Source organism: Streptomyces sp. NPDC054961, assembly GCF_053609145.1.
Genome location: NZ_JBSGWY010000036.1, coordinates 6,027 through 62,145, shown reverse-complemented (window position 1 = coordinate 62,145; position 56,119 = coordinate 6,027). Strand labels below are relative to the sequence as shown.

Below are 56,119 nucleotides of genomic sequence, written 5' to 3'. Positions count from 1 at the left end.
CCTGATGACCACGGTCCACGCCTACACCGCGGACCAGAACCTGCAGGACGGTCCGCACGGCGACCTGCGCCGCGCCCGCTCGGCGGCGACGAACACCGTGCCGACCACCACCGGCGCCGCCAAGGCGATCGGCCTGGTCCTGCCGCAGCTCAAGGGCAAGCTCGACGGGTACGCGCTGCGCGTGCCGATCCCCACGGGCTCCGCCACCGACCTCACCGTCCGCGTCGGGCGCGAGACCACCGTCGAGGAGGTCAACGAGATCTTCGCGAAGGCCGCCGAGGGCGCCCTGGCGGGGATCCTCACCTACACCGACGAGCCGATCGTCTCCAGCGACATCGTCACCGACCCCGCGTCCTGCATCTTCGACTCGGGCCTGACCAAGGTCATCGGCGACGGCCGCCAGGTCAAGATCGTCGGCTGGTACGACAACGAGTGGGGCTTCTCCAACCGTGTCGTGGACACCGCCCTGCTGATCGGTGCCCGTGCCTGAACCGGTGCGCGCCCGTTCCTGACCGGAGGTTCCCGTGATCAAGACGCCCCATCACGAGGGTGAACAGGCCGTCCAGAAGCAGGCCGGCGAAGGCGGTCCCGGCTGGGGATCGCCGATGTTCGACGACGTGATCCAGCCCGGCTTCGACCAGTACCTGATGCGCCAGCGGATGCTCTTCCTGGGCGGCGCCGACGCGACGGGGGCCATGTGGTCCTCGCTGGTCACGGGCGAACCCGGCTTCGCCCTGCCCACGGGGCGGCACACGATCAGCCTGTCGTCCCTGCCCGTGCCCGGCGACCCGCTCGCCGGGGCCTTCGCGGAGACGGCCGACATCGGCCTGCTCGCCCTCGAACCGCACACGACGAGCCGGATCAGGATCAACGGCGTGGCGCGGCGCGACGGGGAACGGCTGCACATCCGCACCGAGCAGGTGCTGGGCAACTGCCCCAAGTACCTCCAGGTGCGGATTCCGGTCGCGGACGGGCCCGCCGGGGTGCCCCGCGAGACCCGGGACGGCGACGAGCTCACGCCGGAGCAGGAGAAGTGGATCCGCGGGGCGGACACCTTCTTCATCGCCAGCCAGGCGAACGGCTACGGCGCGGACTCCTCGCACCGGGGCGGCGACCCCGGCTTCGTCACGGTGACGGGACCGCGCAGGCTCGTATGGCCGGACTACTTCGGCAACTCCTTCTACATGACCCTGGGGAACCTGCAGCTCAACGAGAACTGCGGGCTGCTCTTCCTCGACTGGGAGTCCGGCCACACCCTCCAGCTGACGGGGAAGGCCCGGATCAACTGGGACGAGCGGGACCGGGCGGCCGTGCCCGGAGCCCTGCGGATGTGCGAGTTCGACATCGAGCGCGTGGTGCAGATCGACGGGGCGACCCGGCTGCGCTGGGCGTTCGGCGGCCCCTCGCCCTACAACCCGCCGGCGGCGGCACGGGGCTGACCCCCGGCCCCGCCCGGCCCCGCCCGGCCCCCGGGCCTCCACACCCGGGCCCCGCGCCGCTCCACCCCTCCCGCCCATCGTCCGGTCGTGCCGACTCCCCCGCCGGCCCGGCCGGACGGTGCTTTGCCGGGCGGGGGCCGCCGCCTCGCCGCCTCCCTGTCCCGCAGTCCCGCAGTCCCGCCGTCCCGCCGTCCACCCTCCGCCTAAGGAACCAGGAACCCCGCCATGTCCGAGCCGACCCTCCCCGCCGCTCTCCCGGTCCCCCTCCTGCGCGCGGACGTCTCCACCCTCCCGAGCTACGTGCCGGGGCGCGCCGCCCCGGACGAATCCGTCGACAAGCTCTCGTCGAACGAGATCCCGTACCCGCCGCTCCCGTCCGTGACCGCCGCGGTCGAGACCTGGCTGGGCCGGCTCAACCGCTACCCCGACCCCGCCGCCGCCGAGCTCACCGCCGAACTCTCACAGCGCCTCGGCGTGCCCGCCGACCACCTGGTCCTGGGCACCGGCTCGGTCGGCATCACCCAGCACCTGGTCGCCGCGGCCGCCGGCCCCGGCGACGAAGTCGTCTTCGCCTGGCGCTCGTTCGAGGCGTACCCGCTGCTGGCCTGGGCCGCCGGGGCCACCTCCGTACAGGTGCCGCTGCGCGACGAGGCGCACGACCTGGACGCGCTGGCCGACGCGGTCACCGACCGCACCCGCGTCATCTTCGTCTGCAACCCGAACAACCCGACCGGCACCGCCGTACGCCGCGCCGAGCTGGAACGCTTCCTGGACCGGGTGCCGCCCGAGGTGCTGGTCGTCATCGACGAGGCGTACCGCGAATTCGTCCAGGACCGGGACATCCCCGACGGCATCGAGCTGTACCGGGACCGCCCCAACGTCGCGGTGCTGCGCACCTTCTCCAAGGCCTACGGCCTGGCCGCGCTCCGCGTCGGCTACGCGGTGGCCCACCCGCGCGTGACGGCCGCGCTGCGCGCGTGCTCCGTACCGCTCGGCGTGAGCGGCCCCGCTCAGGCCGCCGCCCTGGCCTCCCTGCGGGCCACGGAGGAGCTGCGCGAACGGGTCACCGAGCTGGTGGCCGAGCGCGACCGCGTCAGCGCGGGCCTGCGCGCCGAGGGCTACGAGGTCCCCGAGAGCCACGCCAACTTCGTCTGGCTCCGCCTGGGCTCCCGTACGTCCTACTTCGCCGACGCCTGCGAAGCGGCCGGCCTGATGGTCCGCCCCTTCGGCGACGAGGGCGTCCGCATCACGATTGGCACCCCGGACGCCAACGACCGCCTCCTGAAAACGGCGGCCCACTGGAACCACTGACCGGACGCGACGCCCCCCGCCCCCTCAACTGCCGACGACCCGCAGCCGCGCGGCCGGCGCCCCTCGGTCAGGCGACCGCGAGCTTCGCCCTGCCGCCCGGCCCCGGAGCGGGGGGCGTCTGGTGGTACGTCGGCAACTTCAGGTTGGGCAGGTCCCCCGCCTGGATGCGGACGTAGGCCGCGCGGAACGCCGCTTCCATGCTCTCCGGCGTCTCGTACTTCGCCGCGAGCGGGTGCAGCCGGTACGAGTTCCCCCTGCGCTCCTCACTGCGCGGCCTGAGCACGAGGTTCAGGTCACACAGCGGTGCCATGAGCCCGCTGACGGCCTGCGGCGTCACCCCGTACTCGGCCGCCATGTCCTTCTGACGGACCGGCAGCACTCCCCCGAAGTCGCTGCGGGAGACGAGGTACTGGAGGAACTTGACTGCGGATCCCGACAGAGGCAGGGCCCAGATGCGCTCCGCGACGATCGGAGACATGACGTTAGCCACGGGTCGGCCCTCCTCTGGAACGGTTCCCCGTACGGGGACGCGGCAGCGCGGTCATCCGGTACGCCGCCTTCCGCGAACAGTGTCTTCGACGACGAGGCCGAGGTCGAGCTCTTCCTGCCGGACGGCCTGCGGCCCCACCCCGTGCGGGAACGCGTCGGCATCGTGCGCGTGCCGGTCGGCGATCTCGGCGAGCACGTGGTGCTGGGCCGTACTGTTGCCGTGGAACCACAGACGCACGTTGATCCGGATGCGCCCGTTGCCGGCCTTCTCCACCCAGTTGTAGCCGCACAGGGCCTGTACCGCGCGGTTGACCGTGGAACGTGTGATCATCTTGCCGCCCTTCTGCGCGGCGATCCTGTTCAGCCCGTCCGTGATCTCCTGCTGCGTGTACTGGGTGATGCCCGTCCCCGGAACCTGTCCCCCTGCCACGAAGAGGAACACGCAGAGCTGGGACTTGGTGATGCTGTTCGCGACGGCCAGCTGCGCGAGCAGCTGTGTGAACCAGTTGCTGGCCAGGCTGTAGCCGGTGTCTCCGGCCATGTCGTGGACCGCCTTGGGGTCCGCCCCGTACTCGAAGTGCACTCCCGTGAGGCGACGGCGGCCGGTCGGGTCGGCGGCCTGTGCCGCCCGTTCCCCGAGCTGTTGGCCCAGTACGGCGAGGACGTCTCCGTACTCGGCCTCGTCGTCGGCGACCCTGGGAGTGGGAACGGGGCGGGACCCGTACTGCCGTTGGCGGGCGGGCGGATCGGATGTCACGGGGCCTCCTCGTGGTTCAGGCGGTCCGAGACTATCCAAAAAATCAAGCCGTGCTTGTCTTTTCGCGACCTAGGGCGTCAGAAGCCTCCCTGCCCCGGTGCCTGTTCGACCGAGACTCCAAAACTCCACGGTGCGTGAAGCCTTTTCGGCTCCGCACGCCAAAAATCCACTCCGGCTTGATTTTCACGTGTCGCAATGACGACACATTCGGCAGCCCGGCGTTCGAGGGAAGCCCCACCCCACCCCTTCGCCCCAACTCCCTGACCTGCGGCGATCGGTGCGCGACAACCACCGCCGAAATCTCCACAGGGGCTTGAGTTTTCCGCGAAATGTGCCCGCCAGGAACACATTCCGAAGCCTCAAATGTGTCCTGGGGGACACATACCCTCGACCGAACCAGCAGGTCACAGCCCTGCGGCGGCCGCGCCCTCTTACTAAAGAGCAACGCGCCCCCGCCCTCTCCACGCACCTCACCCACCGGAGCGGTGTCGCCTCACTTCCACCTGACACACCACCAACGGGCCACTGCGGTACGCCGAAATCCCACCCGGAACCTCAGCCGACACACGCCCGCCCCCTCCGGCCCGCACCCTCGGCAGGACCTCCACCTCCCCCACCTCAGCCCGGTCCTTCGTGGGTCGGCCGCCTTCCCTCGGCCCTCGTGCCCAGTGAGGGCGCCCCGCGCCCGAGGGGTGCCCCGGCGACCGTCAGGGAGCCGGGGCAGGGCACGAGGGGGGCGGGTCCAGGGCGCCTGAGCGCCTGGCGAGGGGGTCTGGGGGGCGAGTAGCCCCCCACGCCAAGGCCGGTCCAGCGCGGCCAGGCGCTGGCGGGGTCCAGGGGCTGGCCCCTGGGACTCACGGTCCGCGCTCGAGTACGGACAAGACCCCAGCAGTACGACCAGATGATCAAGTGCGCGACGGCGATCCGGACCCGCACCGCGTCTACCGAGGCGATCCTGCGCCGCTTCACCCGCGACGCCTCCCACCCCACCTACGCGGCGATGCTGGAGGTCGGCCGCGCACAGAAGACCATCTGCGTGGCCCGCTACCTGCGGTTTCGGGACCTCCAGCGGGAGATCGAGCAGGGCCTCAACGTCATGGAGTCCTCCAACGGCGCGAACTCCGTGATCGCCTACGGCAAGGGCGGGGAGATCGCCTCGAACCGGCGCGACGAGCAGGAGAGTTCGTGCCGTGCCTGCGGATTCTGCGATCGGCCCTACGGCGAGGTGAACCTCGACATGGTCGCCCGCCTCAACCTCGCCGCGGCTTCCGTACCGGGGCCCCGGGCCCCGGCCGGCCCCGGGCAGCGCGACCCACCATGGAGAACGCATGAACCTGCGCCTGTACGGCACTGCGAGACGTCGACTTCACCCCCGCTCCGTGAGCAGAGTCTGATCGCCGCCGGCCTCGGTCAGGCCGCTTGACCCAACGTTCCCGCCTACGCGGCCGCCCTATTTTTTGGACCGGGACGCGGGTCGGCTATGCGGTGAGCCGCAGAAAGCCGACGACAGCCTCCTTCTCCATGTCGATACCCTGCTCGATCTGAGGCGGGACAGGTTCGAACGCATCCACCTGGATGGAGCGCGAGCCGGAGCCACGGGTCCAGGTGGCGATGGCCAGGCCGTCGGCGGTGACGGTGGGCCGGATGAGGCCGCCTCCTGGCCAGACGCGGGCCTGGTGGAGAGCGGGGACGGACACCTCGCGGGTGCGGTAGCCGATCAGGTAGTTGTCGTAGGCAGGCAGCATGCGAACGTCCGGGGTGTCAGACGGGCCCGCGAGTTCTTTCACCCGCCCTGCGAGCATGGTCAACGCGCCGTACTCGGTGATCGCGCCCGATTCCGTCAGCAGCTTCCAGGCCCTGCGGGCCCAGGAGACCGGCAGCCCGGACCAGGCGGCGAAGTCCTCCGAGGTGGCGGGGGCGTACGCGGCCAGGTAGCGGCGGGCCAGCTCGGCGAGGGCAGCGTCGCCCTCCCACCGGAAGCGCCCCGTGGTGGGCAGCCAGTCGTTGAGCAGTACATAGGTGGCCTCACCGGCGCGCTGTGGGCCGTGGCAGAGGATGCCGGTGAGTGCCGCGTGGCGGATCAGGTGGAACGGCGCCTGCCCGTCCGGCGGAATACCGAGGATGGTGAGGTGCTCGGTCAGCTCGGCCCGGGTGAGTGGGCCGTGCGCGGCAAGAGCGCGCCGGATGAGATGGTCGGCGCGCTGGCGCACATCGTCGTCCAGGCCCAGCTGCTGGTAGCGGCGGCTGGTCGCGGCAAGGATCCGCGGGGACAGCAACGGCAACACCCAGCGGGCATCGTCGCAGGGAATGGTGTGCAGGGTGCCGCGCATGTACCAGCCGCGGACGATGCTCCGCTCTTTCTCGTATGCCGTGCCGATGGCCTGGGCGGTGATGTCCCGGCCGCGTACCCGGATGCCCAGGTCGGCGGCCGTGGCGTCCTGGGCCTGGATGGCGAAGACCCGTCGGACGACCGCCTCGGCAGAGTCCTCCCGTGCTCCGCCGGCCAGGGCCTGGGCGTGGGCCCGCAGCCTGCGGAGGCTCTCGTGGTCATGCATCGGGCCGCGCCTCTCAGCCAGCGCGGTCAGGAGACGGCCTTGTCGAGGATGTCGGCGAGTTCGGCGGGCGCGGACAGCATCGGCCAGTGCCCGGTGGGCAGGTCGAAGCGCCGCCACGGCGGCTGGTTCAGGTAAGCCAGCATCGGCACCCCGGCATCCAGCAGCCCCGTGAAGTCATGGCACGCGACCAGGACACGGTCCACACCGGGACCGGGCTCGGCCGGGCCGGCGAGACGCTGGGTGAAGGTGCCGAACGGCTGAGGGGTGGCACACGAGCGCAGAGCGTCCCGCTGGCCCTCACCGAGCCCGTCGAGGCTGCTGGACAAGCCCAGGACCTCAAACGGCGGCATCGGCAGCCGCCACCCGTCACCGGACGCGGAGACCTGCTGGCGCAGCTCGTCCGCTGCCTGCGGTGGCATGAGGTCCAGCATGCACATGCCCACGGCGAACGGGGCGCTGTCCACATAGACCACGCGCTCCAGCCGGTCGCCGAGACGTCCGGCTGCCCCCGTCACCGGAGCAGCCGCATAGCTGTGGGCGACCAGCGTGACGTCGCGCAGATCGTTGCGCTCGACGAAGCCGGCGATGTCCGCGATGTGCGTGTCCAGGTCCGTCTCGGGTCCGCCCTGGTCCGCGTGCTCGGCCAGTCCCGTCAGTGTCAGCGGCAGCGCCGCGTGGCCGCGCTCCCGCAGAGCGCGGACGGTGTCTTCCCAGGCCCACGCCCCGAGCCAGGCACCGGGAACGAGTACGAAGGTGGCCATGTGATCTCCTTGAAGTGAGGTGCTGCGGGGAGCGTAAGGTCGATACAGGACAGAATCCGCCCTGAAATGCCGAGTGATCCATGTCGCATCCCCTCACCCGCGTGCTGACCCTGCTGGAACTCCTCCAGTCCAACGTCCGGCTCACCGGGGCGGAGCTGGCAGACCGCCTGGACACCGACGTCCGCACCGTGCGCCGCTACACGGCCCACCTTCGCGACCTCGGCATCCCCGTGGAGGCCGAACGCGGCCGCTACGGCGGCTACCGACTGGCCCGCGGCTACCGCATGCCACCTCTGGTCCTCACCAATGACGAGGCCCTCGCCGTCGTTCTTGGCCTGCTCGCCGCAGAACGTCTGGGCATGGGCACTGCCGCGCCGGCCAGCGCCGGTGCCTTGGCCAAGATCGAGCGGGTACTCCCGCACTCCCTGCGCGAACCGCTCGCCGCCATGCGGGAGACCCTGTCCTTCACCGCCAACGCCGTGATCGGGCAGGCACCCGGAACCGGCGTTCTGCTGGCACTGGCCCAGGCCTCCCGCGCCCACACGACCGTCGGTATCAGCCACCAGTCCTGGCGCCACGAACACACCGAACGCGACATCGACCCCTACGGCGTGGTCTTCCACACCGGCCGCTGGTACGTCGTCGGCCACGACCACCTCCGCGACAGCCTGCGTACCTTCCGCATCGACCGCATCGCCTCCGTCACCTCCCGAGCCGACAGCTTCACCGCACCCGACGGCTTCGACCCCGTGGCCCACCTGACCTCGACCCTCGCTCAGGGGCCCTACCGCTGGCAGGTCGAGGTGACGATCCACGGCCCACTCGACGAGATCGCCCGCCGACTGCCTCGCTCAGCGGTGACCCTCACCGCCCGGCCCAACGGCGTCCTGATGCGCGCACGGGCAGAACGGCTGGATGGCACGGCCCACCTGCTCGCCTCCCTGGAGTGGCCCTTCACCATCCACCATCCCGACGAACTACGGCAGGCGCTCATGAATCTGGCTGCCCAACTCACTGCAGCCGCCCAGCGGGGACCGGAAGAACTACCGCAGTAAATACCGGATTTACTGCGGCGGAGCCCCCCGCGTGATCATCGCGACCTGCGGCGGGGCATTCCGGCCGCAGGGGCGAGGTGTACGCATTTTTGCTAGCCCGGCGTTCGAGGGAAGACTCACCCCACCCCTCCGCCCCGACTCCCTGGCCTGCGGCGATCGAACAAGACCCCTTGCCGAAGACCCTCCGTACGGTGGCACGTCGCGTAGCTCGTACCCCGCCATCTCCGGCACGTTTTGGGAGGACGCGTTCACCGAGCTCACAGCCGAGGACTCTGCCGCCGCGTGAACCTCAGCGGCCTGACGCCCCGTCGCCCTGTCGGCCCGCGTGATGGCCCTCGATCGGACCCGAGCACGGCAAAGTCCTGGCCCAGCGCCCATCCTTCTTCGACCTCAGCCACCGGCCCGGGGCGGAGGACGCGTTGTCCTTCTCCCCGGCCTCCCCGGCCTCCCCGGCCTCCCCGGCGGGTCAACGCACAGGCGGTCAGCCGAACAGCCGCCCCAGCTCCCCGTGGAACCCCGGGAACGTCTTCGCCACGCACGCCGGGTCGTCCAGCGTGATGCCCGGCACCCGCAGGCCCAGCACCGAGAAGGACATCGCGATGCGGTGGTCCCGGTGGCAGGCGATCGTCGCCGGGCCCGTCGTGCCCGGGTGGACGGTGATCCGGTCCGGGCCCTCCTCGACGCGGATGCCCAGCGCCCGCAGGTTCCCCGCGACCGCCGCGATCCGGTCGGACTCCTTCAGGCGGGCGTGGGCGATGCCCGTGATGGTGACGGGGGCGTCGGCGAGCGGGGCGATCGCGGCCATCGTCATGAAGGTGTCCGAGATGTCGCCCATGTCGACGGTGAACCCGCCGCGCAGCGGAGCGCCGTCCCCGCCCGTGCCCGTGACCTCGGTCCACTCCCCGGTCCTGCGCACCCGCGCCCCCGCGAGCCGCAGGACGTCCACGAACGCGGTGTCCCCCTGCAGGCTGGCGGTGCCGAGGCCGCGGACCCGTACGGTGCGGCCCGTGACGGCCGCCGCCGCGAAGAAGTACGAGGCGGTCGAGGCATCGGGTTCGATCGTCAGGTCGGTGGCCGCGTACCCGCCCGGATGGACCGTGATCGCGCCGCCCTCCTCCTCGACGCGCGCGCCGAACTGCCGCATCAGGGCGAGCGTCATGTCGACGTAGGGGCGGCTGACCAGGCGCGGCACGTCCACGGTGAGCGGTCCGCCCATCAGCGGCGCGGCCATCAGCAGCCCGGAGAGGTACTGGCTGCTGAGCCCGGAGTCCAGCTCGATGCGGCCGCCCGCCAGCCCGTCCGCGGTGAGGGTGAAGGGCAGGCCCGTCCCCCTCACCCGCGCGCCGAGGCCGGCGAGCGCGTCCAGCAGCGGCCTCAGCGGGCGGGCCCGCAGCTGCGCGGAGCCGTCGAAGACGGTCTCGCCGTGCCCGACGGCCACGAAAGGCGGCAGGAAGCGCGCGGCGGTGCCGGCGTCCGCGCACCACACCCGGCCGCGGCCGGCCGGGCCGACGCCGCTGCCGGTGACCTGCCACACCTCACCGGAGCCGTCGCCGGAGCCGTCTCCGGACCCGGACCCGCCGTCCCCGATGTCGCGCACCCCCGTGCCCAGGTCGGTCAGCGCGGCCCGGAAGGCCAGGGTGTCGTCGCTGACCAGCGGCGCGGCGAGACGGCTGCGCCCGGGGGAGGCGGCCGCGAGCAGCAGCGCCCGGTTGGTGATGCTCTTGGATCCGGGGATGCGGGCGTCGAGCACGGTCGCGGTGCTCATCGCCCCGCGCCGCTCTTGCGCTGCGCGCGCTCGAAGCTGGCGCGGGCGGCCGCGGCGACCTTGGGCGCCGTCAGGCCGTGCAGTTCGTAGAGGGACTGGTACGGGGCGGACGCGCCGAAGGAGTCGACGCCCAGCGAGGTGCCGGCCGCGCCGACCAGGGCGTACCAGCCGAGGCTGGAGCCCGCCTCCACGGACACGCGGGCGGCCACCTCGGACGGCAGCACCGCCTCGCGGTACGCCTCCTCCTGCGCGTGGAACCACTCCAGGCACGGCATGGACACGACCCGGGTGGCGAGCCCCTCGGCCTGCAGGATGCGGCGGGCGTCGAGCGCGATGGGCACCTCGCTGCCGGTGGCGATGAGGATGGCCTGGGGAAGACCGCCGTCGGCCTCGGCCAGGACGTAGCCGCCGCGCGCGGCGCCCTCGGCGGGTGACAGTCCGCTGTCCTCGGTGCGTTCCAGGACGGGCAGGTTCTGCCGGGACAGGCACAGGCCGGCCGGGCGGTCGCCGTTCTCCAGGATGGTGCGCCAGGCGACGACGGTCTCGTTGGCGTCGGCGGGCCGGACCACGTCCAGGCCGGGGATGGCGCGCAGCGACCAGAGGTGTTCGACCGGCTGGTGGGTGGGACCGTCCTCGCCGAGGCCGATGGAGTCGTGCGTCCACACATAGGTGACCGGCAGCTTCATCATGGCCGCGAGGCGGACGGCGGGGCGCATGTAGTCGGAGAACACCAGGAAGGTGCCGCCGTAGGGGCGGGTCCCGCCGTGCAGGGCGATGCCGTTGAGGACGGCGCCCATGGCGTGCTCGCGGATGCCGAAGTGCAGGGTCCGGCCGTACTGGTGGCCGGAGTAGGCCTCGGTGGCCAGCTCCTCGGGGATGAAGGACGGTTCGCCCTTCATGGTGGTGAGGTTGGACTCGGCGAGGTCGGCGGATCCGCCCCACAGTTCGGGCAGTACGGCGGCGAGCGCGTTCAGCACCTCTCCGGACGCCTTGCGCGTGGCCATCTGGCCGGAGGCGGGGAACACCGGCAGGTGCTCCTGCCAGCCCTCGGGCAGCGCTCCCGCGCTCAGGCGGTCGAAGAGCTCCGAGCGCCCGGGGTTGACGGCGCGCCAGTCGGCGAGGGTCTTGTCCCACTGGCGGTGCGCCTCGCGGCCGCGGTCCGCCACCCGGCGGGCGTGGGCCAGGACGTCGGCGGGGACCTGGAAGGAGAGCGAGGGGTCCAGGCCCATCGCGGCCTTGGCTCCGGCGGCCTCCTCCGCGCCGAGGGCGGCTCCGTGGATGCCCCCGGTGTTGCGCTTGCGGGGCGCGGGCCAGCCGATGATCGTGCGCAGCGAGACGAGGGAGGGCCGGTCGGTGGTGTCGCGGGCGGTGGTGAGCGCCCGGTGCAGGGCCTCGATGTCCTCGTGGTACCCCCGGTCCCCGCCGCCGGCGGTCCAGTCGACCTCCTGGACGTGCCAGCCGTAGGACCGGTAGCGGGCGAGGGTGTCCTCGGAGTGCGCGATCTGCCGGTCGTCCTCGATGGAGATGCGGTTCTCGTCGTAGAGGACCACGAGGTTGCCCAGGCGCTGGTGGCCGGCGAGCGAGCTGGCCTCGTGCGCGACGCCCTCCTCCAGGTCGCCCTCGGAGGCGATGGCCCAGATGGTGTGGTCGAAGGGTGAGGTGCCGGGGGCGGCCTCCGGGTCGAACAGGCCGCGTTCGCGGCGGGCGGCCATGGCCATGCCCACGGCGTTGGCGAAGCCCTGGCCGAGGGGGCCGGTGGTGGTCTCCACGCCCGGGGTGTGCCCGTACTCGGGGTGGGCGGGGGTCAGACTGCCCTCGGTGCGCAGGCCCTTGAGGTCGTCGAGGGTGAGCCCGTAGCCGGACAGGTAGAGCTGGGTGTAGAGGGTCAGGCTGGCGTGGCCGCACGAGAGTACGAAGCGGTCGCGGCCGGCCCAGGCCGGATCCTCGGGGTCGTGCCGCAGGAGCTGCTGGAAGAGCAGGTACGCGGCGGGCGCGAGGCTCATGGCGGTGCCGGGGTGGCCGTGGCCGGCCGCCTCGACGGCGTCCACGGTCAGGGCGCGGGCGACCTCGACGGCCCGGCGGTCGGCGTCCTCCCAGAGCAGGGCGGGCGCCTGCGGGGCGGGGGCGACGGTCATGACGGGCCTCTCTGTTCGGCGTATGCGGGCGCGTATGCGGGCGGGTGTGCGGGCGTGTACGTGGGCTCGTATGCGCGTCCGTATGCGGGCGCGTACGTGCGCGCGTACGCGTGCGCTGAAGCGGGTGCGGGTGCGGGCGCGGAAGCGGGCGCGGGGGCCGACGCGAGGACGGCCGTCGGTGCGAAGGCGCTCGCGGGTGCTTCGAAGGCGAGGGCGAAGGCGGCGGCGAAGGCCGCGCAGGAGCCCGGCGCGGGCCGGCTCACCGGGCGATCCGCTGGTAGGCCGCCTCGAGGAGGTCCTCGTCCGGGCCGGTGAGCAGGCCGGGCCGGGCCACGGCGTCGAGGACGACCAGGCGCAGCCGGTTGCCCCGGGTCTTCTTGTCGATGCCCATCGCCTCGCGCAACGGGGCCCAGGCGCCGGTGTGCGTGGTGGGCAGCCCGGCGGCGGCGAGGAGGGTGCGGTGGCGCTCGGCGTCGGCGGCGGACAGCCGGCCGGCGAGGTGGGCGAGTTCGGCGGCGAACACCATGCCGGCGGCCACCGCGTGGCCGTGGCGGACGCGGTAGCCGCTGACGCGCTCGATGGCGTGGCCGAGGGTGTGCCCGTAGTTGAGGTGCTCGCGGCGGCCGTCCTCCCGGAAGTCCTCGGTGACGACCTCCGCCTTGACGCGGACGGCCCGCTCCACGAGCTCGCGGGTGTGCACGGCGCCGGCCGGGTCCTCCTCGACCAGGCGCAGGATCTCCGGGTCGGCGATGAAGCCCGCCTTGATCACCTCGGCGAGGCCGCTGACGTAGTCGGCGGGAGGCAGGGCGTCCAGCAGGTCCAGGTCGCACAGGACCCCGGCGGGCGGGTGGAAGGCGCCGACGAGGTTCTTGCCCTGGGGCAGGTTGACGGCGGTCTTCCCGCCGATGGCGGCGTCGACCATGCCGAGGAGGGTGGTCGGCACGAGCACCAGCCGTACGCCGCGCAGCCAGCCGGCGGCGGCGAATCCGGCGAGGTCGGTGGTGGCCCCGCCGCCGACGGCCACGAGGGCGTCGGAACGGGTGAACCCGGCGTCGGCGAGCGCCCGCCACAGGTTGACCACGACGGTCATGTCCTTGGCGGCTTCCCCCTCGGGCACCTCGAGGGAGACGACGATGCGTCCCTCGTCGGTGAGCTCCCGGGCGATCCGGCGGGCCGTGGTCAGCAGGGTGCGGGAGTGGACGACGGCCACCCGCAGCGGTTCGGCGCCGAGCACGCGGCCGGTCTCGCCGGTCAGGGCCCGGCCCACGACGGCCTCGTACGGGCGCTCGCCGCCGACCTGGATCCGGGTGCTGCCCGTCGGGGCGGGGACGGCCCCGGCCGGGGTCCGGGCGCTGCCCGCCGGGGCGCTGCCCGTCAGGGGCGGGGTGGTCCCCGTCAGGGTCGGGGTGCTCATCGGACGGCCAAGTGGTCCAGGTAGCCCCGGTGGTTGCGGGCGGTCTCGGCGACCGAGTCCCCGCCGAACTTCTCCAGCGCGGCGTGGGCGAGGACCAGCGCCGTCATGGCCTCGGCGACGACGGCCGCCGCGGGCACCGCGCAGACGTCCGAGCGCTGGTGGTGGGCGACGGCCGGCTCGCCGGTCGCGACGTCCACGGTGGCCAGCGCGCGCGGCACGGTGGCGATGGGCTTCATGGCGGCGCGGACCCGCAGCGGCTCGCCGGTGGTCATGCCGCCCTCGACCCCGCCGGAGCGGGCGGTGCGGCGGCGGATCCCGTCCGGGCCCCGCTCGATCTCGTCGTGGGCGAGGGAGCCGGGGACGCGGGCGAGGGCGAAGCCTTCGCCGAACTCCACGCCCTTGATGGCCTGGATGCCCATCAGGGCGGCGGCGAGCCGGGAGTCGATGCGGCGGTCGCCGTGGACGTAGCTGCCCAGGCCCGGCGGCAGTCCGTAGGCGAGGACCTCGACGACCCCGCCGAGGGTGTCGCCGTCCCGGTGGGCCCGGTCCACCTCGGCGACCATGGCGGCGGAGGCCCGCGGGTCGAGGCAGCGCACCGGGTCGGCGTCCACGCGCTCGGTGTCCTCGGGGCCGGGCACCACGCCCTCGGGGGCGGCGGCCGCGCCGAGGGAGACCACGTGGCTGACGACGGTGACCCCGTACGCCTGGCGCAGGAAGGCGCGGGCGACCTCGCCGAGGGCGACGCGGGCGGCGGTCTCGCGGGCGCTGGCCCGCTCCAGCACCGGCCGGGCGTCGTCGAAGCCGTACTTCTGCATGCCCGCGAGGTCGGCGTGGCCCGGGCGGGGCCGGGAGAGCGGGGCGTTGCGCGCCTGGGCGGCCAGCAGCTCCTCGTCGACTCCGTCGGCGGCCATCACCGTCTGCCACTTGGGCCATTCGGTGTTGCCCACCTGGACCGCGACCGGACCGCCCTGGGTGAGGCCGTGGCGGACGCCGCCGAGGAAGGTCACCTCGTCCCGCTCGAAGGCCATCCGGGCGCCCCGGCCGTGGCCGAGGCGGCGGCGGGCCAGGGAGTCGGCGACCGCCTTGGTGGAGATCTCCACTCCGGCGGGCAGGCCTTCCAGGACGGCGGTGAGGGCGGGGCCGTGCGATTCGCCCGCGGTGAGCCATCGCAAAGTACTCAAGGGTGATCCTCTGTCGGGCGGTGTGCGCCGCTTGGATGGGTCGGTCTTCGTACGGGTACTGCGGTGGAGACGGCGGCCCCGGGGCCACGGGCGGACGGCGCAGGAGCCGAAGCCGGAGCAGGAGCCGGAAACCGGCGCGGGCGTCAGACGCCGACCACGACCGGCGGGGCCTCGATCGGCCCCATGCGCTGGACCCGCCATCCGGCGGTCACCAGGCGCTGCGCCATGTTTCCCGCGGTGCCGCGGGCCACCATCAGCTCGACCAGGCCGCTCTCGCCGCCGGGCGAGTGGTCGATGGTCATGTCCTCGATGTTCACGTCGAGTTCGGCGGCGCTCGCGAGGAGCCGGGCGAGTTCGCCGGGCTGGTCCCCGATCAGGACCCGGACCGGCGCGCAGGCGGGTACCGGGTGCCCGTGCTTGCCGGGGATGCGGTCGCGGCCGGTGATGCCGCGGCCCAGCAGGTCGGCCAGGAGCGTGGTGCCCTGGGCCCGTTCGTCGGCGTCGTCGGTGGCGAGGCCCCGCAGGGCGGCCACGGTGACCTGGAGGTCCTCGGCGAGTTCGGTCAGCACGTCCGCGACCGCGGTGGCGTTGGACTCCAGGATGTCGCTCCACAGCCGGGGGTCTCCCCCGGCGATCCGGGTCACGTCGCGCAGTCCCTGGCCGGCGAGGCGGCAGGCGTCCTCCGGGAGGTGCTGGAGGCGGGCGGCCATCAGCGAGGCGACGACGTGCGGGGTGTGCGAGACGCGGGCCACGGCCCGGTCGTGCACGTCGCTGTCCATCACCACGGGCACCGCTCCGCACAGCGAGACCATCATCAGCGCCATGTTGAGCGCTTCCCGGCCGGTGTCGGCCGTGGGGGTGAGGACCCAGGAACGGCCCTCGAAGAGGGTGGCGCAGGCGGCCAGCGGGCCGGAGCGCTCGCGGCCGGCCATGGGGTGGCCGCCGATGAAGGTGACGGGGTCGGCGCCGGCGGCGAGGACCCCGATCTCCGGCTCGGTCTTGACGCTGGCGACGTCGGTGTACGAGTGGGCGAGGCCGAGCTTCTGCTGGGCGGCGAGCACCGCGCCGACCTGGGCCGGCGGGACGGCCAGTACGGCCAGGTCCACGGTGTTCTTCGGGGCGCCGACGATGCCGGCGCCGAGGGAGGCCGCGGTGCGGGCCGCCGAGTCGTTCTCGTCGATCAGGTGGACGGCCACTCCCCGCCGGGACAGGGCCAGGGCGATCGAGGTTCCGATGAGCCCCGTCCCCACCACGGCGGCGGAGCGGATCATCTGCGTTCTCCGGCGACCGCGAGGTCGCGCCGCAGTGCCGCGGCGCCGCCCAGGTAGACGTGCTTGATCTCGCGCTTCGACAGTTCCGTCTCGGCGTACGCGAGGATCCGCACCACGCGGGGCAGGGACCCGGCGATGTCCAGTTCCTGCGCGCACATCATCGGCACGTCGGTGACGCCCAGTTCGCGGGCGGCCACCGCCGGGAACTCGCTGACCAGGTCCGGGGTCGCCGTGAAGAACAGGCTGACCAGGTCGTCCTGGTCGAGCCCGTTGGCGGCGAGCATCTCCTGGAACAGCGCCCGGACCCCGTCCAGCAGGTGGGCCCGCTCGTCGACTTCCAGCTGGATGGCACCGCGCATGGCACGCACGGACATGGTCTTCTCCCTTGGGCTGAGGACGGTACGTCGTTCGGTCGCGCGGGCTCAGGCCGCGGCGGCGACGGCTTCGCGGCGGGCCGCGGCAGCCGTTCCCGCGCGGTCCCGGTACAGCTGGGCGACCTGGAAGGCCAGGTCGAGCGACTGCTTGCGGTTCAGCCGGGGGTCGCACGCGGACTCGTAGCGACGCCCGAGGTCGGCGAGCCGGACCTCGGCGCCGCCGCCCACGCACTCGGTGACGTCGTCGCCGGTCAGCTCGATGTGGATGCCGCCGGGGTGGGTGCCGAGCGCGTGGTGGACCTCGAAGAAGCCGGTGACCTCGTCGAGCACGTCGTCGAAGTGGCGGGTCTTGTGGCCGCTGGGGGCCTCGAAGGTGTTGCCGTGCATCGGGTCGCAGATCCACGCGGGGCGGGCGCCCTCGGCGGTGACCTTGGCGACGAGCTCGGGCAGGATCTCGCGTACGTTGCGGGCGCCCATGCGGCTGATGAAGGTGAGGCGGCCGGGCTCGCGGTCGGGGTCGAGCTTGTCGATGAGGGCGAGGGCCTCGTCGGCGGAAGTCGTGGGGCCGAGCTTGACGCCGATGGGGTTGCGTACCTTGGAGGCGAACTCGACGTGGGCGCCGTCCAGTTGACGGGTGCGCTCGCCGATCCAGATCATGTGTCCGGAGACGTCGTACAGCTCGCCGGTACGGGCGTCGCGGCGGGTGAGGGCGGACTCGTAGTCCAGCAGCAGTGCCTCGTGGCTCGCGAAGATCTCGGAGGAGTGGACCGCGGCCGGGTCGGCGCCGCAGGCCGCGAGGAAGGTGAGGGCGTCGTCGATGTCGCCGGCGAGGCGCTCGTAGCGCTCTCCGACCGGGGAGGCGGCGACGAAGTCCCGGTTCCACTCGTGGACCTGGCGCAGGTCGGCGTAACCGCCGGTGGTGAAGGCCCGGACGAGGTTCAGGGTGGCGGCGGAGGAGTGGTACATCCGCTTGAGCCGCTCGGGGTCGGGGGTGCGGGACTCGGGGGTGAAGGCGAGGCCGTTGACCGAGTCACCGCGGTAGACGGGCAGTTCGACGCCGTCGCGGACCTCGGTGGGCTTGGAGCGGGGCTTGGAGTACTGCCCGGCGATCCGGCCGATCTTCACCACGGGCACGGAGCTGGCGTAGGTGAGGACGGCGGCCATCTGGAGCAGGGTGCGGACCTTGTCGCGGACCTGGTCGGAGCTGACCGCGTCGAAGGTCTCCGCGCAGTCCCCGCCCTGGAGGACGAAGGCCTCGCCGCGGGCGACGTCGGCGAGCCGCTCGCGCAGGCGGTCGCACTCCCCGGCGAAGACGAGGGGCGGGTAGGAGGCCAGGTCGTCGAGCGCGGAGCGCAGGGCGACGGGGTCGGGGTAGGTCGGCTGCTGGGCGGCGGGCAGCAGCTTCCAGGAGTCGGCGGCCGTGGCGTGAGTGGCGAGGGTCATGGTGGCTGGGCCTCGATCGGTTTCGATGGAAAGGGAAGAGGTGTGGGCCTGTCGCCGCCCGGATGGCGGCCCGGGGCGCCGGGGGGCCGGACGACCGTGCGGCCGTGCGGTCCCCCGGCAGGCAGTCCGTCGACGGAGCCTGTCCCGGACCGGATCAGACCGGCTCGGGTACCGCCACGGGCTCGGCCGCGGGGGCCTGCGCCTCGGACTCCGGGCCTGCGGCCTGGTGGCCCTTGGTGAGGCTGAAGAAGAGCAGTCCGCCGACGCCGAGGATGGCGATGACGATGCCCATCGGCACGGCGCTGTCCTCGCCGGCGAGGCCGACGAGCGGGACCACGGCCGCGCCGATCAGGTGCTGGGACAGGCCCAGCAGCGCGGCGGCCGAACCGGCCACGTCACCGTGGTCCTGGAGGGCCAGCGCGAAGGAGTTCGGCAGGACGAGGCCGACGCTGGAGACGACCAGGAAGAGCGCGACGAGCAGCGGGGCCAGTCCGGCATCGGTGAGGACGACGGCCAGCAGCGCGAGGCCGCCGACCGCGGAGACGGTCAGGCCGGTCGCGAGCAGGGCGCGCGGGCCGGTCTTGTGCACGATGCGGCCGCTGACCTGGGCGGCGACGACCAGGCCGAGGGCGTTGACCGCGAAGACGGCGCTGAAGCCCTGCGGGGACATCCCGTGGATGGACTGGAGCACGAAGGTCGAGCCCGAGATGTACGCGAACATCGCGGCGAAGGCGAAGCCGCAGGCCAGGTTGTAGCCGACGAACACCCGGTCGGTGAGCAGCCGGCGGAAGACCGGGCCGGTGGCCTTGAGGCCGCCGCGCACGCGCCGTTCGGCGGGGTGCGTCTCCGGCAGGCCGCCCGCGACGCCGAGGAGCATCGCGGCGCCGATGACGGAGAGCGCGACGAAGATGCCCTTCCAGGAGGTGAGCAGCATCAGCTGCCCGCCGAGGACGGGGGCCAGGATCGGCGCGATGCCGGTGATCAGCATCAGCATGGCGAAGAACCGGGCCGCCGCGGGTCCGGTGTGCCGGTCGCGGACGATCGCGGAGGCGATGACGATGCCGGTGGCACCGCCGAGACCCTGGAGGGCGCGCAGCCCGACGAGGGTCCAGATGTTGGGGGCCACGGCGCACAGCAGCGCGGTGACGGCGAACAGCGCGAGGCCGGCGATGAGCGGACGGCGGCGGCCGAGCGCGTCGCTGACCGGGCCGGCGATGAGCTGGCCGATGCCGAGGCCGAGGAGGCACGCGGTGAGGCTGAGCTGCGCGGCCGAGGCGCTCGTCGAGAGGTCCTCGGCGATCTGCGGGAGGCCCGGCAGGTAGGCGTCGTTGGAGAGCGGGCCGAGAGCGGTGAGCGCGCCGAGGATGATGGCGAAACGGGCGAGCCCGGCGCCCTTCGGTGTCGCGGATGAGGTCATGACTGGGATCCCCTCCGGGGGAAAGCGGATCGGTGGCGGATCAGTAGGCGACGGTGATGCGGGACCGGACGGCGTCGCCGCGCTCGAGCACGTCGGCGAAGGCGACGGCGTAGTCCTCGATGCTGATGCGGCTCTTGCCCTCGGCGTCGACGAGCAGCTGCTCGCCGCCGACCCGGTAGGCGCCGGTGCGCTCGCCGGGCTCGATCTGGGCGGCCGGGGAGATGAACGTCCAGTCCAGGGCGTCGGCCTGGCGGTAGAGGCCGAGGGCCTCGCTCTGGGCGAGCGCGTTCTGCTTCCAGACGGCCGGGAAGTTCGGGTTGTCGATGACCTTGACGCCCGGGGCGACCTCGAGGCTGCCGGCGCCGCCGAGGACCACGACACGGCGTACGCCGCTGCGGGTCAGACCCTCGATGAGCGCGTGGGCCGCACCCACGATGATCTTGTGGTCGTCGTCCACGCCGAGCTTGGGGCCGACGGCCGAGGCGACCGCGTCGTAGCCCGCGGACAGTTCGGCGACGGTGTCGGCGCTGGTGGCGTCTCCGGCGACCACGGTCAGCCCTTCGTGGCCGTTGCCCGCGATGTCGCCCGTACGGGTGACGCCGGTGACGGAGTGGCCGCGGGCGAGCAGTTCACCGGCGATGGCGCTGCCGATATGGCCGCTGGCGCCGAACAGCAGGATTTTCATGGTGGGTGTGCCTCTTCTCTTCGGGTGGTACTTCGCGGGGTGACGTACGGTCCTTCGGGGCGTCGACCCGGGCTCTCCGGCTAGTCCTCTTCGAGGAAGTCGGGCTGCTCGCGGACGATTTCGTCCCAGAGCAGCTGGAAGCTGAACCAGCCCAGCTGCTCGTTGCCGAATCCGTCCCCCGCGGCCACGGCCTGTTCGTGGGTGAAGCTCTTGGGCGTGCCGGCCGCCAGCGCGAGCAGCTGCACCTGGGCGCAGCTGTCGTAGGTGAAGAACCAGTGGACGGCTTCGTCCAGCGAGCCGCCGACGGTGATCAGGCCGTGGTGGCGCAGCAGGATCGCGCGGTTGTCCCCGAGCTTCTCGGCGATGTCGCGGCCCAGTTCGGCGGAGACCGAGGGGCCCTCGTACTCCTCGTAGAGGACCTGTCGGTTGTAGAAGGCGGCCGACTCCTGGTCGATGGGCTCCAGCACGCGGCCCAGGGCGCCGAGCGCGCGGGAGTGCGCGGTGTGGCCGTGGGCGGCGGCCGTGGCACCGGGCTGCATCTCGTGGATCGCGGAGTGGATGACGAAGGCGCTGGGGTTGACCCGGTGCTTGCCCTCCACGACGTTGCCGCCGGAGTCGACGCAGATCAGGTCGGATACGCGGACCAGGTTGAAGGAGACCCCGAAGGGGTTCACCCAGAACCGGTCCTCGTGTTCCGGGTCGCGGACCGAGATGTGGCCCGAGATGCCTTCACCGAAGCCGTACTTGCCGAACAGCCGCAGCGCGGCGGCGAGCCGCTGCTTGCGGTGGCGGCGGGTCTCCTCGTGGGTGGCGAAGACCGGCTCGCTGGGGATGGGCAGGCCGGTGTGGGTGTCCGCCAGGTAGGCGGGCCGGTCGGTCTCGGTGACGCTCATGCTCGGGGGTCCTCATCTCCGGATCGTGTTCCGGTGGCGGTACGGGCGGCGGGACGGCGGTCGGGTACGGACGCGGTCGTGCGGGGCGCGGTCGTGCGGGTGCGGGTACGGCGGGTGCGGGTACGGCGCGTTCGGGCGGGGCGGGCGCGGCGGCGTACGGGCACGGGTGTCGCGGGCGCACCCGCTCAGACCGTGAGCAGGACCTCCTCGGCCTCCCGGCTCGCGGCGGTGACGGTCTCGGAGTGCTGCAGGACCGCGCTGACGATGTCCTGGCTGCGGTCGACCAGCGAGGGGATGCCGAAGGTGAAGAAGAGCGAACCGGCGGCGATGTTCCCGAGCCCGTACAGGCGCGGGTCCGGCCGGCCGTTGGTGGTCAGCTGGCTGGTCGGGCGCGCTATGTGCAGGCCGCCGTGGGGGTGGCGGCTGGCGACGCGGTTGCGCATCAGCGAGGTGACCAGGGGGGCGGCGCTGGTGGGGATGCGCCCCTCGGAGGCGTTCACCGCGCTGATGACGCGGTCGGCGGTGAAGTTGTGGCCTTCGGCGGTGACGACGTCGAAGCCCGCCTCCGGGTTCGGCGTGATGTTCTGCAGACCGGCGACGATCTCCAGCTTCCCCGCCTCGACGAGCTCGAGGAGGACTCCCGCACTGCCGGGCGGCATGGGGCAGCACAGGCTCATGATCGTGCGGTAGTGGGCGCGCAGCAGCTGGACCTTGTCCTGTTCCCGCAGCATCGGCCAGACGTCGGGGCCGGTCTCCGGGACGGCGCGCTGCAGGATCCGCAGGCCCATGTGGGGGGAGTCGACCTCTTCGATCTGCCGGCGCAGCCGGTCGACCGGGTCCTCCAGGTCGACCCGGATGATCTCCGAGACGACCGCGTCGAGGTCGGCGCCCACGTCGCGGAACTCGGCCCGCATGATGGTGGCGATGTCCTCCAGGCTGACCTCGGGGTGGTCCGCGGCCAGTGCCTCCATCCGGTGCGGAGTGAAGTGCCGCAGCTCGAAGGGGACCGCCTTCTGCCGTACGCCGGGCAGGACGCCGCGGCGGGACAGGAGGCTGATCTTGCCCTGGTGGCCCTGGGCGGCCAGGGACAGGATGATGTCGATGGCGGTCAGGCCGCTGCCGATGATCGCGACGTGGTCCTGCTCGCCGACGTCCGCCAGCTTGTCGACGATCGGGTACGGGTCCCCGGTGAAGCCGGGGGTGTCGCCCAGACCGTAGACGTCCTTGGGGCTGTCCCCGCCGACGCACAGGACGGCGTAGTCGAAGGCGCGGGCCCGGCCGTTGCCGGTGCGCAGCAGCACCCGGTTGGCGGCGCGGCTGGCGGAGGCGACTCCTTCGCCGACGAGGTCGACGCGCCAGCCCTGGCGGCGCAGTTCGCCGAGCGCGGCGTACGCGGTCTGCTCCAGGTACTCGCCGTAGACGGTCCGGGGCGCGAAGCGGCTCCCGGACCAGCGGTCGACGCCGGTGCGGACCCCTATGACCTTGTCCCGCGTCTCCAGCCACTTCTCGAAGTGGTGGAGGTCGCCCGCACGCACGGACATGTCATCGGGGGTCGCGTTGACCTTGAGGGTCTCGGTGTCGACCTGGTAGGCACGACCGCGCCACAGGTGCGGTGACGGTTCGAAGACCGTGAGGCTGCCTGGTTCGCTCCGTGTCCGGGACAACGCGTCGATCAAGCAGACAGCAGCCGCGCCTCCTCCGACGATACCGATCGAGAATCCACGGGACATGTGTCAGTCACCTATCAATTCGTGGAAGGCGCTGGGTCGTCGTGCGCCGGCCTTGCTGTCCGCGGTCACGGGGCCCTTCCTCGCCTACTCCGGGGATTCGGTGGTGGCCGCCGGCCGCCCCCGGTGCGGCGGGGGCGGGCCGGGCGGCCGATGGGACGGTGCGCCGACTCAGGCGGCGGAGTTCTTGAAGTTCTTCATCGAGACGGTGTAGTCGCCGCGGTTGGCGCGGTAGTCGATGCAGTACTCCTGGGGGTACCAGCCGCCGAGCTGCCACTGCTGCGGCTGCTTGATGGGCCAGCACCGGCTCGGGTTGACCCCGGTGGCGATGCCTTCGAACCAGGCCTTGGTGATCATCGGCTCGAGGAAGCTGATCTTCGCGTCGTAGGCGCCGTAGATGAAGGTCTGGGTGAAGGCGACGGAGCTCCACTCGGGCGAGTTGAGGTCGATCAGGTGGTTGCCCATCGCCGCCTCGGCGACGCCGTTGTCCCTGTAGTCCTGGGGCATGTACTGCGGGGCGACCGGCTTGGTGGCCGTCGCGTAGTCGTCGCAGTTGATGGCCAGGCCGCAGGGGCCGCTGCGGATCGCGTCGCGCTCCGCCTTGGACTGCGTGTAGAAGTGGAAGTCGAAGTGCGGGGTGTCGTAGATGTGCTCGGGGCCGTGACCCATCGGGTTGTAGTTCACCAGGGCCCACTTGAGCGGCATGCCGGGCAGCGAGGTGAGCTGCGCGGGCAGGTCCAGCGGACGCTCGTGGCCGCCGACGCACTCGGTGTGCTGGTCGACCGTGCCGTCACCGTTCACGTCGTAGCAGTGGTGGCCGTCGGTCATGCTGGTCGGCAGGCCGGTCAGCATGGACTTGGGGAAGACGATCCCGACGGTCTGCGGCTTGGAGCCGTTGAGCTGCGCGTAGGTGCGCACCGTGCCGTTGCCCAGCGCGCTCGGGGTGCCGTACGAGGCGCACGGGCCGGCGTACGAGGGCGTCTGCGTGAGCAGGACGTCCGCGGCCCACTCGGCGACCTTGACCGTGCGCTCGCGGGTCGGGGAGTCCTCGGTGACCAGACAGACGGTCACCGCGCCCGAGGTGCGGGCCGCGGCCTCCGGTGTGGTCACCGTGGCCTGGGCCGGAAGGCTGGGCCAGATCATCAGCGTCAGGGCGGATATCGCCAGGGCCGCTCCGAGGAGCGCCCGCCAGCTCAGCAACTTCTTCGCGCGCACGTCACACCTGTTCCAGTTCGAATCTGTGGAAGCCGCCCTGAAGGAAGATCAGGGGGGACTGGGTCTCGCGGGCACCCATGGCGACGACTTCGCCGATGACCATCACGTGGTCACCCGCGACGATGTGGTCGCGCAGGCTGCACTCCATCCAGGCCGCCGCGTCGAACAGCAGCGTTCCGGTGGCCTCGCCCGGGGCGCCGGGCAGCTCGGTCAGCGCCTGGTCGCGCTCGGGCCGGCGGCGCGCGAACGCGCGGGCGGTGGACTCGCCCTCGGCGCCCAGGATCGAGATCCCGACGACGCCGGTCCGCAGCAGCTCGGCGAAGAACTCCGAGTCGTGGCGGAAGCTCAGCGACACCAGCGGGGGGTCCAGGGAGACGGAGGTGAGCGAGTTGACGGTGATCGCGTTGTGGGTGCGCACGCCGCCCTGGTCGGAGTACGTGCTGACGACGCAGACCCCGGTGGCGAAGGAACGCATCACATCGCGCAGGTCGTGGTTCAAGGCCGGGCCTCTCTGCTGGGCGCGGACGGGTGCGGGCGGCGCGGCGGCCGCGCGCACCCGTCCGTACGGGGGCTGACGGGTCAGTTCTCCTGGGCCCAGCGGCCGCGGGTCCAGCCGTCGAGGTCGTAGTCGTCCATGGCCTTCTGGACCAGGTCGCCGTAGTTGTCGAGGAGGCCGGCGCCGCGGGACCAGTTCAGGGTGTCGAGGCGCACCTGGTCGGGACCGCCGGCGTAGTTGAGCTCGTACAGCTCGTGGCGGGCGCCGAACTCGGTGCCGATCGCGTCCCAGGCCAGCTTGAAGAGCTTGGTGCGCTCCTCGGCGGTGGCGCCGGTGCCGCGGTAGTAGCGGTCGAGCAGCGGGCGCAGTTCGGGGTTCTGCAGGTCCTTGCCGCTGGAGGGGGTCATCAGCAGCGCGCCCGCGAGGTGCTCCTCGAAGAAGCGGTGCGTGCGCTCCCAGCTGATCGGGGCGAGCGCCCGGTAGCCGGCCGAGTAGTCCATGCGGGGCAGGACGGTGCCGGCCGGGCCGGCCTCCGGGTCCAGGGCCATGGCGCTGGTGACGGCCCAGGTCTGGTGGCGCCAGGCCAGCAGCTCGCCGAGGCCGGCCTGGACGCCGCGGAAGCCGTCCGTGCCGTTGATGCGCGTGCCGCGGTCGAGGACACCCGCCATGAACTCGAGCTTGACCGACATGCGGATCGCGCCCTGGAAGAAGCCGCGGGAGAGCAGGCCGGAGCGCGGGAAGTACTGGTGGATCTTCTCGGTGTCCCGGTAGATCAGGACGTTCTCCCACGGGATGAACGCCTTGTCGAAGACCAGGACGGCGTCGTTCTCGTCGAACCGGCTGGAGAGCGGGTTGTCGAACGGGCTGGTGGCCTTGCCCTCGTAGGAGGTGCGGCAGACGACCTTCATGCCCGGGGTGTTCAGCGGTGCCATGAAGGCCAGCGCCATGTCGTCGGCCTTGCCGGCCTCGAGGTTGGCCAGGTGGATCTGGCCGACGAAGGCGACGTTGGTCAGCGCCGAGGCGGTGGCCATGAGCTTGGCGCCCTCGACGACGATGCCGTCCTCGCGCTCCTCGACGACCTTGAGGTAGACGTCGCGGATCTCGTGCGCCGACTTGTTGCGGTCGACCGGCGGGTTGACGATCGCGTGGCTGATCGAGAGGCCCTGGCGGGCGTACTTCTCGTACCAGGCGCGGGCGTTGTCGCCGAAGGGCTCGTAGAAGTCGTGGGTGACGGCGAGGCCGGCCATGAACGACGCCTTGTAGTCCGGCGTGCGGTTCATGAAGCCGTAGCTCAGGCGGGCCCAGTGCTCGATGGCGTCGCGGGCCTTGAGGAGCTCCTCGGGCGAGTGGGCCGGGGTGAAGAAGCGGTGGACGCGGTAACCCGTGTACCGGTCGACCGTCGTCATCAGGTCCTTGGTCTCCGGGTGGTGGAGCGCGTCGTACAGGTGCGCCGTCGACCGCGCGGCCATGGCGAACGCCGGGTGCGTCGTCACGTCCTTGACCAGCTCGCCGTCCACGAAGACCTGACGGCCGTCACGCAGGCTCTCCAGGTAGGAGTCGCCCGTCATGAGGTCGCACGGAGCCTCGGCCGACTGATCCACTATCGGGACCTGACCCATTTTGTGTTCCTCTCCAGGGGTAATACACGCGACCACTGCGGGGCGCACAGTTCGATTGATCCGAGCGTAGGCTCGGGTTCCGATCTGCTCTTGCGGGGCCGCGCACGAACAATTGCCCATTCACGCCAACTCTTGGCCTGGTCACATGGTTGACGTTTTGTCAGCAGGCATGCGGATATCGCCCGCCCCCTGGTCGTGCAGGGTTCGCGCGCGAATCCCGCACGGCGGAATGATGAATTCCCAAAGCCCTGAAATGACGCCGGCCCGGCCGTACATCCGGTGAATACGGATGCACGGCCGGGCCGTACGAAAAGGGAATTGGATAAACCGTTCGGCGGCCGGTCAGGCGGCCGGACGGGTACCGCCGGCGGAAGCCGCGTCGATGCACGCCGCTTCGGCGATCAGGATGATCTTCTCGGCGTGCGGCAGCAGTCGCGTGCCCGCCTCGGTGAGCTCCACCCGGCCGCCGGCGCGATGGAAGAGCGGGGCCCCGATGTACTCCTCGAGGTTCTTGATGTGCGCGGTGACGCTGGGCTGCGAGTAATGGAGGTTCCGGGCGGCACGAGTGAAGCTCATCTCGGCGGCCACTTCGCGGAACGAGCGTAGCTGCTGGAACTGCACGGCAGGGGCTCCCTTCTGCGAGGCTTCACGCCTCGGAGACAAGAAACATACCACGCCGCAGGTATAACTGAGGGGTGTCGTGCGTCTGTTCATTCGTACGACATCCTGCGCACATACCTGTGGCCATGCCCTCAAAAGAGGACATGGCCACGGGTCAGCCGCTGCTTCGTGGTTGACAGCGGGTCTTGCGGAGTGGACTAGTCGGACATCTCCATCGGCGAGAGGAGGTCCCGGGCTATCTGGGGAAGGAGCCGGTCGATCAGCAGGCCGGTGCGCGGGGACCCGTCGGCCGCCCGCGGGATCGCGTCCACGGCCACCGCGTGCGAGAGCACCCACGGCAGGCGCCGCTCACAAGCGGCCAGCGCCGCCTGCCGGCCGCCCGCCTCCTGCTCCTCCTCGGGGAGCGGCACGAAGGCCACCACCAGCGTCTCGCCCACCTCGGGCAGCCGGGTGCGCATCACGGCGACGTCCTGGACGCAGGGCAGGTCGAGGAGTTCGAGTTCGAGCGCGTAGAAGGCCGTCTCGAAGTCCTCCACCAGCACGTCGTCGTAGGGCTGGTCGTCGTAGGAGGGCAGGTTCACGCGGACATCTCCTGTTGCATCGACTGCTCAAGCTGCAGGTTCAGAGTGATGATGGGCAGCACCGCGTCGAGCAGGTCCCCGGTACGGATGCGGCCGGTCGGGCTGTACGGGATGGTGTCGACCGCGATGACGTGCGCGGGCAGCGAGGGGACCCGGCGGGCACAGGCCGCGCCGAGCGCCTGGTAGCCGGTGGCCTCGCGGCCGACGGCCACCGCGATGAACGGCACCACGATCGCGTCGCCCAGGACCGCGCTGCTGACCCGCATGACGGCGGTGTCGCGCAGGCAGGGCAGGTTGAGCAGGTCCGACTCCAGCCGGAACAGCTCGGTGTCCACCGCCGAGTCGCGGACCACCACGGGCACGTCGGTGACCCGTCCGGTGACCACCAGGCGGCCGGTCTCGTCCACGTACCCGGCCTCGTCGGTGACCAGGAAGCTCTGCTCGCCGGCGCCGAGGTCCAGGGCGGCCGTGTGCGTCTCGCCGTCCAGGTAGCCGTCCATGACCTGGTGGCCCGCGAAGGCGAGCCGCCCGGTCTCGCCCTGCTCCAGCGGCCGCCCGTCCTCACCGAGGACGGCGACGGTGGTGCCGAGCGTGGTGTGGCCCGACCGCGGCGGCGACACGAGGAGCTCCTCGGGCCCCATGACGGCGCTCAGCCCGGTCTCCGCGCTGCCGAGCGCGGTGTGCAGCACCGGACCCAGGCGCTCCCAGGCCGTGTTGACGGTCCAGCGGCCCAGGTGGGCACCCGGGGTGAGCAGGAACCGCAGGTGCCGGGTGCGCGGCGAGGGCTCGGCGGTCTCCGGCAGCGCGAGCAGCGCGTGCAGGGTGGAGGGGGTGATCACGCCGGAGGTGACGCGCTCGTCGACCAGCAGGGCGCTCAGGGCCTGCGGGCCGATGCCGTCCGCGAGGACCACGGTGGCGCCGACGCCCAGCATCGTGCGGGTCAGGGCGAGCGCCGTGGACTGGGCCGGCGGGGCGGAGGCCAGGTGGACGTCGTCCCGGTTGAGGCCGAACTCGTCGACCAGGTCGACGAGGTGGCGGCCCTCGTTGGGGGTACGGCGCACCGCGATCCGGGCGGGCCCGTCGCCGCGCGAGCCGACCGCGAAGGACTCGTAGGGCCGCGGGGCGGGCAGGCTGCGCAGCGGTTCGGCCGAGGTCAGGCGGTCGAAGTTCAGGGGCTGGTGCGCGGTGGGGGCCACCTGCGCGCCGGGGGCCGACACCCCGTCCAGGAGGACGTGCAGGGCCTGCGGGCCGCTCGGCCAGACGAGCCGGTCGAGGGTGGCGCGGTGGTCCGAGGTCACGAAGACGACGGCCGGCTCCAGCCAGGTGAGCACCTGGCCCAGGTCGTCGGCGCCGCTGTCCGGGTCGAGCCCGGTGCAGGAGACCCCGAGCGTGGCGCAGGCGCTCATCGCGGCGGCGAGCTGCCAGCTGTTGCCCGCGAGGAAGACCGCGCGGACCGGTCCGTCCCCGGCGGGCAGGTGCTCGGAGAGTCCGGCCGCCGTCCGCTCCACGGTCTCGGCGAACTGGCCCCAGGTCAGCCGCACCTGGCCGTCGACCAAGGCATCACGTGTCACGCCGCCCGCCGCGTGCCGGCGGATGTCATCGAGCTTGATCATGTGGGATCTCCGTGGTCGGTCAAGAGCCTCGTCTGTGGCTCGGGGCCGCGCCCATGGAAACAAACCTGCAAGAAGGTAGGCAACCGTCATCGGAAGTTCTGATATCGATGTCTGCCATGCCATGTCGGACTCGTACGGGCCTCGCGCGGGGCTCCTGCGGCCCGTACGGGCTCCGGAGAGCCCCCACATGCCGCTGCCGGGCGTCGTTGACGCCCGGCAGTCGGGACATGCGCGCCCGGTGCTCGGTGGCCGGCGCCCCCGGGGCTTCGTGGCTACGTGGCCTTGCCGTGGCCCCGGGCTACGCCGTGGCCGGGGGCCAGGTGGCTACGCCGTGGCCGCCACCTGATCCGGGGTCGCGCCGTGGGCTTCCTTCTTCGGCTCGGCCCTCTTCGGCTCGGCCTTCTTGGACTCCGCCTTCGTGGGCTCGGCCTGCGTTTCGGCCTGCGCCTCGGCCTGCGCTTCGGCCTGCTCGGCGCGGATCCGATCGAAGTCCGCCCGGACCCGCTCGGCCCGGCCGGGGGCCATGTCCAGCTGGGCCAGGACGCCCGGCAGCGCGATGATCGGAAGGATGTGCTTGAGCAGGACCGAGGTGCGCACCTCCAGGTCAGACCAGTCGGAGAGCACCTCGGACAGCACCTGGATGCCGGTGAAGGAGCCGACGAAGAGCTCGGCGACCGAGTCCACGTCCACGTGCGCGTGGAGCTCGCCGCAGTCCTTGGCCTGGCTCAACGCGAAGCGGTTGTGCTCGATCCAGTCCCGGTACGGGCGCAGGCGGTCCTGGTGGTGGGCGCCCCGTTCCAGCGAGAGCCTCAGGCTGCCCTGCACCACGGGATCGCCGTGGATCTGGGCGGCGAAGAGCATGCCCGAGTCGATCATTTCCTGGAGCCGGGTGCTCCGGGGCACGAGCGGATAGCCGACCTCGTCGATCTGGCTGGCCAGCACGGCCTGGGCGAGTTCTTCCTTGCCCTTGAAGTAGTAGTAGAAAGCGCCCTTGGTCAGGCCGAGCCGCTGGTAGACGTCAGCGATGGTGGCCCCGTTGAAGCCCTTCTCCGCGAACACGGCACCTGCTGCCTCGACGATGAGTCGCCGGGTTCGTCGGGATTGCTCCTTCTGGGTCACGCTCGCTCCCTTCTTGATGTGTGGCGGTCGACGGTCCCACTTGACGAAGGCACCGAGCATGTCACTGAAAACAGCCGTTGCAAATTATACCAGGCAGCACGTATCTTGCGGCGGCCGGGACTTCACCAGCCCGGCTGCGCAAGGTAGTAGGTCCCGAGGGGGGAACCATGACAATCAGTACAGACATAGGTGTGACCACCCATAGACAGCCCGCCCGGATGCCACAGTCCGGGCCGCCGACCGTGCCCAGTTGGCTCGTACACCGTCCGACCACCTCAGACGTGTTCTTGTCGGACTGGGAGAAAACGGGCACGGATCGCTTCGCCGTCACGCTGCGCTGGCCGGAAAAGCATCCGTTCCATACCGCGCTGCACGGTTTACAACCCCCCACCCTGATAGCGGAGACCATCCGTCAAGCAGGCATGCTCATCGCCCACGCCGAATTCGGCGTCCCGCTCGGATACCACTTCCTGATGTCCGACCTGAACTACACGATCGAGCCCGGACTCCTCGACGCCGACGACCACTCGCCGGTCCGGATCGACGTCACCTGCTCCGCGGTGAGGCTCCGGGGCACCCGTCTCTCCGGGATGACCTGCCACATGGTCCTCGTCCGGGACGGCCGCGTCATCGCGACCGGCGACGGCAGCCTCACCTGCACCTCTCCCGCGGCCTACCGCCGGCTGCGCGGCACGTACGCGGACGCCGGCCCGGTCCACTCGGTACCCGACCCGGTACACCCCGCCCTCGTCGGGCGAACCGTCCCCGACGACGTCCTGCTGGCCCCCACGAAGGACCCCAGCTGCTGGACCCTGCGGGCGCCGATCACCAACAAGACCCTCTTCGCGCGCCCCAACGACCACGTCCCGGGGATGGTCCTGATGGAGGCCGTCCACCAGGCCGCCTACGCGTTCGTGGACGGCATAAGGCTGTACCCCACCTCGCTGCGCCTCGGATTCGAGCGCTACGCGGAGTTCGACGCGCCCTGTCTGATCCAGGCACAGGCCGTCAGCAGGACGCGGCGCGAGGCGCTTTCGCCGAGCGACACGATTTCCCTGCGGATCACGGGGCACCAGTCGGGCCGCCGGGTCTTCCTCGCCGTACTCGAGGGACTTCCGGTTTCCTCCTGATCTCCGTTCCTTTTCCATAGAAAAGCGGAATCAGTTCTGCCGATCCAGCAGGCGAGACGCCCGGAGAGCGAAGTGGCGGCCGGAGCACCGGCATGCCAGCCTGTGGCGTCGCAGATCCGTCCACACCACACACCGGAGGAGAACCACTCCTGTGAGCAGGCAGTGCCCGTTCGTCATCGATCCCCTCGGCCAGGACATCCACGGGGAGATCAAGAAGATCCGTTCCCGGGGCCGGGCCGTCAAGGTCGTGCTTCCCGGCGGGGTGGAGGCCTGGTCGGTCACCGACTACGCCCTCGTCAAACGCCTCCTCACGGACCCCCGGGTCTCGAAGGACGCCTACCGGCACTGGCCGGCGTGGATCGATGGCGAGGTCACCGAGAAGTGGCCGCTCGCCATCTGGGTCTCGGTGCAGAACATGGTCACCGCTTATGGCGAGGAGCATGCCCGCCTGCGCAAGCCCGTGGCCCGCGAGTTCACCACGCGCCGGGTCGCGGCGCTGCGGCCGCGCGTCGAGGAGATCGCCTCCAGCCTGCTGGACCGCCTCGAACGGGTGCCCGCCGGCGAGCCGGTGGACCTCCGCGAGGAGTTCGCACACGTCCTGCCCCACCAGGTCGTGTGTGAACTGTTCGGCATACCCGCCGACGCGCGGCAGCGCCTGCAGGAGATCATCGCGAACTTCTTCGCCACCTCGGCCACCGCCGAGGACGCGATGGCCAACGGGATCGCCCTCTACCAGACCATGACCGAGCTGGTCGCTCACAAGAGGGAGAACCCCTCCGACGACCTGACCTCGGCGCTCATCTCCGAGTGCGACTCGGGTTCGTCGCAGATGAGCGAGAAGGAACTCCTCGACAACCTCATCCTCCTCTTCACCGCCGGGTACGAGACGACGGTGAACCTCATCGACAGCGCCGTCGCCCGTTTGCTTTCGCACCCCGAGCAGCTCGCGCTCGTACGCTCCGGCGAGGCCTCGTGGCAGGACGCGATCGACGAGACCCTGCGCGTGGACCCGCCCGGCGCCCACAGCATCCTGCGCTACGCCGTCGAGACGATCGAGATCGACGACGACGTGAGGATCCCGCAGGGCGAAGCGATCGTCATCTGCTTCGCGGGCGCGGGCCGCGATCCGCTGCACCACGGAGCGGACGCGGACGTCTTCGACGTCACCCGCGCCACCCGTGGCGACCACGTGTCCTTCGGCCACGGGGCGCACTACTGCCTCGGCGTGACGCTGGCCCGTATGGAGGTGGCCATCGCCCTGTCGTCCCTGTTCGCGCGGTTCCCGGAGATCTCCCTGGCCGTACCGGTCGAGGCCCTGCTGCCGAAGTACTCCTTCGTCTCGAACGGCCACCTCTCCCTGCCCGTGCTGCTGGGCGCTCCCCAGAGGGGCTGATTTCGGCCACCGAGGCCGATCCGGTGGGGAGGATCCGCGAAGACTTGCCGTCATGACGAAAGGTTTCGACATGACGGCGAACAGCGGACTCCTGACGGGCAAGCGCGCCCTGATCACCGGCGCGAGCAGCGGCATCGGGGCGGCCGCCGCCCGGGTGTTCTGCGAGAACGGGGCCTCGGTGCTGCTGGTCGCCCGCCGTGAGGCCGAACTGGCCACTATTACAAAGGAGTTGAACGACAAGGGCTTCACCGCCGCCTATGCGGTCACGGACGTCTCGCGCACCGAAGAGGTCAAGCGCGCGGTGGACCGGGCGGTGGAGCTCTTCGGCGGGCTGGACATCGCCTTCAACAACGCGGGCGCGGGGGCCGTGCCCGCGCCGATGCACCTCATGGAGGACGCGGACTTCGAGGCCGTCATGGCCACCAACGTCCTCGGCACCTGGAACTGCATGAAGCACGAGATCGCCGCGATGCTCGCGAACGGCGGCGCGATCGTGAACAACAGCAGCGTCGCCGGTCTCGTCAACACCCCCGCGGCCGCCCCCTACATCGCCTCCAAGCACGCGGTCATCGGCCTCACGAAGGCCGCCGTGGAGTACGCCGCCCAGGGCGTCCGCGTCAACGCCATCGCCCCCGGCACCACGCGCAGCGAGATGATGGGTCAGTGGTTCGACCTGAATCCGGGCCTGGAGGAGCAGCTGCACGCGATGGCCCCGCTGCCGCGTACGGCGGACCCCCGCGAGATCGCGTACGCGGCCGCCTGGCTGCTCAGCGATCAGGCGTCCTTCATGGTCGGCGCGACCGTACCGGTGGACGGCGGCTGGACGGCACGCTGACGGCCGGCCGAGGCCACCGGGAGGCCGGCGCCGTTAACGGCGTTAACGCCGTTAACGGTCCACGCACCGCGTCGAGTCGACGCCCACCCGCTCTGACCTGCACCGTCCGGGGACGTGAAGAACGAGATCGCGCCATTACCGGATCTACCCCTCCCGCCCGACGTGCGGAAACACCCGCCCGCCCCGACCGTCCCTCTGCCGTCGGCCGAAAAGAGCTCAGTAAAGTACGGTGATCGTTTTATTTGTCGCAGAAATCGGGGGAAATCATGACAAATACCCAGCAGGAAAACGCAGTTCGGAGATCCGGCGTGATCGTCCTGACGGGGGCCACCGGCTTCATCGGCTCCGGCGCCCTGGAGGACCTGGTCCGCCGGCCGGGCGTCCGCGTACGCGCCCTCGCCCGCACCCCCGGTGAAGCGCGCGAAGGCGTGGAGTGGGTGCGCGCCGACCTGGCCGATCCCGCCTCGCTGCGCGGAGTGTGCGAGGACGCGACCGCGCTGGTGCACCTGGCCTCCTTCATCGGGCCGGACGAGGAACGCTGCCACACGGTCAACGTCGAGGGCGGCGCCGCCCTGCTGGACGAGGCCGCGCGGGTGGGCGTCAAACGCGTGATCCACCTGTCCACCGCCGCGGTCTACGGGCTCCGCCCGCACCGCGGGATCGAGGTCGACGAGATCCCCACGGACCCGGCGTCACCCGCGAGCCGCACCCGGCTGGAGTCGGAGGCCCCGGTACTGGCCGCCGGCGGGGTCGTCCTGCGGCCCGGCCTGGTCCTCGGCGCCGGAGACCGCTGGGTGGTGCCGGCCCTGGCCGAGCTCCTGAGCCGGGTCCCTGCCCAGTGGGACGGCGGCCGCTCGCTGCTCTCCGTCGTGGACGTCACCGAGCTGGCCCGGCTGATCGGCGCCCTCGCCTCGGCCGCGGACCCGGTGCCCGGCGGGATCTACCACGCCAGCCACCCCACCCCCGTGACCACCGGAGCCCTCACGCGGGCACTGACCGCCCACGGGGTGCTGCCCGCGGTGACCCAGGACTGGCCGTGGGAACGCTGCCTCGAGGAACTGCGCGCGCACCCGGGCTGGGTGACCGAGCGCCAGTTCAGCCTTCTGGCCCGCGACTACTGCCAGAGCAGCGAGCCGGTCTGGCGCCTCGCCGGCGTCCGCCCGGAGACCGACCCCCTGGCCTTCCTCGCCACCGCGTCCTCCTGGTACCGCGAGCACCTCGCGCGGGCCTGACCACGGAGCACCGCCGTACGGGCCGGGGGCGCCCGGGCCCCGGCGACCGGGCCCGGCAGCTCCCGTGGCCCCGGGGGAACCGGACCCGCCGGTCCGGCGTCGTCGTAGCGTGCGGCACCGCGCGAGGACGCCGGAACGGAACGAGGACGACCCCATGGCTCAGGCTGACACGGACCCGGCCCCCGGGCCGGGTCCCCGACCGGAACCGGAAACCGGATCGCTCCCCGGGGCCGGGCCCGGCTCCGGCCCCGGGCGGCGCCGTCGCCTCCGTCTCCCCGGCCGCCCGGTCCACCGGATCGCCGCTCTCGCCGTGCTCGTCGCCGCGCTGCTCGCCTTCCCCTCCGCCGTGCCCAACACCATCGGCCACCCCGGCAGCCTGCTGGAGACCTTCCTCCCCTGGCTCGGCCTCGCCCTCCCCCTCCTCCTCGGCCTCGCAGTGCTGCGCCGCTCCGCCGTCGCGGCGCTCGCGCTGCTGCTCCCCGTGGCCGCCTGGCTCGGCCAGTTCGGCGGCCTCCTCCTGCCCGCCGGGACCGGGGGCGGCGGCGAGGGCGGAGGCCGGACCGACGTCGTCGCCGTCCAGCACAACGTCGGCGACGACAATCCCGACCCGGCCGGGACCGCCCGCGCCCTCGCCGCCACCCGCGCCGACCTGATCGCCCTGGAGGAGCTGACCCCCACCGCCCTCCCCGCCTTCACCGCCGCCCTCGCCGCCGACTACCCCCACCACGCCACCCACGGCACGGTCGGACTCTGGTCGAAGTACCCGCTCACCGACGTACGGCCCGTGGACATCAGACCGGCCGGCCTGGGACCGGACTGGAACCGCGCCCTGCGCGCGAGCGCCGCCACCCCGCGCGGACCCGTGGCCGTGTACGTGGCCCACCTGCCCTCGCTGCGCCTGGGCCCCTCCGGCTTCGGCTCCGGCCGGCGCGACGAGAGCGCCGTCCTGCTCGGTTCCGTGCTCGCCGCGGAGCCCGCCGAGCGGGTGGTCCTGCTCGGGGACCTCAACGGCACCGTCGACGACCGCGGTCTGGACCCGCTCCGCGCGGCCGGGCTGAACCCTCCCGCGTCGGGCTTCGCGTTCAGCTGGCCCGCGTCCTTCCCGCTGGCCCGGATCGACCAGGTCCTGGCCCGCTCGGGCACGGTCACCGGCATCCGCACACTGCCCGCCACCCGCAGCGACCATCTGCCCGTCCGTGCTGTCATCCGCTTCGGTTAGCGTGCGGCCATGACTGAATTCGTACTGGTGGCAGGCGCGTGGCTCGGTTCGTCGGCATGGGATGAGGTGGCCGCCGAGCTCCGCGCGGCCGGCCACGCGGTGCACCCGGTCACCCTGTCCGGCCTCGGGGAACAGCGGGAGACCCCGACCCCGGCACCGGCACCCGGTCAGCAGACGCACGTCGAGGACATCGTCGGGGCCGTCGACCGGCTCGGCCTGCGCGATGTGGTCCTGGTCGGCCACAGCTACTCCGGCATCCCCGTGGGCCAGGCCGCCGAGCGGATCGGCGCACGCCTGACCCGGGTGGTCTTCGTCGACGCCAGCGTCCCCGCCGACGGCGAATCGTTCCTCTCGGGCTGGCCCGAAGGCCGGGCGTCGGTGGAGGCCGCGATCGCCGCGAACGACGGCTCCTGGCCCCCGCTGGAGGCCGCCGACTGCGAGGGCCAGGGCCTCACCGACGAGCAGGTCGCCCGGTTCCTCGCCTGCTCGGTCCCGCACCCGGGCGCCACCCTCACCGAACCGGCCGTACTGGCCCGCCCGCTCGCCGAGTTGCCGGCCACGTACGTCATGTGCCTGCTCGACAGCGCCGAACCCCACCCCGCCGTGGCGCGGCTCCTGGCCACCGGTCCGGACTGGCGGCTGACCACCCTGGACACGGGCCACTGGCCGATGTTCTCCGCCCCGTCCGACCTGGCCCGCGTCCTCCTGGAGGCCGCGTCCGCGTCCGCCTTCCGTACGGAACGGGTTTGGGCCGACGGGGCCGGTTCCGAAGCCGCCCTGCGCGACTGGCAGTACGTGCACAATCTGATCATTCCCACGGCCGAGCTGCCGCTCGAAGGCGTACGGGAGCGCGCGGGGCGCAACGTCCTGGACGTGGCCTACCTCGGCGACACCCTCGTCGGATGCATGACGGTCCGCCCGCCGGCCGACGGCTCCGCGACCGCCACCGTGATCGCCCGGATCCTTCCCGCGTACCGGGGCCGGGGGTTCGGGCACGCCCTGTACGAACGGGGCCTCGCCCAGGCCCGGCAGCTCGGAGCCGAGGTGATCGAAACCGTTGTCCTCGCCTCCAACCCGCAGGGCCTGGCCTTCGCGCACGCCCACGGCTTCGTCGAGTTCGACCGCTACGTCCTGCCCGGCGACACCATCCCCTTCGTCGACCTGCGCCTCGTCTGACCACCGCCGAGCGCCGGTCCCCCGGCGGCGCGAACACCGCTGCCCACGCCAGGCCCCACGGTCACGGCGACGAGACCACGGCCCGCCGCTTCCGGGAGACGGCGACGCCGGCCAGGCAGACCGCGCCGCCCAGCAGGGTCAGCCCCGCCGGGACCTCGTCGAGGGCGATCCAGGCGATGAGCACCACGATCGCGGGCACGGCGTACGTCGTCGCGCCCATCTTCCCCGCGGTCGTCCGCGACAGCGCGTACGTCCACGTGGTGAAGGCCAGTGCGGTCGGGAAGAGTCCCAGGTAGACCATGTTGAGGGTGGCGGAGAGCGGCGCCCCCGGGAGCTGGTCGACGAGCTGCCAGGCAAAGGGCAGCGTGACGGCCGTGCCGACGAAGCAGCCGTACGTGGTCACCTGGAGCGGGCTCCCGTACCGCAGGGCCGGTTTCTGGGAGACCACCCCGGCCCCGTAGGTGAGCGCGGCGACCAGGCAGAGCAGCACGCCGCCCAGCGAGGCCGATCCCCCGTCGGAGGTGGACAGTCCGACCACGACGGCCCCCACGAAGGAGACGGCCATGCCCGCCAGCAGCATCGGCGGGAACCCCTCCTTCAGCAGCCAGCCGCTGAGCAGCGCGATCACGATCGGGCCGATGTTGACCACCATGGCGGCGGTCCCGGCGTCCACGAGCTGCTCACCCCAGTTCAGCGTCACCATGTACAGCCCGAACCACAGCACTCCGGAGCCGAGGATGCCGGGCCACGCCTGCTTCGGCGGCGGCGGCACCCGCTTGACGATCAGGACCAGCCCGAGCACGAGCGAGGCCGTGAGCAGGCGTCCGAACGCGAGTGCTCCGGGCCCGAAGTGGGCGGCGGCGGACCGGATGGAGACGAAGGCGGAAGCCCACAGCACCACGGTCACGGCGGCCGCTATGAGCGCGCGCCGGTCGGTCCCGGGCCCGTCAGAGGTTTTGTCCATGCGTGCAAACTACCGGCGTTGATCCAGGCCTCCGAAGGGTGCGGGACAGCGCATCGGGCCTGCGCCTCCGATCCACTCCGGCTCCTGCCTCACGACAGGTCGGGAAGGTCACCGGCGACGAGCGGGAGGACACCCGGAACGGCACCGCGACCCTCCTCGCCCAGCCCCCGGCCGGCACCTCACCGGCACGGCCCCCGTGGACGATGCCGTTGTCGACCACCTGACCCGCGCCCTCAGGCCGCCCACCCCGCCCAGCGGCCTGAGGCCGCGCTCCTCACGCCGGCTCCGTCGGCCGCGAGCAAGACCCGCAGCCGCTCCGCATAGCCCCTGGGGTGCGTGGTGTTGCCGTTGTGGCCGCCGGGAAACCGGGATATCTCCGTCCCCAGGAGAGCCGCCAGCGCCCTCGCGCACTGGTGGTCGAAGACGTCCGGCGGGGTGGTGGCACCCAGGGCCGGAACGATCCGGGTCGGAGTCCGGACGAGGGCGTCCACGTCGAGGTCGTCCCCGACGACAGCCGAGAAGTCGTGCTCGATGAAGTAGTCGAAGTTGGCGCGCCGGCGCGCGTCCAAGGGCTGCGGCGTCAGACCCGGTTCCACGTCCCGCCGGGACAGGTCTATGCCGAGGACCCGGGCCATTTCCGGGAAGGCGGCGTCGAGCCCGCCCTCGCGGTAGGTGTCCTGGAGCCCGGCGAGCTCCGCCTCATGACGGGCCCGCTCCTCCTCGGGCAGCAGCCTCGGAGCGACCGGTTCGTGCGCGATCAGAGTGCTCACCTGCTCCGGGTGCCGGACGGCCAGGTGCAGGCCTATGACGGCCCCGAGGCTGCACCCGAGCATCATGACCGGCTCGTCGGTGACAGCGGCCAGCAGCCGGTGCACGTCCTGCGCGTGCTCTCCGAGCGACGTCGCCCGGCCGGGCTCCTCCAGCCGGCTGCGCGAGAGTCCGCGGCGGTCGTACGTCAGGACCGTGTAGGTGTCGGCGAGATGCGGGACCAGGTCCACGGTGCGGTCGGCGTCGCCCTCCCCGCTCTGGGAAATGAGCAACAGCGGTCCGGAACCTTGGAGTTGATAGTGCAGCGTGGCACCCGGGACGGGGAGCGAGCCGATGACGGCGGACATGGTGACTCCTTCACGTTCGTGCGGCCCCGGACCCTTCGTCCGCTGCTCTGCGATCAGCCTATTCCATCGAATGAGATACATCAATAGAGATGCATCATGAAAGATACATCTCCTTCGATGTAGCGTGTCCGTGTGGATGGAATCGAACTGTTCCTGCTGGGCCGGGCCTTGATGAAGCTCGGCGAGGAGGCCCTGCCGGAGCCCCCCGGCGGCTCCGGCCAGTACGCCGGCGGCACCCGCTCCGTCGTCATCGTGGCCGGTGACATCGCCGCGCACCCGGACACCACCATCGGCGAGACGGCCCAGCGCACGGGCCTGCCGCAGAGCCAGGTGTCCGGCGCCGTCGCCCGCCTGCGCGAGGCCGGCTCGGTCGAGACGGCCCCCGACCCGGCCGACCGCCGCCGTACGCTCGTCCGTCAGGCGCCCGGAACCTCCGCGCGCGTGGCCGCGGTACGGGCCGCGGGAAGCTCGAAGGTCGAAGAAGCCCTCGCCCGCGCCCTCGGCGAAACCGACGCCGGCCGCCTGCCCGAGGTGACCCGCGCCCTGGAGGTCCTGTCCCACCACCTGGTGGCCCGCGAAGCCCGCTGACCACCCCCGGACGGCACGACCGGCAGAGCCGGCGCAACCGGCACAACCCGCCGCCCCGTCGACCCGTCGACCCGTCGACCCGTCGAACGGCGGTCCGACACCGGTGGTCAGCCGTCCCGCCAGCCGGTCAGCCGTCCGTCAACAGCAGCTTCTTCTGCGGCTTGCCCATCGCGTTGCGCGGAATCGCCGCCACGAACCGCACCTCGCGCGGCCGCTTGTGCACCGACAGGTGCGAGGCGACGAAGTCGGTGAGTTCCGCCCCCGTGACGCCCTCCGCCACCACGAACGCGACGATCCGCTGCCCCAGATCCGCGTCCGGCAGCCCGACCACCGCAGCCTCCCTCACCCCGGGGTGGTCCAGCAGCGCGTTCTCGATCTCGCCCGCGCCGATCCGGTAGCCGCCCGATTTGATCATGTCGATGGAGGCCCGGCCCACGATCCGGTGCACGCCGTCCGCCCCGTCGACGGCCGCGATGTCCCCCGTACGGAACCACCCGTCCTCCGTGTACGCGGCGGCCGTGGCCTCGGGCCGGCCCAGGTATCCGGCGAAGAGCGTGGGCCCGGTGAGCTGGAGTTCACCGATCTCGGCGCCCGCCTCCGCCGCGATGCGCGTACGGATGCCGGGGAGCGGGGTGCCGACCGTACCGGGCCGCACCTCGCCGCCCGCGCGCCCGCTGATCGTGATCAGCGTCTCGGTCATCCCGTACCGCTCCACGGGCCGCAGCCCGGTCAGTCGCTCCAGGTCCCGGAAGACGGGCGCGGGCAGCGCCGCGCTGCCGGAGACGAGCAGCCGGGCCCCACCCAGCGCGGCCGCGGCCTCCGGCGCCGCGGCGATACGGGACCACACGGTCGGAACCCCGAAGTACAGGCTCCCTCCGGCCGCCGCGTACGCCTCGGGCGTGGGCCGCCCGGTGTGCACGAGGCGGCTCCCGGTCCGCAGGGCGCCGAGCACGCCGAGGACCAGGCCGTGCACGTGGAACAGCGGCAGTCCGTGCACGAGAGTGTCCTCGGCGCTCCACTGCCAGGCCCCGGCGAGCGCGTCGAGATCGGCGGCGACCGCCTCGGCGGTGAGGACGACGCCCTTGGGCGGCCCGGTGGTCCCGGAGGTGTACAGGATCAGCGCCGCGGCGGCGGGGTCGGGGGCCGGGACGGGAACGGAGCGGTCCGAGCGCCGCGCGAAGTCCACGTCGACGAGCACCGCCCCCGAATCGCGCAGGATGTGCTCCCGCTCGGCCGGCCCGGCGTCGGGCGGCAGCGGTACGAAGGGCACCCCGGCGAGCAGCCCGCCGACGGCGGCGGCGACGGTCTCCAGCGAGGCCGTGGCCGTCACGGCGAACGCGGGTGCGCCGGCCACGTCGGCGGCCACCGCGCGTGCGGCCCCGAGCAGCGCCTCGTAGGAAGCCTCCCGCCCGTCCACCCGCAGGGCATCGGCCCGGTCCCCGAAAACCCCGGTGAGCGCGGTCAGCACTGATTCCCCCTACGAAGCGAAACTGCCATCAACCGCCCCCAGGCTAAGACCAAACCAAGCCCCACCAGCACCGGAGCCACACGATCCGAGGCGGGGCGAGTCGCTCCCCCACCCACCCCGAAACGGCGAGGTCCCGAGACGGAGCGAATCGACCCCCTACCCGCCCCAAAACGGCGGGCCTCCGAGACGGGGCGAAGCACATCAAGCCCCGCCACGGCGGAGCCCCAAGGCGGAGCGAAGCACATCAAGCCCCGCCGGCGTTTGAGGCGTGGGGTCTGGGGCAAAGCCCCAGGAAGCCCGCAGCCGGGCTCCCACAAGCCCGCGCGGAGCCCGGCGACCAGAGGACGGGCGGGCGGAGCGGGCGGAGGGGCCGGGGCGGAGACAAGCCCGCCCCCAGCACACCGCCAAGGCACGGCCCCGCCCACCCCACACCCCACAACCCACAACCCGCCCTACCCCCTCAGGGAGGGGAGACTCAGATCAGCCCCTGCGCCAGCATCGCGTCCGCCACCCGCTCGAACCCGGCGATGTTCGCCCCGGTCACGTAATCCCCGGCGGAGCCGTACCGCTCGGCCGTCTCGTACGACACCGCGTGGATGTCCCGCATGATGCCCGCGAGTTCCTCCTCGACCCGCTCCGCGCTCCACGCCACCCGCCCGGCGTTCTGCGCCATCTCCAGCGCGCTGACCGCGACCCCGCCCGCGTTCGCCGCCTTGCCGGGCCCGAAGGCCACCCCGGCGGACTGCAGCAGGCGCACCGCGTCCGGTGTGGTCGGCATGTTCGCACCCTCCGACACCGCCTTGACGCCGTTCGCGATCAGCGTCCGCGCATCGGCCTCGGTCAGCTCGTTCTGCGTGGCCGACGGGAAGGCGACCTCCGCCGCGACGTCCCAGACCCGGCCGCCCCGAACGAACCGCGCCGACGGCCCGCGCCGCTGCGCGTAGTCGCTCACCCGGCCGCGCTCGACCTCCTTGATCTGCTTCAGCAGTGCGAGGTCGATGCCCTTCTCGTCGATGACGTAGCCCTGGGAGTCGGAGGCCGTCAGCGGGTTCGCGCCCAGCTGCTGGAGCTTCTCGATCGTGTAGATCGCGACGTTGCCCGAGCCGGACACGACCGCCGTCAGCCCGTCCAGCGACAGGCCCTTGACCGCCAGCATCTCGGCGGCGAAGAGCACGCTGCCGTAGCCGGTGGCCTGCGGACGGATCAGCGAGCCGCCCCAGCCCCGGCCCTTGCCGGTCAGGACGCCGGCCTCCCAGCGGTTGGTGATGCGCCGGTACTGGCCGAAGAGGTAGCCGATCTCGCGGCCGCCGACGCCGATGTCGCCCGCCGGAACGTCGGTGTGCTCACCGATGTGGCGGTAGAGCTCGGTCATGAAGGACTGGCAGAAGCGCATGACCTCGGCGTCGGACTTGCCGTGCGGGTCGAAGTCGCTGCCGCCCTTGCCGCCGCCGATGCCGAGTCCCGTCAGCGCGTTCTTGAAGATCTGCTCGAAGCCGAGGAACTTCACCACGCCGATGTCCACGGAAGGGTGGAAGCGCAGGCCGCCCTTGTACGGGCCGAGGGCGCTGTTGAACTCGATGCGGTAGCCGCGGTTGACGTGGACGCGGCCGTGGTCGTCCTGCCACGGCACCCGGAAGATGATCTGCCGCTCCGGCTCGGTGAGCCGCTCCAGCAGGGCCACGCCCGGCTCGGCGTACTCGGGGCGCGCCGCGAACACGGGGGCCAGGGTGTCCAGGACCTCCCGTACGGCCTGGTGGAACTCGGGCTGGGCGGGGTTGCGACGCTCGATGTCGGCACGCAGCGCGTCCAGCCGGCTCTGCGGGTCCTTGGGGTCCGTCACGGTCTGTTCCTCCTGGGTTGCGGTGCCGGGACCGGCGCCGAGATGCGGCTCGGCTCTCCGACGCCGCCTTCCGCATCGCGGAAACCAGCGGCCCGGACGCAGCCCCAGCCGGAGAGTACCGCGCCCGCGGAAGGGGCCCACGCGCCTTTCCGGCCCGCTCGGCAAGGGACTTCGGCCACCGGTCCACCGTCCCTCGTGATCGTCGCCCGAAGGATTCCCCGCCGCCCTGGACCGGACCTGGACCCAACCTGGACCCGCCCTCGACCCGTCCCACCCGTGGACCCGTCCCGCCCCTGACCCGTTCGCCGCGGTCCTCGCCGCACGCCCGCCCGCTGACCGGCGAGTCGGTGCCGTCGAGAACGATCAGGTACGCCGCCGCGGCCACCGAGGTCCGCAGCGCGCGTCGCGCCGCCCGGCCCACGCCTCGACGAACACGGCGGCGAAGGCGGCGAGCAGCGCGACGAGGAAGACCGTCTCGAAGAGGGGGCTGCCGTCGACGACGGTGCCGAAACTCCGCATCGAGGTGACGTACGTACGGTCGGCGGTCTTCGCCGGCCCCGGCATCACCGAGACGTCGAAGGCGAGGAACAGCCCTGCCATCAGGCCGACCAGCACGGTCGACAGGACGAGCAGGAAGGTGCAGAGTCCGGTGCCTTTGGAGCCCATCGCGTGTTCCCCGTCCGATGTGTCAACAACCTGAAGAAGATGACCTCGGAGGGCAAGCACCGCCCCCGCCGAGCACCCTGGAGCGCGCATAGGATGCGGGGGTGAACGCCCCCACCAGGACCTCGTCGGCCCTCCGCCTCGAACCGGTCACCCCGGACAACTTCGACGCCGTCCGCGCCGTGTCGGTCCGCCCCGACCAGGCGCACCTCGTGGCCCCGGTCGTGAAGTCACTGGCCGAGGCGTACGTCCACGGAGAGACGGCCTGGCCGCGGGCGATCGTCGACGGCGACGAGGTCGTCGGCTTCGTGATGGCGTTCCTCGACATCGCCTGGGACGCGGCCGCCGACCCCGGCGACATCCGCTCGGGCCTGTGGCGCCTGAACATCTCGTCCGACCACCAGTCCAAGGGATACGGCCGCTTCGCGGTCGCGGCGGTCACCGCCGAACTCCGGCGCCGCGGCGCCTCCCGCGCCTATGTCACCTGGGAGCCCGGCCCCGGCTCTCCCGAGGCCTTCTACCTCGGCCTGGGCTTCCGCCCGACGGGTGAGGAGAGCGCCGGCCAAACGGTCGCCGTCCTGAACCTGCCGCCGTCCTGAACCCCGACGGCCTGACTCCCAACGCCCGGCGTCCCAACGACCGGCCGCCAACGCCCCACCCCCGAACGACGACGTGCCCCCGGACAACCCGGCCGCCCGCCCCCTACGCCACAGGATCGGCCCCCGCCCGGAACTCCCTGGGGCTGACCCCGCGTACCCGTTTGAAGGCCGTGGACAGGGAGAACGCCGAGCTGTAGCCGACCTGGTGGGCCGCCGAGGCGAGCGTCGTGGCCGGGTCCCTGAGGAGGTCCGCCGCCAGAGCCAGCCGCCAGCCCGTCAGATAGGACATCGGGGGCTCGCCGACCAGCTCGGTGAAGCGGCGGGCCAGCGCCGCACGCGAGACGCCGACCTTGCGGGCCAGCGACTCCACCGTCCAGCCGTACGCGGGGTTCTCGTGCAGCAGCCGCAGCGCCGGTCCGGTCACCGGGTCGTTCTCGGCCCCGCCGCGCTCCGCGAGCCAGCCCCGTACGACACCGATCAGCAGAAGGTCCAACAGCCGGTTCAGGACCACGTCCTGGGCCGGTTCCGTACGGGAGATCTCCCCGCTCAGCAGCGTCACCAGCATGGGGTCCACCGGCCCGACCAGCACCGGCGGAAGCGCGGTCAGCAGCCGGCTGCCGATCTCGCCGGGGTCCTGGTAGGTGCCGCTCAGCAGCACCACCGAACCGGCCGCCTCGCCCCACGTCCGCGCCCCGAGCGCCATGGAGTCGGAGACGTCCTCCCCGCCGTCCACCCTGCTGCACCGCTGGTCCGGACCCACCCTGATCTGCACCGGCGTGTCCTGGGCATCGGAGACGGTGTACGGATCCGGTCCCCGTACCAGCGCCACCTCGCCCGGTGCGACGAGCACCGGCTCGCCCCCGTCCGGGAGCAGCCACGCCGACCCGTTCACCATCGTCATCACCGACAGCGGCGCCCGGTCCTCGATCCGGACCGACCAGGGCGGTCGGAAGACGGACTTGATGAGGAAGGCCGACCTGGCCTTGGGACCTTCGAGCAGAGCCGTCAGCGTGTCCATCCGCCCATTCTCCCCACCCGTCCCCAGGCGCTCCCAGGAGCGCCCCGCCTGCTCCGCACGCGCTCCCGGTGACGTCCCCGCCCGCTCCCTACGCGTCCCAGGCACCGCGGGCCGCCGCCTCCCGGGCGAAGTCCGCGAAGTCCTTGGGCTTGCGGCCGAGTACCTCTTCCACCCCGTCCGTCAGGTGCGCGTTGCGCCCGTCCAGGATCAGCGTGAACAGGTCCGTGAACTCCTCCGGCAGCCCGTTCTCGCGCAGTACCGCCCGGTAGGCCTCGTTCGAGACCGGAACGTACGCGATCTCGCGCCCCGTCGCCTTCGACAGTTCGGCGGCCACGTCGGTGAAGCTGAGCAGCCGGGGTCCCGAGAGCTCGTAGGTGCGGCCGATGTGCCGGTCGTCGGTCAGCGCGGCCACCACCACGTCGGCGATGTCGTCGGCGTCCACGAACGGCTCGACGGCATCGGCCGTCGGCAGGGCGATCTCCCCCGCCAGCACGGGCTCCAGGAAGAAGCTCTCGTCGAAGTTCTGGTTGAACCAGGCCGAGCGCACGACCGTCCAGTCCGCCCCGGACTCCTTCAGCGCGTCCTCGCTCCGCTCCGCCGCCTCCTCGCCGCGCCCCGAGAGCAGCACGAGCCGGCGGGCCCCCGCGGCCACCGCGGCCCTGGCGAAGGCGCCGATCTGCTCGACGGCGCCCGGGAACGAGAGGTCCGGGTAGTACGTGACGTACACCCGGTCCACGCCCTCGAGCGCCGGACCCCAACTCGTCGGCTCGCTCCAGTCGAAGGCCGGCTCAGCGGAGCGCGACCCGATGCGGACCTCCCGGCCCAGGGCCGTGAGCTTCTCGGCCACACGGCGGCCCGTCTTGCCCGTCCCACCGACGACCAGCGTGGGAGAGGCGGTGGACGCACCCTGCGCGGTCCGCGCGGTCCGCGCGTTCTGACCGGCCTGCGTGCTCGGCGTGTTCTGCGTGCTCTGCGTGTTCCGCGTCTTCGTCATGAGACCAGTCAACGCTCCGCGCCTGAGACGCGACATCGCCGAGAAGCTCAATCACATACGCCTGCGTCCAGGACCTGGCGCACGCCCTACCGCTCGGCGAGCGTGTGCGTCACGAGGGCGTTGGCGTGCCCGTGCCCGAGACCGTGCTCGCTCTTGAGCCAGGCGACCAGTTCCATGTGCCGGGTCAGCGGGGAGGGCCGGATGAGCTCCTGCCAGTCCGCGATCGGGCGGCCGTGCTTCTTCTCGATGGAAGGGAAGTAGCTGGCGGGGCCCTTCACCGGCTCGGTCATGGCGGTCCTCTTCCTCTCGGGCGGCCGCACGTGCGGCCGCCTCCCTGCGCCTACGAGAGGTAGACGGACCCCGGACCGAAAACTCATCGGCCCGCCCCGAAAATGTCGGATGATCTTCGAATGATATGGACCGAGCGCACCGTCACCCGAGCCGGCGTACGCCTGATCTGCCGCGACTGGTCTCCCGTCGCCGCCACCAGCGCCGATCCCGACGCCCATCCCCATCCCCATCCCCATCCCCCCGTGGTCCTCCTCCACGGCCTCGCCGGCCACGCCGGCGAATGGGACGCGGCCGCCTCACACCTCTCCACGCGCCACCGCGTGGTCGTGGTGGACCAACGCGGTCACGGAGCGAGCGAGCGCCACCCGTCGGACGTCTCCCGCGCCGCGTACGTCGCGGACGTACGGGCCGTCTGCGAACAGCTCGGCCTCCACCGCCCGGTACTGGTGGGCCAGTCACTCGGCGGCCACACCGCGATGCTCACCGCGGCCGCCCACACGGACCTCGTACGGGGCCTCGTGCTGGTCGAGGCCGGCGCGGCCGCCGCCGCTCCAGACACCCCGGAGAAGATCGGCGGTTGGCTGGACTCCTGGCCGGTCCCCTTCCCCTCGACCGCCGCCGCGCGGGAGTTCCTCACCGGGCAGGGTCTGGACGGCGGGGCTTGGGCAGCCGGCCTGGAGCAGCGCGCGGACGGCTGGTACCCGCGCTTCGATCGCGCGGTGATGGTCGGGGCCATCACCGAGAACACCACCCGCGACTGGTGGCCGCAGTGGCGCGCGGTGCGGTGCCCCACCCTGCTGGTCATCGGGGAGGACGGCATCGTCCCGCCCGAGGAGTCCGTCCGGATGCTCGACTCGGCCGACCCGTCCACGGCGACGACCGCCGTCTCCGTCCCGGGCACCGGCCACGACGTGCACCTGGAGCGCCCCGCCGTCCTGCACGCCCTGCTGTCCGCGTTCCTCGAGCGGCTCCCCCGGGAACGGGCCCTGCCCGCCTAGGCCGCCGACCTCGACCTCGAGGTCTCCCTCTATCTCTCCCTCTGTCTCTACCTCTGCGGGACCACCGTGTGAACGCGAGGCCGAGCAATATGATCACATTGCGGCATGACCACGACGAAGACCCTCTATCTGCTCTGCTCCGCCGCCCCGCCCGTCTTCGACGTGGCCCATGTCATCGAGAACGCCCAGTCCCGGGGCTGGGACGTCTGCCTCGGCCTCACCCCCACCGCCGCGCACTGGCTGTCCGACCACCTCGACGGCCTCGCCGCGCTCACCGGCCACCCCGTGCGCTGGCAGTACAAGCTGCCCGGTGAGCCCGACGTATGGCCGGTGGCGGACGCCCTGCTCGTCGCTCCGGCCACCTTCAACACGGTCAACGCCTGGGCCCTCGGCCTCACCGACCGGTTCGCCGTCGGCGTCGCCGCCGAGGCCATCGGCAAGGGCACTCCCGTCGTCGCGATGCCCTGCGCCAACGCCGCCCTCGCCGCCCACCCTCAGTTCAACCAGTCCCTCGCCGTCCTGCGCACCGCCGGGGTCTCCGTCCTCTTCGGCGAGGACGGTTTCACCCCCGGCCCGGCCGACCCGGACGCCCCGGCGCACTTCCCGTGGCCGGTGGCCCTGGACGCCGTGGACCGCGTCACGAACCTCCCCGGACAGCACAACTAGGCCGTCTCTTTCACGTCGTATCGGCCGGACCCGGCCGAACCCTGGCCGAACCCGGCCGAGCCTGCCCGACCCACGCCCCCGAGGGCAGGCAGCTCCGGAGCGCGCTTCCCTACGCCCTCACTCCCCCGTCGTCCCGTCGATCACCTCGCGCAGCAGGTCCGCGTGCCCGTTGTGCCGGGCGTACTCCTCGATCATGTGGGTCAGCACGTAGTGCAAGGAGTAGGCCTGGCCCTCGTAGGATCCGGTCACGTCCAGAGACCCGGCCGCGTCCACGATCGCCCGCGAGCGCGCGCAGGTGTCCTCCCAGACCGCGAAGGACCCTGCCACGTCCGCGTCGTCGACGTGGAACTCGGTCCTCTCCCCCGCCTCGTTCACCGGGAAGTAGCCGCGCACGTCCTCACCGCCCACGACGTTGCGGAACCAGCCCCGCTCGACCTCCGCGAGGTGCCGCACCAGCCCCAGCAGGCTCAGCCCCGACGGCACCACCGCCCGGCACCGCAGTTGCTCGTCCGTCAGCCCCGAGCACTTCATCATCAGGGTGTCCCGCTGCCACTGGAGAGTGCTGGTCAAAGTGGCGCGCTCATCGCCCACCAGGACGGGCCGGGTCCGCTGTTCGTCGATCATCGGTTGATCATCACAGTCGTACGGAGACCCGCGCGCCCGGTTTCACATCCCGGACGGCCCCGACCCGCTCCAGCCCCTCAGCCCGCCATCCCGCCAACCCGCCAGCCCCGCCACCTTGTCCGGATTCACCTGAAGCCTCAGGTTCACCAACCGCCCGTCAGCCGGATCCAGATCGAAGGTGAGCGCCCCGAGCGCCGCGCCCCCGTACACGAACAGCACCGACTCCTCCCCGTTGACCTGCGCGGGTTCCAGGCTCACGGCGTGCAGGGAGGGCTTGGCCAGCATCCCCAGCAGCCAGCGCGCCACGTGATCGGCCCCGTGCAGCGGCCGCCGCGCCGCCGTCACCTTGCCGCCGCCGTCCGACCAGGCCGTCACCTGGGGGGCGAGCAGCTCCATCACCGCGTTCAGATCCCCGCCCGCGCACGCCGCGAGGAACCTCCGGGTCACCTCGCCACGCTGTCCGGGTGCGGCCGCGAACCTCGGCCGCCGCGCCCGTACGTGCGCGCGCGCCCGGTGCCCGGTCTGCCGCACGGTCGCCTCCCCGCGCTCCAGCACCTCGGCGATCTGCGCGTACGTGTACCCGAAGACCTCGCGCAGCACGAACACGGCGCGCTCCAGCGGGCTCAGACTTTCCAGCACCACCAGCATCGCGGTGGACACGGTGTCGGCCAGCTCCGTCTCCTCGGCCACGTCGGGCGCGATCAGCGCGGCCGCGCCCGGCCCGTCCGCGGTCACCGCGTACGCGATCGCCCCGTACGCGATCGCCCCGTGCGCCGTCAGCAGGGGCTCGGGCAGCCACGGTCCGATGTACGCCTCGCGCGTGGCACGGGCCGAGGTGAGCCGGTTCAACGACAGATTGGTGACCGTGCGCACCAGGTACGCCCGAGGGTGGGTGACAGCCGCCCGGTCGGCGCGGTCCCAGCTCAGCCAGGCGTCCTGGAGCACGTCCTCGGCGTCCGCGACGCTGCCCAGCATCCGGTAGGCCACGTCGAACAGCAGCCGGCGGTGGGCGGTGAAGGGGGTGAGGCGGTCCGGGACATCGGATTCGATCATGAAAGTTCAGGCTGCCATCACCTTCGCGGCTCGCGCAAGCGCCCGTACCCCGTCCCCGCTGCCCGCGTACGACGGCGCCCAGCCCAGCTCCCGCCGCGCCTTCACGTTCGACAGTCGCACGTCTGTCCCCATGATGGCGTGGGCGAGCGGAGCCGCCCTGAGCACCCAGAGCGGTACGGTCAGCGGCGCGGGCGCCCCGAACGCCTCGGCCACGGCGCGCAGGTGGGCGTCCCATCCCATCGGCTCGTCGTCGGCGATGTTGTACGCGTGCCCGGCCCGTCCCGACTCCACCCCGGCGACCACCGCGCACGCCGCATCGGCCACGTCCACCCAGCTCAGTGCCCGCCCCTTCGAGGCCACCACCGGTACGGCGCGCTTGCGCAGCATCGGCACCAGGTGGGTGTCGGTGGTTCCGGCCCCGTAGAACAGTCCGAAGCGCAGGCTGACGCCCGCGATCCCGTCGGCGGTGAAGGCCAGTTCCTCCTTGGTCCGCATCGCGCCGACGTGCCGCTCCAGCCAGGCGTCCGCCCCGGCCGGCCCGAAGCCGTCGTCCTCGCCGATCAGTGCCCCGCCGTGGTCCCCGTACCCGTAGCCGAACATCATCGACTCCACGACGAAGCGCCGCGCCCCGCTCTCGCGGGCGGCCGCCAGCAGGTTCACGGTGCCCTCGGTGCGCAGGACGTTGGTGGCTTCCATGTCCTTGTGCCGGGCCATGGCCTTGCCCGACAGCGCCGTGGCCGCGTGCACCACCGCGTCGAAGCTCCGCCCGTCCACTGCGCGCAGCAGACCCTCGCGGTCGAGCAGGTCGGCCCGTACGTCCATGTCCGCGCCCCGGCCGAGCCCGGCGACCTCGTGTCCGGCCGCACGCAGCGCCCGTACCGCCTGCCGTCCCAGTACGCCGCTCGCGCCCGCCAGCAGAATCCTCATGGCCGTTCTCCTTCTCGCCGTATGCCGGATGCCGTTCCGGTGTCGCCCATGGGACAGACGGGCGGCCCGGAACGTGACATGACGAGAAGGTGACCCGCGCCTCTCCCGCGTCCTCCCCGGCGTCCTACTGCGCGCTCATGCCCGGTCCGTCTGCTCCGACCGCGTGCGGGGACCCGGCACCAGCCCCGCCGTCGCCGCGCGACCCGCGACCACCTCGGCCATCACCCGCCGCCCCCGGTCCTCGGCCATGTCGAGCCTGCTGAGCATCGCCGGGGTCGCGATCCCCGGCAGGGCGTGCTGGTAGAGCGTGGCCACCCGGCCCTCGATGTCCCCCCGGTCGCTGAGGGTCTGCGAGTAGAGCTGCACTCCCGACCAGCAGGCGGACAGGATCCAGGCCGTCTCGGCGGGATCCACGTGCGGCAGCAGCTCGCCCTGGTCCTTCGCGGCGCTCAGCAACCTCCGCATGAGCTCGATCCAGCCGGGGACGGCTCCGCCGCGCGTCTCCAGCGGCTCCGGTCCCAGCGACAGCCGGGCGCCGGCGCTGAGCATCGGTTCGTGCTTCATCCGGTACGCCGACACCATCGCGACGTCGACGAGTTCCTGGAGCTTGCTCTCCCGGGGCGGCACCAGGCACTTGCCGAACTGCGCGTCGAGCACGCCCTGGGCCAGCTCCTGCTTCGAGGAGAAGTGGAAGTAGAGGGCTCCCTTGGTCACCCCCGCGTGGGCGAGTATCTCCGCGATGGTGGCGGCCTCGTAGCCACGTTCGTCGAAGACCACCGCCGCGGCTTCCAAGATTGCCCGACGCGTACGGACCGCACGCTCCTGCCGCACCACGAGCGTCTCCGATCTCCAAGGGGTCTGCCGGTGGATCATGCGTACACGTGATCCACCGGCTCGGCAAACCAAACCTGAAGGTCCGTAAGTTATCAACAGGCGTCGGGTAGTTGTCGACCGCGTCCACCAGCCGAATGCCGACTCCGCGCTTGCCCCGCCCCCGTTTCCCGCCGGATCCCCGCGCCTCTCACCGGCACGGCCCCAGCGTTGCCAGAACCGGACAATCCAACGATCGAAACCGAACGGTGCGTCTGGTTCCGAGGCTGTCCACGCTCCCCCCACGGCCGCCCGGCCGGCCCCGCTGACGCACCTCTCCGCCCGGTCCGGCCGGCTCGTCCCCCGACCGAACCGCCCCGCCTACCCGGCCCGCCGCCCGGAGATGAGCAGCCCGAGCCCGTCGAGGATCCGCTCCAGCCCGAAGTCCAACGCCTGGTCCTGTCCCCCCTGCTCCGCCACGGACCCCAGCGCCGCCCGGAGCGCCGGATAGCTCTCCCCGTGGACCCGCATCACCTCACCGAGCGCCGACGTCAGCTGCGCGTCGGGCCCCTCCCCCACGGTTGGGCCCGCCGCCCGCTCCTGCTCCGCGATCCCCCGTACGTGACCGGAGAGCAGCACCACCGAGTCGATCGCCTCGGACCCCGTCAGCCCGCACCCGTCGAGCGCGGCGAGCGCGTGCTCCATCCATCCGACCTCGCCCGGCCCCATCACCCGCGCCCCGACCGTCGCCTCCAGAAGCCACGGATGCGCCCGGAACCCGGCGAGCAGCCCCCGAGCCCACGCCCCGAGCCGCTCGCGCCAGCCCTCCCCGGCCGGCCGTCCGTCCAGTACCGACGGGTCGGGCATCGCCGACTCCACCATCAGCGCGACCAGCTCGGCCTTGCCCGGCACGTACCGGTACAGCGCCATCTTCGTGACGGACAGCCGCCCTGCCACTCCCTGCATGGATACGCCGGCCAGCCCCTCGGCATCGGCGAGATCGACCCCGGCTTCGGCGATCCCCTCCAGGGTGAGCCCCCGCTTGGGCCCGCGGGCGGGCTGTGCCGGCGGCCCCCAGAGCAGCCGTACGGCCGCGCTCCACTGCTCGTCCGCGTCCGTCATCGGGTCCCCTCGCCTCGCCCCGCCATCAAACTGTGTCTACCGTACACGTTAACGGCGTTAACGGCGTTAACGCCCTCCGGCCCCCCTCGCCCCCGCCCGCGGCGCACGAGAGACCCTCCCGCCGAGCGTTAACGCCGTTAACGATCCGGCCGCGAAAAGTACTGGTCGACTGGTTTGAGATGAGGCCGATGACGCAGATCTCAGCCAACTCCGACTCCCCGCAGCCCATGCCCGACTGACGGCACGTCCAGCCCATCCCGGGTCAAATGGCCCCAGATCCAGTACACATCCGGAACCCATCCGCATCACTTCGTTAGCAAAACTCAAGCGTGGCGCCCACATGCACCCCTGAACGTTAGTAAAGTCCCTCTCATGACTTCGCCCTCGTCCCAGAACGACCGAGAGAAGGTCGTCTCCAAACTCCCTCCGTGGCTGCGCCAGGAACTGAAGATCCGGACCGCCCAGTTGCGGGTGGACATCCAGGACGCCGTCCACCAGGGCATCGCCCACTGGAGCGCGCTCGCTTCCTCCCCGTCCCCCGTCGACACCTCCGGTGCCGAGTCCTTCTCCACCTGGCTGCCCGCCGGGCAGTGGGAGCTCTTCCGCGCTGGATCCAAGGACCGCGGCGTCTCCCTCATCCAGGGACTGGCCCAGGCGGTCCGCCTCTGGCTGGAGATGAACCCCGCCCCCACCGTCAAACGGCCCTCCGTCGTCCGCCGCATCGTGGTGTGCAACCAGAAGGGCGGCGTCGGCAAGACCGCCATCACGGCTGGCACCGCAGAGGCCCTCGCCGAGGATCCCGCGAGCCTCCACCCGGTCCGCGTGGCCCGCCAACTGGCCCGGCGCTCGGCTGCCGAGGACGGCGACGAGCCCGGCTCCGAGTTCACCACGCCCGTCGACCTGGAGGACCTGCCCGGCCTCGGCATGCGCGTCCTGCTCATCGACTTCGATCCCCAGGGCCACCTGACCAAGCAACTCGGCCGCCAGCCGCTGCCCATCGGCGGCGACAGCCTCACCTGCCACATGGCGGGCGAGGCCAAGGGTCCCCTCTCGGACCTGATCGTCCCCATCCCGGACGAGCGCTTCGGCGACCGGCTGCACATCCTCCCCGCCTGCACCGACGCCTTCCTGCTCGACGTCCGCCTCTCCACGGTCCGCGCCCGCGAGGCCGCCCTCGAGCGCGCGCTCGCTCCCGTCGAGGCCGATTACGACGTCATCCTCATCGACTGCCCGCCCAGCCTCGGCCTCAGCATGGACGCGGCCATCTACTACGGGCGCCGCCGCGACACCGAACAGCCGGGCGCCTCGGGCGCGCTGATCGTCGTACAGGCCGAGGACTCCTCCGCGGACGCCTACGACCTGCTCACCTCACAGATCAACGATCTGCGCGACGACCTCAGCCTCGACATCGACTACCTCGGACTCGTCGTCAACCTCTACGACGGCCGACGCGGCTACATCGCGACCTCCTCCCTCCAAGCCTGGATGGACATAAAGGATCCGCGTGTGGTGGCCATCGTCCCGGACCTCAAGGAACAGCGCGAAGCCGTCCGGGTGAAGCAGCCACTGTTCGTCTACTCACCCAAGGGCGACCAGGCGGTCGCCCTGCGCGCCCTCGCAAGGGAGATCTCATGAGCAAGGCCGACAAACTCGGAGTGTCGACGTCCTTCGCACGAGCCCAGCCGGTCGGCGTCAGCTCCCGGCGCGCGGCCATCGCGGAGGCCACCGGCGCGCCCACCTCCGGGGTGGTCCCGCCGTCCGAGGTCCCCATCGAGGCCCTCGCGCACAACCCGTTCAACCTCCGCGAGGACCTCACCGAGATCGAAGAACTGGCCCAGTCCCTGACCGTCCGGGGCCAGCTCCAGCCCCTCGCGGTCGCCACCCGCATGGCGTTCATGGAGGCCCACCCCGGCCACACCGACGGCCTGGGCCGCGCCCCGTACGTGGTCATCGACGGCAACCGCCGCCTCGCCGCCGCCCAGCGGGCCGGCCTGCGGATCATGCACATCCACGTCAACGACTCCCTCGCCACCTCGGCGGCGGACATCCTGGAGTCGGCGCTCATCGCCAACGTCCACCGCGTGGACGTGGCTCCCATGGACCAGGCCCGCGCCCTCGAGCAGCTCGTCGAGGTCCACGGCTCCCAGGCCCAGGTCGCCAAGCGCCTCGGCAAGACGCCGGCCTGGGTCTCCCAGCGGCTGACCCTCCTCCACCTCACCCCGGAACTCCAGGACAAGGTGGAGACGGGCGAACTGAAGGTGGAACCGGCCCGCCGCATCGGCCGCCTCCCCCAGGAGGAGCAGGCGGCCGCGGCGGAGGAGACCGTTAACGCCGTTAATCCCCCGCGCCAGCGCACCCGCCCGGCCACGGAAGCCGCCCGCCCCGCGCCCACCCCGGCTCCCGCCACCCCGGCCCCCACCACCCCGGCCCCCCGCCGGATCACGATCGTGGCGGAGTCCCCCGAAACCGTCGCGGACGCCCTCACGGCACACCTCACCCCGGACGAACTGAAGGCGGTCACGGAGCTCCTGCTGACCCGCATCTGACACGACGGGGGCGCTGACGCACCATGAACGGCGTTAACGCCGTTAACGCCGTTAACGCCCCCACGTGTGTTTCACGTGCGTTCCACGGTGCGGTTCGCATAGGCTGCGGCTGGAGGTTCCCATGCTCAACGCGCACCACAACGAACAGACCACGCTCTTCGCCGCCGTGGACGCCCTACTCGAAGAGGCCGCGGCGCAGGACGCACTCCCGCACCCGGACGAGCGCAAGCGCCTCCGCGAAGCGGCCGGCCTGAGCCAGGACCAGATCGCCCAGGCGCTCTCCGTCCGCCGCGAGACGGTCACCTCCTGGGAAACGGGCCGCACCGCCCCCCGCCCCCCCAAACGCGCCGCCTACGCCCGCCTCCTCAACGGCCTGGCGGAACTCCACCCCGTTAACGCCGTTAACGCCGTTAACACCACCCCCCTCCCGCACGCCACCGAGGCCGAGGGCGCACCCCCCGTTAACGCCGTTAACACCACCCCCGCCCCGCCCGGCGGCGAGGCCGAGGGCACGCACCCCATTAACGGCGTTAACACCACTCCCGACCCGCACGCCGACGGGGCCAAGGGCACGCCCACCGTTAACGCCGTTAACGCCCTCTCCCGCACCAAGCCCACCGAGGCCGACGACACGCACCCCGTTAACGGCGTTAACGCCACCCCCCTCGTCGACCCAGCCGGGTCCGAGAGCTCAGCCCCCATTAACGCCGTTAACGCCACCCCCCACAGCGAAGCCCCCGGACCCGAGCGCGCAGCCCGCGAAACGGAGCCCGGGGCGGAGCTCCGCTCTTACAAAACAGCAGTCAGGGCCGCACCTCCGCAAGGCGCTACCCCGGCACCCGCCCCCGCCTCCCCCCGACCCCGCACAGACGGCCCACCACGCCGAGGGTGCGGGCCGTGCCGCCGCGGGTC

At 72.1% G+C, this 56,119-nt stretch carries 52 protein-coding genes and 2 pseudogenes (1 of these 54 running past the window's edge); 19 read left to right on the top strand and 35 right to left on the bottom strand.

From position 1 onward, the window contains the following. From gap to hisC, 3 genes are all read left to right on the top strand, one after another. Window positions 1-490 carry the 3' end of a type I glyceraldehyde-3-phosphate dehydrogenase gene (gene gap, locus ACWF9Z_RS27545; RefSeq protein ID WP_453606178.1) on the top strand. Its footprint begins 521 nt before the window's first position, so only the last 490 of its 1,011 coding nucleotides appear in the window; its start codon lies beyond the left edge, outside the window; it ends in the stop codon at window positions 488-490. Window positions 491-524: 34 nt separating this feature from the next. Then, window positions 525-1,439, top strand: coding sequence for a pyridoxamine 5'-phosphate oxidase family protein (locus ACWF9Z_RS27540; RefSeq protein ID WP_453606176.1), 915 nt, complete (start codon window positions 525-527; stop codon window positions 1,437-1,439). A 225-nt stretch (window positions 1,440-1,664) separates the two neighbouring features. Continuing rightward, complete coding sequence (gene hisC / locus ACWF9Z_RS27535; protein WP_453606175.1) at window positions 1,665-2,750, top strand: histidinol-phosphate transaminase; 1,086 nt, start codon at window positions 1,665-1,667, stop codon at window positions 2,748-2,750. 67 nt (window positions 2,751-2,817) lie between these two features. On the opposite strand, the gene ACWF9Z_RS27530 is transcribed toward hisC, so the two are convergent. Beyond that, complete coding sequence (locus tag ACWF9Z_RS27530) at window positions 2,818-3,240, bottom strand: hypothetical protein (RefSeq protein WP_453606173.1); 423 nt, start codon at window positions 3,238-3,240, stop codon at window positions 2,818-2,820. A 51-nt stretch (window positions 3,241-3,291) separates the two neighbouring features. Further along, a complete protein-coding gene (locus ACWF9Z_RS27525) occupies window positions 3,292-3,996 on the bottom strand; it encodes a hypothetical protein (protein WP_453606171.1) in 705 nt (234 codons plus the stop codon). Window positions 3,997-4,882: 886 nt separating this feature from the next. Here ACWF9Z_RS27525 and ACWF9Z_RS27520 point away from each other — a divergent pair. Then, window positions 4,883-5,419, top strand: a pseudogene (locus ACWF9Z_RS27520) (Tn3 family transposase); the annotation flags it as partial. Window positions 5,420-5,474: 55 nt separating this feature from the next. Here ACWF9Z_RS27520 and ACWF9Z_RS27515 read toward each other — a convergent pair. Beyond that, window positions 5,475-6,551, bottom strand: a complete 1,077-nt coding sequence (locus ACWF9Z_RS27515; protein ID WP_453606169.1) for a winged helix DNA-binding domain-containing protein — start codon at window positions 6,549-6,551, stop codon at window positions 5,475-5,477. Window positions 6,552-6,577: 26 nt separating this feature from the next. Next, on the bottom strand, window positions 6,578-7,312 hold the full coding sequence (locus tag ACWF9Z_RS27510; RefSeq protein WP_453606167.1) for an alpha/beta fold hydrolase: 735 nt from the start codon (window positions 7,310-7,312) through the stop codon (window positions 6,578-6,580). An 80-nt stretch (window positions 7,313-7,392) separates the two neighbouring features. Between ACWF9Z_RS27510 and ACWF9Z_RS27505 the strand changes: the two genes are divergently transcribed. Then, window positions 7,393-8,367: a helix-turn-helix transcriptional regulator gene (locus ACWF9Z_RS27505; protein WP_453606165.1), complete on the top strand. Its 975-nt coding sequence runs from the start codon at window positions 7,393-7,395 to the stop codon at window positions 8,365-8,367. A 481-nt stretch (window positions 8,368-8,848) separates the two neighbouring features. Here the strand turns inward: ACWF9Z_RS27505 and aroA are convergent, their stop codons facing one another. The 18 genes from aroA to ACWF9Z_RS27415 all read right to left on the bottom strand — a co-directional run bounded on the left by aroA (window position 8,849) and on the right by ACWF9Z_RS27415 (window position 29,936). Continuing rightward, window positions 8,849-10,132 (bottom strand): 3-phosphoshikimate 1-carboxyvinyltransferase, encoded by a 1,284-nt coding sequence (aroA, locus tag ACWF9Z_RS27500; protein WP_453606163.1) that lies wholly within the window; start codon window positions 10,130-10,132, stop codon window positions 8,849-8,851. Beyond that, window positions 10,129-12,267: a transketolase gene (gene tkt, locus ACWF9Z_RS27495; protein WP_453606162.1), complete on the bottom strand. Its 2,139-nt coding sequence runs from the start codon at window positions 12,265-12,267 to the stop codon at window positions 10,129-10,131. The genes aroA and tkt overlap by 4 nt, the downstream gene beginning before the upstream one ends. Window positions 12,268-12,526: 259 nt before the next feature. Beyond that, window positions 12,527-13,681, bottom strand: a complete 1,155-nt coding sequence (gene aroB, locus ACWF9Z_RS27490) for a 3-dehydroquinate synthase (RefSeq protein WP_453606161.1) — start codon at window positions 13,679-13,681, stop codon at window positions 12,527-12,529. Next, window positions 13,678-14,862 (bottom strand): chorismate synthase, encoded by a 1,185-nt coding sequence (aroC, locus tag ACWF9Z_RS27485; protein ID WP_453606159.1) that lies wholly within the window; start codon window positions 14,860-14,862, stop codon window positions 13,678-13,680. The genes aroB and aroC overlap by 4 nt, the downstream gene beginning before the upstream one ends. A 143-nt stretch (window positions 14,863-15,005) precedes the next feature. Then, complete coding sequence (locus ACWF9Z_RS27480; RefSeq protein WP_453606223.1) at window positions 15,006-16,130, bottom strand: prephenate dehydrogenase; 1,125 nt, start codon at window positions 16,128-16,130, stop codon at window positions 15,006-15,008. Next, entirely contained in the window at window positions 16,130-16,507 is a 378-nt protein-coding gene (aroH, locus tag ACWF9Z_RS27475; RefSeq protein ID WP_356650331.1) for a chorismate mutase, read from the bottom strand. The genes ACWF9Z_RS27480 and aroH overlap by 1 nt, the downstream gene beginning before the upstream one ends. 48 nt (window positions 16,508-16,555) lie before the next feature. Further along, window positions 16,556-17,950 (bottom strand): class II 3-deoxy-7-phosphoheptulonate synthase, encoded by a 1,395-nt coding sequence (locus ACWF9Z_RS27470; protein WP_453606157.1) that lies wholly within the window; start codon window positions 17,948-17,950, stop codon window positions 16,556-16,558. Between the two features lie 154 nt (window positions 17,951-18,104). Continuing rightward, window positions 18,105-19,367: a multidrug effflux MFS transporter gene (locus ACWF9Z_RS27465; protein ID WP_453606156.1), complete on the bottom strand. Its 1,263-nt coding sequence runs from the start codon at window positions 19,365-19,367 to the stop codon at window positions 18,105-18,107. A 40-nt stretch (window positions 19,368-19,407) separates the two neighbouring features. Continuing rightward, the gene (locus ACWF9Z_RS27460; protein WP_453606154.1) at window positions 19,408-20,052 is read right to left on the bottom strand and encodes an NAD(P)-dependent oxidoreductase; all 645 of its coding nucleotides are present in this window, start codon (window positions 20,050-20,052) and stop codon (window positions 19,408-19,410) included. Window positions 20,053-20,132: 80 nt separating this feature from the next. Next, window positions 20,133-20,945: a class II aldolase/adducin family protein gene (locus ACWF9Z_RS27455; RefSeq protein WP_453606152.1), complete on the bottom strand. Its 813-nt coding sequence runs from the start codon at window positions 20,943-20,945 to the stop codon at window positions 20,133-20,135. A gap of 185 nt (window positions 20,946-21,130) precedes the next feature. Continuing rightward, window positions 21,131-22,675 (bottom strand): FAD/NAD(P)-binding protein, encoded by a 1,545-nt coding sequence (locus ACWF9Z_RS27450; protein ID WP_453606150.1) that lies wholly within the window; start codon window positions 22,673-22,675, stop codon window positions 21,131-21,133. A gap of 168 nt (window positions 22,676-22,843) precedes the next feature. Then, window positions 22,844-23,887, bottom strand: coding sequence for a hypothetical protein (locus ACWF9Z_RS27445; RefSeq protein WP_453606149.1), 1,044 nt, complete (start codon window positions 23,885-23,887; stop codon window positions 22,844-22,846). 1 nt (window position 23,888) lies between these two features. After that, window positions 23,889-24,386 (bottom strand): flavin reductase family protein, encoded by a 498-nt coding sequence (locus tag ACWF9Z_RS27440; RefSeq protein WP_356650338.1) that lies wholly within the window; start codon window positions 24,384-24,386, stop codon window positions 23,889-23,891. Window positions 24,387-24,466: 80 nt separating this feature from the next. Next, window positions 24,467-26,002 carry a 4-hydroxyphenylacetate 3-hydroxylase family protein gene (locus ACWF9Z_RS27435; RefSeq protein WP_453606146.1) on the bottom strand — a complete coding sequence of 512 codons (1,536 nt, stop codon included), beginning with the start codon at window positions 26,000-26,002 and terminating at the stop codon, window positions 24,467-24,469. 342 nt (window positions 26,003-26,344) lie between these two features. After that, window positions 26,345-26,623 carry a LysR family transcriptional regulator gene (locus ACWF9Z_RS27430; protein ID WP_356650340.1) on the bottom strand — a complete coding sequence of 93 codons (279 nt, stop codon included), beginning with the start codon at window positions 26,621-26,623 and terminating at the stop codon, window positions 26,345-26,347. 197 nt (window positions 26,624-26,820) lie between these two features. Next, window positions 26,821-27,204, bottom strand: a complete 384-nt coding sequence (locus tag ACWF9Z_RS27425; RefSeq protein WP_356650341.1) for a hypothetical protein — start codon at window positions 27,202-27,204, stop codon at window positions 26,821-26,823. Next, entirely contained in the window at window positions 27,201-28,817 is a 1,617-nt protein-coding gene (locus ACWF9Z_RS27420) for a class I adenylate-forming enzyme family protein (protein ID WP_453606144.1), read from the bottom strand. Before ACWF9Z_RS27420 ends, ACWF9Z_RS27425 begins: the two co-directional genes overlap by 4 nt. A gap of 324 nt (window positions 28,818-29,141) precedes the next feature. Then, entirely contained in the window at window positions 29,142-29,936 is a 795-nt protein-coding gene (locus tag ACWF9Z_RS27415) for a ScbR family autoregulator-binding transcription factor (protein ID WP_453606143.1), read from the bottom strand. A gap of 167 nt (window positions 29,937-30,103) precedes the next feature. Between ACWF9Z_RS27415 and ACWF9Z_RS27410 the strand changes: the two genes are divergently transcribed. The 7 genes and pseudogenes from ACWF9Z_RS27410 to ACWF9Z_RS27380 all read left to right on the top strand — a co-directional run bounded on the left by ACWF9Z_RS27410 (window position 30,104) and on the right by ACWF9Z_RS27380 (window position 36,921). Then, on the top strand, window positions 30,104-31,066 hold the full coding sequence (locus ACWF9Z_RS27410; protein WP_453606141.1) for a ScbA/BarX family gamma-butyrolactone biosynthesis protein: 963 nt from the start codon (window positions 30,104-30,106) through the stop codon (window positions 31,064-31,066). A 151-nt stretch (window positions 31,067-31,217) separates the two neighbouring features. Continuing rightward, entirely contained in the window at window positions 31,218-32,459 is a 1,242-nt protein-coding gene (locus ACWF9Z_RS27405) for a cytochrome P450 family protein (protein WP_453606139.1), read from the top strand. A 52-nt stretch (window positions 32,460-32,511) separates the two neighbouring features. Then, window positions 32,512-33,294, top strand: a complete 783-nt coding sequence (locus ACWF9Z_RS27400) for an SDR family NAD(P)-dependent oxidoreductase (protein WP_453606137.1) — start codon at window positions 32,512-32,514, stop codon at window positions 33,292-33,294. Between the two features lie 308 nt (window positions 33,295-33,602). Continuing rightward, window positions 33,603-34,526: an NAD-dependent epimerase/dehydratase family protein gene (locus ACWF9Z_RS27395; protein WP_453606135.1), complete on the top strand. Its 924-nt coding sequence runs from the start codon at window positions 33,603-33,605 to the stop codon at window positions 34,524-34,526. A gap of 154 nt (window positions 34,527-34,680) precedes the next feature. Beyond that, window positions 34,681-35,745, top strand: a complete 1,065-nt coding sequence (locus ACWF9Z_RS27390) for an endonuclease/exonuclease/phosphatase family protein (RefSeq protein ID WP_453606134.1) — start codon at window positions 34,681-34,683, stop codon at window positions 35,743-35,745. A 9-nt stretch (window positions 35,746-35,754) separates the two neighbouring features. After that, window positions 35,755-36,468, top strand: a pseudogene (locus ACWF9Z_RS27385) (alpha/beta fold hydrolase); the annotation flags it as partial. Between the two features lie 54 nt (window positions 36,469-36,522). Then, window positions 36,523-36,921, top strand: coding sequence for a GNAT family N-acetyltransferase (locus ACWF9Z_RS27380; RefSeq protein ID WP_453606222.1), 399 nt, complete (start codon window positions 36,523-36,525; stop codon window positions 36,919-36,921). Between the two features lie 61 nt (window positions 36,922-36,982). Here the strand turns inward: ACWF9Z_RS27380 and ACWF9Z_RS27375 are convergent, their stop codons facing one another. Next, window positions 36,983-37,885 carry a DMT family transporter gene (locus ACWF9Z_RS27375; RefSeq protein WP_453606132.1) on the bottom strand — a complete coding sequence of 301 codons (903 nt, stop codon included), beginning with the start codon at window positions 37,883-37,885 and terminating at the stop codon, window positions 36,983-36,985. 233 nt (window positions 37,886-38,118) lie between these two features. Then, window positions 38,119-39,000 carry an alpha/beta fold hydrolase gene (locus ACWF9Z_RS27370; protein ID WP_453606130.1) on the bottom strand — a complete coding sequence of 294 codons (882 nt, stop codon included), beginning with the start codon at window positions 38,998-39,000 and terminating at the stop codon, window positions 38,119-38,121. Window positions 39,001-39,132: 132 nt separating this feature from the next. Here ACWF9Z_RS27370 and ACWF9Z_RS27365 point away from each other — a divergent pair, with 132 nt between their 5' ends. Further along, entirely contained in the window at window positions 39,133-39,588 is a 456-nt protein-coding gene (locus ACWF9Z_RS27365) for a MarR family transcriptional regulator (protein WP_453606128.1), read from the top strand. Between the two features lie 127 nt (window positions 39,589-39,715). On the opposite strand, the gene ACWF9Z_RS27360 is transcribed toward ACWF9Z_RS27365, so the two are convergent. The 3 genes from ACWF9Z_RS27360 to ACWF9Z_RS27350 form a co-directional block, all read right to left on the bottom strand. Next, window positions 39,716-41,056, bottom strand: coding sequence for an AMP-binding protein (locus ACWF9Z_RS27360; RefSeq protein WP_453606127.1), 1,341 nt, complete (start codon window positions 41,054-41,056; stop codon window positions 39,716-39,718). 475 nt (window positions 41,057-41,531) lie between these two features. After that, the gene (gdhA, locus tag ACWF9Z_RS27355; RefSeq protein WP_453606125.1) at window positions 41,532-42,896 is read right to left on the bottom strand and encodes an NADP-specific glutamate dehydrogenase; all 1,365 of its coding nucleotides are present in this window, start codon (window positions 42,894-42,896) and stop codon (window positions 41,532-41,534) included. Window positions 42,897-43,259: 363 nt separating this feature from the next. Continuing rightward, window positions 43,260-43,562 carry a hypothetical protein gene (locus tag ACWF9Z_RS27350; protein ID WP_453606123.1) on the bottom strand — a complete coding sequence of 101 codons (303 nt, stop codon included), beginning with the start codon at window positions 43,560-43,562 and terminating at the stop codon, window positions 43,260-43,262. A gap of 101 nt (window positions 43,563-43,663) precedes the next feature. Here ACWF9Z_RS27350 and ACWF9Z_RS27345 point away from each other — a divergent pair, with 101 nt between their 5' ends. Next, window positions 43,664-44,158, top strand: a complete 495-nt coding sequence (locus ACWF9Z_RS27345) for a GNAT family N-acetyltransferase (RefSeq protein WP_453606121.1) — start codon at window positions 43,664-43,666, stop codon at window positions 44,156-44,158. 103 nt (window positions 44,159-44,261) lie between these two features. Here ACWF9Z_RS27345 and ACWF9Z_RS27340 read toward each other — a convergent pair whose 3' ends face one another. From ACWF9Z_RS27340 to ACWF9Z_RS27330, 3 genes are all read right to left on the bottom strand, one after another. Further along, complete coding sequence (locus ACWF9Z_RS27340) at window positions 44,262-45,176, bottom strand: AraC family transcriptional regulator (RefSeq protein WP_453606120.1); 915 nt, start codon at window positions 45,174-45,176, stop codon at window positions 44,262-44,264. A gap of 88 nt (window positions 45,177-45,264) precedes the next feature. Next, window positions 45,265-46,170, bottom strand: coding sequence for an NmrA family NAD(P)-binding protein (locus ACWF9Z_RS27335; RefSeq protein WP_453606118.1), 906 nt, complete (start codon window positions 46,168-46,170; stop codon window positions 45,265-45,267). An 86-nt stretch (window positions 46,171-46,256) separates the two neighbouring features. Next, complete coding sequence (locus tag ACWF9Z_RS27330; RefSeq protein WP_453606116.1) at window positions 46,257-46,460, bottom strand: DUF4287 domain-containing protein; 204 nt, start codon at window positions 46,458-46,460, stop codon at window positions 46,257-46,259. A gap of 120 nt (window positions 46,461-46,580) precedes the next feature. On the opposite strand from ACWF9Z_RS27330, the gene ACWF9Z_RS27325 reads away from it, so the two are divergent. Together ACWF9Z_RS27325 and ACWF9Z_RS27320 are read left to right on the top strand one after the other, a co-directional pair. Beyond that, window positions 46,581-47,459: an alpha/beta fold hydrolase gene (locus ACWF9Z_RS27325; RefSeq protein ID WP_453606114.1), complete on the top strand. Its 879-nt coding sequence runs from the start codon at window positions 46,581-46,583 to the stop codon at window positions 47,457-47,459. A gap of 105 nt (window positions 47,460-47,564) precedes the next feature. Then, window positions 47,565-48,125, top strand: a complete 561-nt coding sequence (locus ACWF9Z_RS27320; RefSeq protein ID WP_453606112.1) for a flavoprotein — start codon at window positions 47,565-47,567, stop codon at window positions 48,123-48,125. A 117-nt stretch (window positions 48,126-48,242) separates the two neighbouring features. Here the strand turns inward: ACWF9Z_RS27320 and ACWF9Z_RS27315 are convergent, their stop codons facing one another. The 5 genes from ACWF9Z_RS27315 to ACWF9Z_RS27295 form a co-directional block, all read right to left on the bottom strand. After that, a complete protein-coding gene (locus tag ACWF9Z_RS27315; protein WP_453606111.1) occupies window positions 48,243-48,749 on the bottom strand; it encodes a DinB family protein in 507 nt (168 codons plus the stop codon). 42 nt (window positions 48,750-48,791) lie between these two features. Then, window positions 48,792-49,802 carry an RNA polymerase sigma factor SigJ gene (sigJ, locus tag ACWF9Z_RS27310; protein ID WP_453606110.1) on the bottom strand — a complete coding sequence of 337 codons (1,011 nt, stop codon included), beginning with the start codon at window positions 49,800-49,802 and terminating at the stop codon, window positions 48,792-48,794. Window positions 49,803-49,808: 6 nt separating this feature from the next. Further along, window positions 49,809-50,729, bottom strand: coding sequence for an NAD-dependent epimerase/dehydratase family protein (locus ACWF9Z_RS27305; RefSeq protein ID WP_453606108.1), 921 nt, complete (start codon window positions 50,727-50,729; stop codon window positions 49,809-49,811). Between the two features lie 135 nt (window positions 50,730-50,864). Next, window positions 50,865-51,602 carry a ScbR family autoregulator-binding transcription factor gene (locus ACWF9Z_RS27300; RefSeq protein ID WP_453606106.1) on the bottom strand — a complete coding sequence of 246 codons (738 nt, stop codon included), beginning with the start codon at window positions 51,600-51,602 and terminating at the stop codon, window positions 50,865-50,867. 318 nt (window positions 51,603-51,920) lie between these two features. Next, on the bottom strand, window positions 51,921-52,661 hold the full coding sequence (locus ACWF9Z_RS27295; RefSeq protein ID WP_453606104.1) for a TetR/AcrR family transcriptional regulator: 741 nt from the start codon (window positions 52,659-52,661) through the stop codon (window positions 51,921-51,923). 372 nt (window positions 52,662-53,033) lie between these two features. Between ACWF9Z_RS27295 and ACWF9Z_RS27290 the strand changes: the two genes are divergently transcribed. From ACWF9Z_RS27290 to ACWF9Z_RS27280, 3 genes are all read left to right on the top strand, one after another. After that, window positions 53,034-54,296: a ParA family protein gene (locus ACWF9Z_RS27290; RefSeq protein WP_453606103.1), complete on the top strand. Its 1,263-nt coding sequence runs from the start codon at window positions 53,034-53,036 to the stop codon at window positions 54,294-54,296. Continuing rightward, window positions 54,293-55,207 carry a ParB/RepB/Spo0J family partition protein gene (locus ACWF9Z_RS27285; protein WP_453606102.1) on the top strand — a complete coding sequence of 305 codons (915 nt, stop codon included), beginning with the start codon at window positions 54,293-54,295 and terminating at the stop codon, window positions 55,205-55,207. The genes ACWF9Z_RS27290 and ACWF9Z_RS27285 overlap by 4 nt, the downstream gene beginning before the upstream one ends. 121 nt (window positions 55,208-55,328) lie before the next feature. Then, window positions 55,329-56,119, top strand: a 791-nt coding sequence (locus tag ACWF9Z_RS27280; protein WP_453606100.1) for a helix-turn-helix domain-containing protein, incomplete at its 3' end; no start/stop codon positions are given.

Bases quoted from the DNA above. Each gene is read 5' to 3' on its own strand.
- ACWF9Z_RS27390 (WP_453606134.1), top strand. From the start codon at position 34,681: ATGGCTCAGGCTGACACGGACCCGGCCCCCGGGCCGGGTCCCCGACCG.
- ACWF9Z_RS27340 (WP_453606120.1), bottom strand. From the start codon at position 45,176: ATGGACACGCTGACGGCTCTGCTCGAAGGTCCCAAGGCCAGGTCGGCC.
- ACWF9Z_RS27305 (WP_453606108.1), bottom strand. From the start codon at position 50,729: ATGAGGATTCTGCTGGCGGGCGCGAGCGGCGTACTGGGACGGCAGGCG.
- ACWF9Z_RS27400 (WP_453606137.1), top strand. From the start codon at position 32,512: ATGACGAAAGGTTTCGACATGACGGCGAACAGCGGACTCCTGACGGGC.
- hisC (WP_453606175.1), top strand. From the start codon at position 1,665: ATGTCCGAGCCGACCCTCCCCGCCGCTCTCCCGGTCCCCCTCCTGCGC.
- ACWF9Z_RS27290 (WP_453606103.1), top strand. From the start codon at position 53,034: ATGACTTCGCCCTCGTCCCAGAACGACCGAGAGAAGGTCGTCTCCAAA.
- ACWF9Z_RS27470 (WP_453606157.1), bottom strand. From the start codon at position 17,950: ATGACCCTCGCCACTCACGCCACGGCCGCCGACTCCTGGAAGCTGCTG.
- ACWF9Z_RS27350 (WP_453606123.1), bottom strand. From the start codon at position 43,562: ATGGGCTCCAAAGGCACCGGACTCTGCACCTTCCTGCTCGTCCTGTCG.
- ACWF9Z_RS27330 (WP_453606116.1), bottom strand. From the start codon at position 46,460: ATGACCGAGCCGGTGAAGGGCCCCGCCAGCTACTTCCCTTCCATCGAG.
- ACWF9Z_RS27300 (WP_453606106.1), bottom strand. From the start codon at position 51,602: ATGATCCACCGGCAGACCCCTTGGAGATCGGAGACGCTCGTGGTGCGG.
- ACWF9Z_RS27455 (WP_453606152.1), bottom strand. From the start codon at position 20,945: ATGAGCGTCACCGAGACCGACCGGCCCGCCTACCTGGCGGACACCCAC.
- ACWF9Z_RS27285 (WP_453606102.1), top strand. From the start codon at position 54,293: ATGAGCAAGGCCGACAAACTCGGAGTGTCGACGTCCTTCGCACGAGCC.
- ACWF9Z_RS27510 (WP_453606167.1), bottom strand. From the start codon at position 7,312: ATGGCCACCTTCGTACTCGTTCCCGGTGCCTGGCTCGGGGCGTGGGCC.
- ACWF9Z_RS27420 (WP_453606144.1), bottom strand. From the start codon at position 28,817: ATGATCAAGCTCGATGACATCCGCCGGCACGCGGCGGGCGGCGTGACA.
- aroA (WP_453606163.1), bottom strand. From the start codon at position 10,132: ATGAGCACCGCGACCGTGCTCGACGCCCGCATCCCCGGATCCAAGAGC.
- ACWF9Z_RS27460 (WP_453606154.1), bottom strand. From the start codon at position 20,052: ATGAAAATCCTGCTGTTCGGCGCCAGCGGCCATATCGGCAGCGCCATC.
- ACWF9Z_RS27370 (WP_453606130.1), bottom strand. From the start codon at position 39,000: ATGTCCGCCGTCATCGGCTCGCTCCCCGTCCCGGGTGCCACGCTGCAC.
- ACWF9Z_RS27505 (WP_453606165.1), top strand. From the start codon at position 7,393: ATGTCGCATCCCCTCACCCGCGTGCTGACCCTGCTGGAACTCCTCCAG.
- ACWF9Z_RS27410 (WP_453606141.1), top strand. From the start codon at position 30,104: ATGACAATCAGTACAGACATAGGTGTGACCACCCATAGACAGCCCGCC.
- ACWF9Z_RS27325 (WP_453606114.1), top strand. From the start codon at position 46,581: ATGATATGGACCGAGCGCACCGTCACCCGAGCCGGCGTACGCCTGATC.
- ACWF9Z_RS27315 (WP_453606111.1), bottom strand. From the start codon at position 48,749: ATGATCGACGAACAGCGGACCCGGCCCGTCCTGGTGGGCGATGAGCGC.
- tkt (WP_453606162.1), bottom strand. From the start codon at position 12,267: ATGACCGTCGCCCCCGCCCCGCAGGCGCCCGCCCTGCTCTGGGAGGAC.
- sigJ (WP_453606110.1), bottom strand. From the start codon at position 49,802: ATGATCGAATCCGATGTCCCGGACCGCCTCACCCCCTTCACCGCCCAC.
- ACWF9Z_RS27295 (WP_453606104.1), bottom strand. From the start codon at position 52,661: ATGACGGACGCGGACGAGCAGTGGAGCGCGGCCGTACGGCTGCTCTGG.
- aroH (WP_356650331.1), bottom strand. From the start codon at position 16,507: ATGTCCGTGCGTGCCATGCGCGGTGCCATCCAGCTGGAAGTCGACGAG.
- ACWF9Z_RS27450 (WP_453606150.1), bottom strand. From the start codon at position 22,675: ATGTCCCGTGGATTCTCGATCGGTATCGTCGGAGGAGGCGCGGCTGCT.
- ACWF9Z_RS27435 (WP_453606146.1), bottom strand. From the start codon at position 26,002: ATGGGTCAGGTCCCGATAGTGGATCAGTCGGCCGAGGCTCCGTGCGAC.
- ACWF9Z_RS27375 (WP_453606132.1), bottom strand. From the start codon at position 37,885: ATGGACAAAACCTCTGACGGGCCCGGGACCGACCGGCGCGCGCTCATA.
- ACWF9Z_RS27335 (WP_453606118.1), bottom strand. From the start codon at position 46,170: ATGACGAAGACGCGGAACACGCAGAGCACGCAGAACACGCCGAGCACG.
- ACWF9Z_RS27515 (WP_453606169.1), bottom strand. From the start codon at position 6,551: ATGCATGACCACGAGAGCCTCCGCAGGCTGCGGGCCCACGCCCAGGCC.
- ACWF9Z_RS27465 (WP_453606156.1), bottom strand. From the start codon at position 19,367: ATGACCTCATCCGCGACACCGAAGGGCGCCGGGCTCGCCCGTTTCGCC.
- aroB (WP_453606161.1), bottom strand. From the start codon at position 13,681: ATGAGCACCCCGACCCTGACGGGGACCACCCCGCCCCTGACGGGCAGC.
- ACWF9Z_RS27320 (WP_453606112.1), top strand. From the start codon at position 47,565: ATGACCACGACGAAGACCCTCTATCTGCTCTGCTCCGCCGCCCCGCCC.